The 56,337-nt window shown below is 68.0% G+C and carries 48 protein-coding genes and 6 pseudogenes; 17 read left to right on the top strand and 37 right to left on the bottom strand.

Features of this window, described 5'->3' with window-relative positions:
• Positions 1-202: 202 nt before the first annotated feature.
• Positions 203-495: pseudogene (locus tag ACH4YL_RS23720) on the bottom strand (ATP-binding protein); the annotation flags it as partial.
• Between the two features lie 587 nt (positions 496-1,082).
• Between ACH4YL_RS23720 and ACH4YL_RS23715 the strand changes: the two are divergent.
• A complete protein-coding gene (locus ACH4YL_RS23715; protein ID WP_398509416.1) occupies positions 1,083-2,537 on the top strand; it encodes a replication-relaxation family protein in 1,455 nt (484 codons plus the stop codon).
• Positions 2,538-2,662: 125 nt separating this feature from the next.
• Here ACH4YL_RS23715 and ACH4YL_RS23710 read toward each other — a convergent pair whose 3' ends face one another.
• The 5 genes and pseudogenes from ACH4YL_RS23710 to ACH4YL_RS23690 all read right to left on the bottom strand — a co-directional run.
• Positions 2,663-2,980 (bottom strand): hypothetical protein, encoded by a 318-nt coding sequence (locus ACH4YL_RS23710; RefSeq protein ID WP_398509415.1) that lies wholly within the window; start codon positions 2,978-2,980, stop codon positions 2,663-2,665.
• Between the two features lie 114 nt (positions 2,981-3,094).
• On the bottom strand, positions 3,095-3,550 hold the full coding sequence (locus tag ACH4YL_RS23705; protein WP_398509414.1) for a hypothetical protein: 456 nt from the start codon (positions 3,548-3,550) through the stop codon (positions 3,095-3,097).
• A gap of 70 nt (positions 3,551-3,620) precedes the next feature.
• Positions 3,621-4,382 carry a DeoR/GlpR family DNA-binding transcription regulator gene (locus ACH4YL_RS23700; protein WP_398509413.1) on the bottom strand — a complete coding sequence of 254 codons (762 nt, stop codon included), beginning with the start codon at positions 4,380-4,382 and terminating at the stop codon, positions 3,621-3,623.
• Positions 4,383-4,551: 169 nt separating this feature from the next.
• Positions 4,552-5,379 carry an RICIN domain-containing protein gene (locus ACH4YL_RS23695; protein ID WP_398509412.1) on the bottom strand — a complete coding sequence of 276 codons (828 nt, stop codon included), beginning with the start codon at positions 5,377-5,379 and terminating at the stop codon, positions 4,552-4,554.
• A 1,271-nt stretch (positions 5,380-6,650) separates the two neighbouring features.
• Positions 6,651-6,887 (bottom strand): annotated as a pseudogene (locus ACH4YL_RS23690) (hypothetical protein); the annotation flags it as partial.
• A 50-nt stretch (positions 6,888-6,937) separates the two neighbouring features.
• Between ACH4YL_RS23690 and ACH4YL_RS23685 the strand changes: the two are divergent.
• Positions 6,938-7,564 carry a DUF6461 domain-containing protein gene (locus ACH4YL_RS23685; protein WP_398509620.1) on the top strand — a complete coding sequence of 209 codons (627 nt, stop codon included), beginning with the start codon at positions 6,938-6,940 and terminating at the stop codon, positions 7,562-7,564.
• A 730-nt stretch (positions 7,565-8,294) separates the two neighbouring features.
• On the opposite strand, the gene ACH4YL_RS23680 is transcribed toward ACH4YL_RS23685, so the two are convergent.
• Together ACH4YL_RS23680 and ACH4YL_RS23675 are read right to left on the bottom strand one after the other, a co-directional pair.
• A complete protein-coding gene (locus ACH4YL_RS23680; RefSeq protein ID WP_398509411.1) occupies positions 8,295-9,191 on the bottom strand; it encodes an SGNH/GDSL hydrolase family protein in 897 nt (298 codons plus the stop codon).
• Between the two features lie 159 nt (positions 9,192-9,350).
• Entirely contained in the window at positions 9,351-9,584 is a 234-nt protein-coding gene (locus tag ACH4YL_RS23675; protein ID WP_398509410.1) for a TMEM175 family protein, read from the bottom strand.
• A 133-nt stretch (positions 9,585-9,717) separates the two neighbouring features.
• Here ACH4YL_RS23675 and ACH4YL_RS23670 point away from each other — a divergent pair, with 133 nt between their 5' ends.
• The 3 genes and pseudogenes from ACH4YL_RS23670 (at position 9,718) to ACH4YL_RS23660 (ending at position 11,473) form a co-directional block, all read left to right on the top strand.
• The gene (locus ACH4YL_RS23670; protein ID WP_398509409.1) at positions 9,718-10,908 is read left to right on the top strand and encodes an MOSC domain-containing protein; all 1,191 of its coding nucleotides are present in this window, start codon (positions 9,718-9,720) and stop codon (positions 10,906-10,908) included.
• Positions 10,821-11,018 (top strand): annotated as a pseudogene (locus tag ACH4YL_RS23665) (sulfurase); the annotation flags it as partial. The gene ACH4YL_RS23670 and the pseudogene ACH4YL_RS23665, both read left to right, overlap by 88 nt.
• Positions 11,019-11,164: 146 nt before the next feature.
• A complete protein-coding gene (locus ACH4YL_RS23660) occupies positions 11,165-11,473 on the top strand; it encodes a 2Fe-2S iron-sulfur cluster-binding protein (protein WP_398509408.1) in 309 nt (102 codons plus the stop codon).
• 20 nt (positions 11,474-11,493) lie between these two features.
• Here ACH4YL_RS23660 and ACH4YL_RS23655 read toward each other — a convergent pair whose 3' ends face one another.
• Together ACH4YL_RS23655 and ACH4YL_RS23650 are read right to left on the bottom strand one after the other, a co-directional pair.
• On the bottom strand, positions 11,494-12,039 hold the full coding sequence (locus ACH4YL_RS23655; protein WP_398509407.1) for an EF-hand domain-containing protein: 546 nt from the start codon (positions 12,037-12,039) through the stop codon (positions 11,494-11,496).
• 66 nt (positions 12,040-12,105) lie between these two features.
• On the bottom strand, positions 12,106-14,586 hold the full coding sequence (locus tag ACH4YL_RS23650; RefSeq protein ID WP_398509406.1) for a SpoIIE family protein phosphatase: 2,481 nt from the start codon (positions 14,584-14,586) through the stop codon (positions 12,106-12,108).
• A gap of 294 nt (positions 14,587-14,880) precedes the next feature.
• Between ACH4YL_RS23650 and ACH4YL_RS23645 the strand changes: the two genes are divergently transcribed.
• Complete coding sequence (locus ACH4YL_RS23645) at positions 14,881-17,685, top strand: SpoIIE family protein phosphatase (RefSeq protein ID WP_398509619.1); 2,805 nt, start codon at positions 14,881-14,883, stop codon at positions 17,683-17,685.
• On the opposite strand, the pseudogene ACH4YL_RS23640 reads toward ACH4YL_RS23645, so the two are convergent.
• The 4 genes and pseudogenes from ACH4YL_RS23640 to ACH4YL_RS23625 form a co-directional block, all read right to left on the bottom strand.
• A pseudogene (locus ACH4YL_RS23640) lies at positions 17,585-18,520 on the bottom strand (PP2C family protein-serine/threonine phosphatase); the annotation flags it as partial. The gene ACH4YL_RS23645 and the pseudogene ACH4YL_RS23640 sit on opposite strands and share 101 nt — an antisense overlap.
• The gene (locus ACH4YL_RS23635; RefSeq protein ID WP_398509405.1) at positions 18,463-19,434 is read right to left on the bottom strand and encodes a PAS domain-containing protein; all 972 of its coding nucleotides are present in this window, start codon (positions 19,432-19,434) and stop codon (positions 18,463-18,465) included. The pseudogene ACH4YL_RS23640 and the gene ACH4YL_RS23635, both read right to left, overlap by 58 nt.
• Positions 19,435-19,561: 127 nt before the next feature.
• Positions 19,562-20,392: a DUF427 domain-containing protein gene (locus tag ACH4YL_RS23630; protein ID WP_398509404.1), complete on the bottom strand. Its 831-nt coding sequence runs from the start codon at positions 20,390-20,392 to the stop codon at positions 19,562-19,564.
• 148 nt (positions 20,393-20,540) lie between these two features.
• A complete protein-coding gene (locus ACH4YL_RS23625) occupies positions 20,541-21,047 on the bottom strand; it encodes a DinB family protein (protein WP_398509403.1) in 507 nt (168 codons plus the stop codon).
• 121 nt (positions 21,048-21,168) lie between these two features.
• On the opposite strand from ACH4YL_RS23625, the gene ACH4YL_RS23620 reads away from it, so the two are divergent.
• From ACH4YL_RS23620 to ACH4YL_RS23610, 3 genes are read left to right on the top strand one after another with little or no spacing between them, the layout of a single operon-like run.
• The gene (locus ACH4YL_RS23620; RefSeq protein ID WP_398509402.1) at positions 21,169-21,597 is read left to right on the top strand and encodes a hypothetical protein; all 429 of its coding nucleotides are present in this window, start codon (positions 21,169-21,171) and stop codon (positions 21,595-21,597) included.
• 53 nt (positions 21,598-21,650) lie between these two features.
• Positions 21,651-21,824 (top strand): helix-turn-helix transcriptional regulator, encoded by a 174-nt coding sequence (locus ACH4YL_RS23615; RefSeq protein ID WP_398509401.1) that lies wholly within the window; start codon positions 21,651-21,653, stop codon positions 21,822-21,824.
• Entirely contained in the window at positions 21,821-22,789 is a 969-nt protein-coding gene (locus tag ACH4YL_RS23610) for an NAD(P)-dependent alcohol dehydrogenase (RefSeq protein ID WP_398509400.1), read from the top strand. Before ACH4YL_RS23615 ends, ACH4YL_RS23610 begins: the two co-directional genes overlap by 4 nt.
• Before the next feature lie 337 nt (positions 22,790-23,126).
• On the opposite strand, the gene ACH4YL_RS23605 is transcribed toward ACH4YL_RS23610, so the two are convergent.
• Positions 23,127-23,819: a recombinase family protein gene (locus tag ACH4YL_RS23605; protein ID WP_398509399.1), complete on the bottom strand. Its 693-nt coding sequence runs from the start codon at positions 23,817-23,819 to the stop codon at positions 23,127-23,129.
• On the opposite strand from ACH4YL_RS23605, the gene ACH4YL_RS23600 reads away from it, so the two are divergent.
• On the top strand, positions 23,814-24,107 hold the full coding sequence (locus tag ACH4YL_RS23600; protein ID WP_398509398.1) for a hypothetical protein: 294 nt from the start codon (positions 23,814-23,816) through the stop codon (positions 24,105-24,107). The genes ACH4YL_RS23605 and ACH4YL_RS23600 overlap by 6 nt on opposite strands.
• 26 nt (positions 24,108-24,133) lie before the next feature.
• On the opposite strand, the gene ACH4YL_RS23595 is transcribed toward ACH4YL_RS23600, so the two are convergent.
• The 3 genes from ACH4YL_RS23595 to ACH4YL_RS23585 all read right to left on the bottom strand — a co-directional run bounded on the left by ACH4YL_RS23595 (position 24,134) and on the right by ACH4YL_RS23585 (position 26,677).
• Positions 24,134-25,096 (bottom strand): RimK family alpha-L-glutamate ligase, encoded by a 963-nt coding sequence (locus tag ACH4YL_RS23595; RefSeq protein ID WP_398509397.1) that lies wholly within the window; start codon positions 25,094-25,096, stop codon positions 24,134-24,136.
• A 3-nt stretch (positions 25,097-25,099) separates the two neighbouring features.
• Positions 25,100-25,369: a hypothetical protein gene (locus tag ACH4YL_RS23590; RefSeq protein ID WP_398509396.1), complete on the bottom strand. Its 270-nt coding sequence runs from the start codon at positions 25,367-25,369 to the stop codon at positions 25,100-25,102.
• Positions 25,370-26,239: 870 nt separating this feature from the next.
• On the bottom strand, positions 26,240-26,677 hold the full coding sequence (locus ACH4YL_RS23585) for an SsgA family sporulation/cell division regulator (protein ID WP_398509395.1): 438 nt from the start codon (positions 26,675-26,677) through the stop codon (positions 26,240-26,242).
• Between the two features lie 126 nt (positions 26,678-26,803).
• On the opposite strand from ACH4YL_RS23585, the gene ACH4YL_RS23580 reads away from it, so the two are divergent.
• Entirely contained in the window at positions 26,804-28,189 is a 1,386-nt protein-coding gene (locus tag ACH4YL_RS23580) for a hypothetical protein (protein ID WP_398509394.1), read from the top strand.
• A gap of 288 nt (positions 28,190-28,477) precedes the next feature.
• Here ACH4YL_RS23580 and ACH4YL_RS23575 read toward each other — a convergent pair whose 3' ends face one another.
• The 6 genes from ACH4YL_RS23575 to ACH4YL_RS23550 all read right to left on the bottom strand — a co-directional run bounded on the left by ACH4YL_RS23575 (position 28,478) and on the right by ACH4YL_RS23550 (position 38,681).
• Positions 28,478-31,333 carry an ATP-binding protein gene (locus tag ACH4YL_RS23575; RefSeq protein ID WP_398509393.1) on the bottom strand — a complete coding sequence of 952 codons (2,856 nt, stop codon included), beginning with the start codon at positions 31,331-31,333 and terminating at the stop codon, positions 28,478-28,480.
• Positions 31,334-31,698: 365 nt separating this feature from the next.
• The gene (locus ACH4YL_RS23570) at positions 31,699-34,692 is read right to left on the bottom strand and encodes a glycine--tRNA ligase (RefSeq protein WP_398509618.1); all 2,994 of its coding nucleotides are present in this window, start codon (positions 34,690-34,692) and stop codon (positions 31,699-31,701) included.
• A gap of 97 nt (positions 34,693-34,789) precedes the next feature.
• Complete coding sequence (locus ACH4YL_RS23565; RefSeq protein ID WP_398509617.1) at positions 34,790-35,020, bottom strand: DUF6296 family protein; 231 nt, start codon at positions 35,018-35,020, stop codon at positions 34,790-34,792.
• Positions 35,021-35,090: 70 nt separating this feature from the next.
• Positions 35,091-35,867 (bottom strand): hypothetical protein, encoded by a 777-nt coding sequence (locus tag ACH4YL_RS23560; protein WP_398509392.1) that lies wholly within the window; start codon positions 35,865-35,867, stop codon positions 35,091-35,093.
• Positions 35,851-37,452 carry a substrate-binding domain-containing protein gene (locus tag ACH4YL_RS23555; RefSeq protein ID WP_398509391.1) on the bottom strand — a complete coding sequence of 534 codons (1,602 nt, stop codon included), beginning with the start codon at positions 37,450-37,452 and terminating at the stop codon, positions 35,851-35,853. Before ACH4YL_RS23555 ends, ACH4YL_RS23560 begins: the two co-directional genes overlap by 17 nt.
• Positions 37,449-38,681: a hypothetical protein gene (locus ACH4YL_RS23550; protein ID WP_398509390.1), complete on the bottom strand. Its 1,233-nt coding sequence runs from the start codon at positions 38,679-38,681 to the stop codon at positions 37,449-37,451. The genes ACH4YL_RS23555 and ACH4YL_RS23550 overlap by 4 nt, the downstream gene beginning before the upstream one ends.
• 106 nt (positions 38,682-38,787) lie before the next feature.
• Between ACH4YL_RS23550 and ACH4YL_RS23545 the strand changes: the two genes are divergently transcribed.
• Both ACH4YL_RS23545 and ACH4YL_RS23540 read left to right on the top strand, forming a co-directional pair.
• Positions 38,788-39,303: a tetratricopeptide repeat protein gene (locus tag ACH4YL_RS23545; protein WP_398509389.1), complete on the top strand. Its 516-nt coding sequence runs from the start codon at positions 38,788-38,790 to the stop codon at positions 39,301-39,303.
• The gene (locus tag ACH4YL_RS23540; RefSeq protein ID WP_398509388.1) at positions 39,198-39,434 is read left to right on the top strand and encodes a tetratricopeptide repeat protein; all 237 of its coding nucleotides are present in this window, start codon (positions 39,198-39,200) and stop codon (positions 39,432-39,434) included. The genes ACH4YL_RS23545 and ACH4YL_RS23540 overlap by 106 nt, the downstream gene beginning before the upstream one ends.
• Positions 39,435-39,448: 14 nt before the next feature.
• Here the strand turns inward: ACH4YL_RS23540 and ACH4YL_RS23535 are convergent, their stop codons facing one another.
• From ACH4YL_RS23535 to ACH4YL_RS23525, 3 genes are read right to left on the bottom strand one after another with little or no spacing between them, the layout of a single operon-like run.
• Positions 39,449-40,183, bottom strand: coding sequence for a carbonic anhydrase (locus ACH4YL_RS23535; RefSeq protein WP_398509387.1), 735 nt, complete (start codon positions 40,181-40,183; stop codon positions 39,449-39,451).
• A gap of 51 nt (positions 40,184-40,234) precedes the next feature.
• Positions 40,235-40,432, bottom strand: coding sequence for a DUF397 domain-containing protein (locus tag ACH4YL_RS23530; protein WP_398509386.1), 198 nt, complete (start codon positions 40,430-40,432; stop codon positions 40,235-40,237).
• Positions 40,429-41,274 (bottom strand): Scr1 family TA system antitoxin-like transcriptional regulator, encoded by an 846-nt coding sequence (locus ACH4YL_RS23525; RefSeq protein ID WP_398509385.1) that lies wholly within the window; start codon positions 41,272-41,274, stop codon positions 40,429-40,431. Before ACH4YL_RS23525 ends, ACH4YL_RS23530 begins: the two co-directional genes overlap by 4 nt.
• 154 nt (positions 41,275-41,428) lie before the next feature.
• On the opposite strand from ACH4YL_RS23525, the gene ACH4YL_RS23520 reads away from it, so the two are divergent.
• The gene (locus ACH4YL_RS23520; protein WP_398509384.1) at positions 41,429-41,905 is read left to right on the top strand and encodes an ATP-binding protein; all 477 of its coding nucleotides are present in this window, start codon (positions 41,429-41,431) and stop codon (positions 41,903-41,905) included.
• Between the two features lie 1,347 nt (positions 41,906-43,252).
• Here ACH4YL_RS23520 and ACH4YL_RS23515 read toward each other — a convergent pair.
• The 5 genes from ACH4YL_RS23515 to ACH4YL_RS23495 form a co-directional block, all read right to left on the bottom strand.
• Positions 43,253-44,368, bottom strand: coding sequence for a sensor histidine kinase (locus tag ACH4YL_RS23515; protein ID WP_398509383.1), 1,116 nt, complete (start codon positions 44,366-44,368; stop codon positions 43,253-43,255).
• Between the two features lie 5 nt (positions 44,369-44,373).
• The gene (locus ACH4YL_RS23510; protein ID WP_398509382.1) at positions 44,374-45,090 is read right to left on the bottom strand and encodes a response regulator; all 717 of its coding nucleotides are present in this window, start codon (positions 45,088-45,090) and stop codon (positions 44,374-44,376) included.
• Between the two features lie 476 nt (positions 45,091-45,566).
• On the bottom strand, positions 45,567-46,187 hold the full coding sequence (locus tag ACH4YL_RS23505) for a LysE family translocator (protein ID WP_398509381.1): 621 nt from the start codon (positions 46,185-46,187) through the stop codon (positions 45,567-45,569).
• Positions 46,188-46,264: 77 nt separating this feature from the next.
• Positions 46,265-47,125 carry a homoserine O-succinyltransferase gene (locus ACH4YL_RS23500; protein WP_398509380.1) on the bottom strand — a complete coding sequence of 287 codons (861 nt, stop codon included), beginning with the start codon at positions 47,123-47,125 and terminating at the stop codon, positions 46,265-46,267.
• 421 nt (positions 47,126-47,546) lie between these two features.
• Complete coding sequence (locus ACH4YL_RS23495) at positions 47,547-48,377, bottom strand: phytanoyl-CoA dioxygenase family protein (RefSeq protein ID WP_398509379.1); 831 nt, start codon at positions 48,375-48,377, stop codon at positions 47,547-47,549.
• Positions 48,378-48,505: 128 nt separating this feature from the next.
• Between ACH4YL_RS23495 and ACH4YL_RS23490 the strand changes: the two genes are divergently transcribed.
• Positions 48,506-48,757 (top strand): hypothetical protein, encoded by a 252-nt coding sequence (locus ACH4YL_RS23490; RefSeq protein WP_398509378.1) that lies wholly within the window; start codon positions 48,506-48,508, stop codon positions 48,755-48,757.
• 219 nt (positions 48,758-48,976) lie between these two features.
• A pseudogene (locus tag ACH4YL_RS23485) lies at positions 48,977-49,330 on the top strand (recombinase family protein); the annotation flags it as partial.
• 78 nt (positions 49,331-49,408) lie between these two features.
• Here ACH4YL_RS23485 and ACH4YL_RS23480 read toward each other — a convergent pair.
• On the bottom strand, positions 49,409-49,816 hold the full coding sequence (locus ACH4YL_RS23480; protein ID WP_398509377.1) for a hypothetical protein: 408 nt from the start codon (positions 49,814-49,816) through the stop codon (positions 49,409-49,411).
• Positions 49,816-50,949, bottom strand: coding sequence for a molybdopterin-dependent oxidoreductase (locus tag ACH4YL_RS23475; protein ID WP_398509376.1), 1,134 nt, complete (start codon positions 50,947-50,949; stop codon positions 49,816-49,818). The genes ACH4YL_RS23480 and ACH4YL_RS23475 overlap by 1 nt, the downstream gene beginning before the upstream one ends.
• A gap of 209 nt (positions 50,950-51,158) precedes the next feature.
• Between ACH4YL_RS23475 and ACH4YL_RS23470 the strand changes: the two genes are divergently transcribed.
• Positions 51,159-51,881, top strand: coding sequence for a flavodoxin family protein (locus ACH4YL_RS23470; RefSeq protein WP_398509616.1), 723 nt, complete (start codon positions 51,159-51,161; stop codon positions 51,879-51,881).
• 108 nt (positions 51,882-51,989) lie between these two features.
• Here the strand turns inward: ACH4YL_RS23470 and ACH4YL_RS23465 are convergent, their stop codons facing one another.
• The 3 genes and pseudogenes from ACH4YL_RS23465 to ACH4YL_RS23455 all read right to left on the bottom strand — a co-directional run.
• Complete coding sequence (locus ACH4YL_RS23465; RefSeq protein ID WP_398509375.1) at positions 51,990-53,402, bottom strand: hypothetical protein; 1,413 nt, start codon at positions 53,400-53,402, stop codon at positions 51,990-51,992.
• Positions 53,390-55,204, bottom strand: coding sequence for an NAD(P)/FAD-dependent oxidoreductase (locus ACH4YL_RS23460; protein ID WP_398509374.1), 1,815 nt, complete (start codon positions 55,202-55,204; stop codon positions 53,390-53,392). Before ACH4YL_RS23460 ends, ACH4YL_RS23465 begins: the two co-directional genes overlap by 13 nt.
• A 383-nt stretch (positions 55,205-55,587) precedes the next feature.
• Positions 55,588-56,259, bottom strand: a pseudogene (locus ACH4YL_RS23455) (ATP-binding protein); the annotation flags it as partial.
• Positions 56,260-56,337: the final 78 nt, after the last annotated feature.

Below are 56,337 nucleotides of genomic sequence, written 5' to 3'. Positions count from 1 at the left end.
CAAATGTGGGTGTGCGCGGTCCCCCTGTGAACGATCACAGTTTGGGAAGTAAATCACCGCAAGGGACAGGCACACCGGGGTGCCTCTCGTCCAACGCCCTTTATGGGTTACGGATCCTCGCCACCGGGGGTTCAGTCAGTCGGCCGCAGGTGCAACCCGTCCTCGCTTCGGCTCTGGCGGATCGGCCGACGGCCAGGCGTTCCGCCTGTTGTTCGGCGCGGGCCCGGGTCTGCTGCAGGCGGTAGGAGTCGGTGCCAGTCTCGATGATGTTGCCGTCGAAGGTGAGTCGGTCCACTATGGCGCGCGCAGTCTCGGGTCGGTGAAGGTATTCGTCCACCCTCCAAGGGATTCGTTCGAAGCTATCGCCACACTGTTCCTTTCCTCGCGCTCCGTCAAAACCTGGAAAAGCAGCTCCGCCCCACGACGATCAAGCTCCATATATGCCAGTTCATCAAGGCAAAGGAGATCGACGCGGCCATAGCGGGCTACAGCCCTCCGACGCGAGCGTCATGGCGGATCGCCGCGTACAACTCGTCCCTCGAAACTGGCACTTGGGCCCCCCATGGCTACTCTCTGCACTCGCCGTCCTCCCACTGCAAGGTCCCCAGTGGAGTCAAATCGCACCTACACCAAAACCCGCCCCACTCCACTGGTACCAAAACTCACCTACCGCTGGAGTCATGACCCACCTACAAAGCCAACGATGACCGGCAGGCAGAACGGCCGGGGGCAGGCCGCGCCCAGGCCGCCACGGGGCGCGGCCGGTGTCCGTTAAGTTGTGGGGTGGCGGGTCGGCCGTCCAGGGCGGGTACCGCACAGCCTGCCGTACCCCCCTCCATGCCCCCTACCGTGACCGGCTGCCGACCGCCAGACGTAGTACCTGGTCAGCGACCATTTCCCAGCCGATTCGCCGTGGCGACAACCCTCTTCTCTGCCTCTCCTGTCAGTACCTGGTGATGGGATGGATGTAGGTGACGGATCGGCAGGTCATCGGGTTACGGCGGTGCGCTGCGCGCGGCTGGGTCGCGCCTGGTGGCGGGTGCCGGCCCGGTGGGCGCGGCACGGGGAGGTTGGGGCGACAGGTGAGTGGTAAGTCGGTGCGGTATCCGTACGGTTCGACGGCGGCGCTGCGTGGCGAGGTGCTACGGGTGCTGGGTGTGCTGAAGGTCGCGACGCCGGATCAGATCCAGCGCCTGACGCGTCCGCACCTGTCGTACAGGTACGGGGAGTCGGAGAGAGACCGGCGGAACAAGGCGCACCGCAACGCGGCGCTCGATCTCGCCAAGCATGGCCAGACGGTCTCGGAGGGCAACACCAGGGCGGGACTGAAGCTGTGGGGGCTGACCCCGCTCGGGCTGGAGGCCGCTGCCCGGGAGCTGGACCGGCCGCTGGAGGAGATGGGCTCGGTCGCCCGCGGCACCGGAACGCACGGCGCCGCGCATGCGATGGCGGTCAACGACACCATCGCCGCGTTCATCCAGCCCCGCCCCACACCGGACGAACTCACCGAACTTCCCGAAGGCGGCCGAGTGGCGGCGGAGGGGCTGCCGCGGGGTATGGGTACGCTGGACGGCTGGTCGACGGAGCTGGGTTTGGCGGTCTCGGGTACGTGGAGCAAGCCGGGTCGGGGCAGCGCGCAGGCGGACGCTGTGCTGGTCGCCCCGGAGCACGGGGTGCCTTTGCTGTTCGTGGAGGTCGACTGCGGCCACATGACGCCGGAGAAGATCAGCGAGAAGTTCGCCAAGTACGAGCGGTTCTTCCACCGCACGGTGAAAGACACTGACGGCACCGAGAAGCCGATGTGGTGCACCCGCTGGGCAGCCTCGGGCCGGGAGGGCTTTCCGCCTATCGCGCTGGTGTTCACCGGCCGGGGACCCAACTCTCTGCAGCAGCGTATGCGGGCCGTGAAAGATCTGAGCATCGCGCACTGGGCTGGCGGCAGGACTCACAACGACGCATACGTCGACTACGACGGCAGGATCCCCATCGTGGTGACGACGCTGGAGCGGCTGCAGATGAACGGGCCGTACGGACAGACCTGGTGGCGCTACAGCCGTGGCACTTGGCAGCCCCTGAACACCGCGCTCGACAACCCGGACGGGTTCCACGTCTATCGGGACCGCCTCCGCGCCGTACGGGAAGCCCAGCGCCGTCAGGAAGAGCGGGCCGCAGCCGAACGGGAGAAGCACCGCCCCGTCTGCACCCGGTGCGAAGAGAGATTTACCGACGGCCGCTGGCGGCAGATCGAGGACACCGCTCAGAGAGAGCGGCACCCGGAGTTGTGTGCGGACTGCGCCTGGCAACAGGTGGACATCGCACGCTTCGAGGCGCAGGCTCAACAACGGGCTGCGATGGCCACGTGCGAGGAGTGCGGTGGCCCACTCCGGGGCACGGATCCGGAGGGTGAAAACAGGTACCTCTGGCACGACGACGATGAGGGCGTTCCCCCGCCGGACGGCATCCACTGCCCTGCCTGCCGCTTCGGACTTTCAAAGCCCAAGACCCGCATCGGGCGCATCCTGCGCCGCCGCGGCTGACAACGCCTGTTGCCGGTCAACACCAGCTTCACGAGGGGCAAGGCACCGAGCACGAAGCCCCCGACCCAGTCTGCTCAGATCGCTGCAGCGGTGAGAAACGCCCGTCGTGCCTCTTCAGGGCGTGTTTACTCCCCTGCCATGTGGTCGAGCATCGCCGTTCGTTCGTCATCCATGGTGTCTCGCAGCAGGATCTCGGTGTCTCCTACGGACATTTCCAGATGCTCCCGCAGGCAGCCGAGTGCGGTGTCGTGGGATCGCTGCAGCGCTGCGTATGCGTCTGGTGGATCGGCGAGGGAGAGCGTCGGCTTGCGGCAGGTAGTTGGACTGTGCCGTGATGAGCCCCGCAGGCTGGGCGACGGCGGTGTGAGCTTCACGCACGCGGTCGAGCGTGTACCGAAGGGTTCCAGCGCCACAAAGCGAAGGCCCGGCGACTGGTCGGCCAACTCAAAACATCTTGGCTCCAGGTCAGCCTGCGACCCGGCGCCGCATCACGCGTGGGCACGACGTATGCCCAGATGTATTTTCGTGGCGGGGCTCCGGGGCCGATTTGCCTGCTGTCATATTCCGTGGGCTGCGTACCGCTGGTCGATAGCGGTGACGGCGCCTGGCCGACGGCCGGGGACGCGGAGCCGGAGGGCGATCAGTTCGGGTGCCAGCCTGGTGATGTGGCACGCGTCGGTCAACTGTTGCCACTGGTGGTGCGCTCGGTCCACCGCCGCTTCCACGTCGGCGGAATCGACCGCCTCACCGGCGGCGAGGCGCGCGATGGCCGCACTCATCCACGCCTGGCAGCTGCGCAGCGGGTCCCGCCCGAGGTAGGCGGTGTGTGCCTCGGCCTCGGTCCACAGGACGGCGTCCGGCGACTGCGCACCGTACAGCCGCACGGCCTCTGCCCGGCAGGCCGCCGCGAGCCGGACCGCCCGGCCGTGACGGCCGCCTTCGGCAAGAGCGATAACCTGACGCAGATGCTCGGCACGCGACACAATTCTGACCATCAACGTCATAGCAGGCATGGACATTTCCCTTTCACGTAGGCAGGAACCGGCGACACGCGTGATGGCAAAGCGCCGCCAGGGGCGGTCCTCACGCGCGCACCAAGCGTCCGCCGGATCGGATATAACGCCGCGCCTCGGCCGAGGGCAGGTTGGTGTCGGTGATGATCGCCTCGAACTCGCGGAAGTCTGCGAACCGGCAGAAACTCACCGCACCGAACTTGGTGTGGATCCCGCAGAACACCTTGCGCCGCGACACCTTCATCACCTGCGCCTTCACCTTGGCCACCACCGGATCCGTCGTCGTAAGCCCGTGCTCCCGCGAAATCCCGTTCGCGCCCACGTAAGCCAGGTCTATGACGCACTCCTGGAGCATCTGCGACACCCAAGGCCCCATCACCGCTTCCGTGTTCCCCCGCACCTCCCCTCCCAACAGCATCACCGTGAGGTTCTCCCTCGGGCTCAGCAGGTGTGCGACACCCAACGCGGCAGTCAGCACCGTCATCGGCCGGTCCCGGGGCAATACCTCCGCGATGAGCTGCAGGGTGAACCCCTCATCGATGAACACCGTCTCCGCCGGCCCCAACAACTCCACGGCAGCCGCCGCGATCCGCTTCTTCTCCGGCACGTAGCGACTACAGCGCACCGCCAGGGGCGCCTCATAGCTCCGGGTCTCCACGGGGTAGGCACCACCGTGCGTACGCCGCAGCAGACCGTGCGACTCCAGAACACGCAGATCCCGCCGAATCGTCTCCGCCGACACCTCCAGCTCCTTGGCCAGGAGCTGCACGTCGACCGCGCCGTCGGTGCGTGCCCGCCTAAGAATGAACCGCTGCCTCTCGTCCCCTTGCAAGCTTCCTCCCAGAACAACGCCCCGTCTGAGCACGCTCGGCCCACGTCACCCCGACCGTGCAGTGATCTCACCTCACCAGTGGCAGGAAGGGCAGGGACTGAGCCTGGTCGTCAGGGTTTTGTCATGGGTGGCTCGGTGCCGGATGACCGTCACGGTTTCGTCACGGAACTCACTTGCCGATGATCCACTTGTGATCGTCGTTGACGAGGCAGGGCCGGATCTCCAGGGGCGCGCCGACGCGGCCCTCGCCGCCCAGCCGACGATGTTCAAGCACTGCTGGCTGCTGGCGTAGTTGTGGATCCGGTACGAACCGTCCCCCCCGGCTCTGCAGCCACCACAGCTGGTTGTCCTTGGTCGTGCCGTTGCACTTGTACTCGCTGACTTTGGTGTTCCGGGATACGCCTCCCAAGCCTGGGAGGTCCAGGCAGAGCCCGTCCTTGACGTTCCGGGTATCGAAAAGGCTCACGCCGCCCGGGCCACCCTTCGCATACCGACCGTTGAAGTCCCACAGCTGGTTGTCGGTCGTCTTGTTGTTGCACTCTCCCAATGTGACCACCCGGCCACGCCTCCCTATGCCTGCTCCCGGGAGGTCGGCACACTTCCCGGTCGTCTTGTTCCTGAGCAGGATCCGCTTGGAGTTGGACAGATCGACGACTTGCGGTGCGTCCGCGAGGACGCGCGCCCGCTTCGGCGCCGCCTTGGTTGTCCGCGTCGTGGCGGCCGGCAGCTTGTCGTCTGTGGGCGAGGGGTCGCCTGCGGGCTGCGGGTTCGGGGTGTCCGGATCGCCGCCCTCAGGCGGCGGGCCGGGCTTCTCATTCGAACTGGGCTCGCGCTTCCTGCCGGAGGCGGGCGATGTGTCCGAACTGGCCTGCAGCGTGGAGCTTTCCACGACGTAGGGGCCGCCGTCCCTAACCTCCGCCTGAGCGTCCTCGAGCATCATCGAACCCGATGAGAGGTCGGTCTTGGCGGTGTCCGGCCTCCCGTCCTCCTCGGACATGGCCATGACCATGAGTGGAACGGAGACGAGGATCGCACCGGCTATCGCAGCACCCGGGCGCAGCGACTTCAGCGGACGGCCGAGCGGCGGCCTGAGCCCGTCCCCGCCGACCCCGCCCCGGGTGCTGGCCGAGGCCGCGGCGGCAGCGGTTGCTCCACAGGCACCAGTCCGCGCGTCACTTCCTGCTTCACCCTCGGCTCCGGCGGTCTCGCTGGACCCTGGAGCTGACTCGGACTCGGCCCCAGCTCCAGCGGAGGGTTCGGCGGTGCTCCCGCTCGCCTCGGCCAACGGGTCGACCGAGCCCAGGATACCGACGGCCGGAGGGGCCGCAGCGCCGTGTGCGGCAGCCGCCCGGGAGCCCTCCGAGAAGCCCTCGGCTGAGCCCTCCGCGGAACCTACATCGCTCCCGGTGAACGCACCAGGATCGGGCGACTCCGCCTCCGAGAGGCCTGTAGATGGCTGGCGCGCGGCTTCGGCCGCACCTGATGACTCTTCTACGTCTGCCACGTCGGCTCCTGTTCGCTCTCAGGCGACTGCTGCCCTGGAGTGCAGCCGGGCGCCCTGCCCCCCGAATCACGGGGACGTCGCCGGGATACGAAGCCGGCGGCGGAGGAAACACATGCGCGGCATCAGCCGTCACGAGGCTCCCCATCCCCGCGCCGTCATGGTGGCATCGCCCTGGGTGACGGGGTACCACCCAGCCTGGAACCCACATGGCATCAACAGATTCGGTCATCTGCTCGATTCTCCACTCCCGTCTCGGCGGTGGCGAGTTCCGCAAAGGGCCCGTGCGCGCCCGTTCCCTTCCTCCCCAGGCAACCCGCCGCCGGCGCCGGGAAGCCCGCTCGGCGGCACACCGCGGATCGCGCCGGATCGTCTGCCGCGGGACAGCGTGACTGCTGACCGCCAGAAACGCGGGCGCACTCCGCTGCCAAGCCGGCGATCAAGGACTACAGCTGCCGTTACAGGGGCAGCTCTCTTCGTCGAGAGGACGTGTTCCGAAACGATGTCTTGGAAGTCGCCCTTGCAAAGCGTCAATGCGCGGTGGATCGTCCTGTACAGGTTCAGTGCGGGCCCAGTCATCGAGGACACCACCTGGGCAAATCTCGGCCGAGATGCGCTGAACTGGCAATGAGGTGCACCGCGACGGAGACGTGCTCAGCTGCGTCCAGGATGCCGGACACTCCCGGTGAGCAGCTGGGGCGGTCTGATCACACACGGGGTGCCGTGCATGATGTACACGGTGCCCTTGCGCGGCAGACGGGCCTGCGACTTCGCCAGTACGTAGTCACCAGCAACACCAGGTCCGCCAGGCGGCAATCGCCACGGACGCCCCCGCCGGACACCGCCACCACGGCGGCGCACCAGCGCCACCGACTGCTCGAGCTGCGCCTGACTCAACCCGAGACCGGCTCGATCCACTTCCGATCATCCGCTGAGGTCACCCCCACCCAGGCCCAGACAACGCCCCAGAAGCCACACCAGTTACGGGACACCTGCAGCCGCATACCTGACGATCGCCGAACATGACCAAGCTACGGCTGAGAGGGTGAACTTCATGACGACACATTCAAGCGTGACAGCTGAGGACTTCGCATGGCTGAAGGAAGTGGACTACCTGGGCCTCACATACGGCATGACCCTGGTGCAGGGGATCACCCCTGCAGAAGCGCTGCGGCGGCTGGGCGCGGAGACCGTGCGGACTGTGACGGGGCTGGGCGGGGTCGGGGAAGCGTGTTACGAGGCCTACGACAGACAGCAGATGGCGTACGGGGTCAGGAGCGTCGATGACTGGGTGCTCATCTTCGAGCCCGCAGGCACTCTGGCGAACGACGGCCGCCTCATTTCGCTGTCCGAGGGGACTACCGTGGTCTCCCAACTCAAGTACATGAACGGCTCCTTCTTCTTTTCCTGGTGGGAGAACTCGAAGGAGCGCGTCGAAATACATGTTGACGCCACCACGGAAGAAAGTGGTCTGCCGGACGATGTGATCGAGGCGATGCGCGCAGTCGGAATACCGCTGACAGAAGAAGAGGAAGACGCAGTCTTCGACGGTTTCGACTGGGACAGCAGTGACGACTACTATACTCGTGCGTCTTTCGCCCTGGCGGAGCGGATTACCGGTCTCAGTTTGAGTCTCGACATCATCGAGGGTGACTATCTCTACGGCGCTGTCCCGCGCTGACGATGCAGGCAGCATGGTCCTGAGACTCAGCCGTAATCCGATGTCGCGCATGTCAGGGCCCGCTTGCCAAGTGCGGAGCGCTGAATAGCTCCTGTCTCTGCAACCTGAAAAGCTCTGCCCTCTCGGGGCAGAACGGCCCGGGGCCCCAGGGGCACTGCCGGGCGAACAGACAAGCGTGGTTGCGCCTGCTGAGGCCGCGCCGGCTATTCCCGCTCGCTGAGGCCGCCCCGAGCACCAGAAACACAGAACGGGCAGTCAGCCGCGGTCAACGGCCGTGGCCAAGTAATGTCATGACGTGGCCTTGGCACAGTATTCCTCAAGCATTTCGCTCGGCCAGCTGGGCTCTCTAACTTCGTCGCAGTGGCCCATTTCCTGAAGAACGGCGCCAGGTCGTAGATCGGTGAGCCGTCGATGGCGTCGAGTTCTGCGACGTGGAGGTCCACGCCTACCACCTTGATCAGGCGGGGAAAGCCTCAGCGAGCTGGTTCGGCCGACGGTGGTTTGCGGTGCACGAACGTGCCTGTGTCGGGCCACTTGGGGCCCTCGGATCGACTCGCTCACCCACCACGACGCCACACGCGACGAGAGGGCGCCAAGCAGCGGGCACCTCAGCGCCGACGACCGCATCCGGAAGCTGAACCGGGCTTGCCCGCCGCACGGTGTGCGGCGGGCAAGCCGTCGTGTACGGAGGCCTACCCGACGAGGCCGAGCGTGACGGTCGTCAGCGCCCTTACGGATTGAGCTGTTCGACGACACTGGCCATCATGGCAAAGTGGCCCAGCCGATGGGGGTGGGCCGGCAGAGCCCCGCCGCTGGGATTCAGCGGCTCGATGTAGCGCCGCGACGCACTCTGGCACATGTCGTGGCCCACGAACCGCCGATAGGTGTCCACGTACTCGCCACCGCTCTTGGCCGCCGCGCTGGAGAGCATGGCGTTCAGCCGCTTCGTGGTGTCCCGCAGATAGGAAACGTCACCGTCGGCGAAGGGAACGCCGGGCCGGCAGCGGCTTCCATTGTCCGGCACCAACGACGGGTAGCCGACCACGACAACCCGGGCCTTGGGGCTGCGCCGTTTGATGTCGGAGACCACCGCGGAGATGCGCGGGCTGGTCTTCGCAATGCGCTGGGCGAGTCGATCGGTGCCGCCCGACGAGAAGTACTGACGACACGGACTGCCCGTGGGGTTGGAGAAGGACTTCAAAGCGCAGGTCTTGATGATGTCCGCGAAGGCGATGTCGTTGCCGCCGATGGTCACAGTCACCAGGGTCGTGTCGGCGGAAAGGGCATTCACCTGCGGGGGCTTGCTGCCCTGGCGGCTCCAGATGCTGTACGTGGTCGCCCCGCTACACGAGGCGTTCTTGAAACTGCGCGCCTTGTAATGCCCCGCCAGAAGCCCCGCGTAACCCTGCGAGGAGCGACGGCACTCGGCGTCCGTCTGCTGCGGCAGCCCGGCGCCGGATGCGTACGAGTCACCGAGGGCGACGTAGTTGGGCGCCGAGATGCCCGCCGCGTTGTTCGTGCCTGCATTGGCGGGCGTCGTCGCGCCTGAAGTGAAGAGCAATGCGGTGCCACCGAGCAGCGCAACTGCGCCAGCCAAGACAGCACGTGAGCGAAGGGAACGGGCCACGCAGGCCTCCTGAAGTAGTGGTGAGACAGGGAAGGACCCGGGGTCGGGACGGCTCCGGGTCCGACCACGCCTACGCCAGCTCCCTACGCCCAGTTCACTGTTGTGACCCAGGCCACACGCGGTGCCTCGCCACGACTGACCACCTTCGATCCACTCACTTCATGGGCGCTGACGGTGACTCAGCCCTCCACCCTTTCGTTCGCGAGGGAAGGGCAGTTGAGTACCCGCCGTCAGTTCGCCGGACTCGAAGGTAGTGCCAAGCATGCTGGTCTCCAGGACGAGCAGCGTGATGGCGATGGCGATGACGCCGTCGCTGAACGCGAGCACCCGGGCAGGATCGCGCTCCACGCCGAACGGCGTTGACTCTCCTGGTCCCTGAACAGGCTCTGTCATCGCCCCAGCCTCAGGCACCGGACGCGACTTCGCGAGCAACCCAGTGGCGTTTCTCCAGCGGCGCGTGATCACGGAATCGCGGCGGCGCCGGCACAGGAACTAGCATCGGCCCGAGCGCACAGATCACAGCGCCATGAGGGGCTGCCCCGGCCGGCCGGCCCGCAGGAGGTCCGCAATGGCGACGCTGGTGTCCGTCAACGCAGGAATTCCCCAGGACGTCTCATGGCAGGGCAAGACCGTCCACACCGGAGCCTGGAACTCCCCCGTGCACGGCCCCCGGATGGTGCGGCGGCTGAACATCGACGGAGACGGTCAAGGTGACCTGGCCGGGCACGGCGGCGACATTCGTGCCGTCCTCGTGTACCAGATGCAGTCCTACCAGTACTGGCAGAAGCAACTCGGCCGCGACGACCTGACCTTCGGGATGCTCGGTGAGAACTTCACCGTCGACGGCCTGCCCGACGACGACGTGTGCATCGGCGATCGGTACCGCATCGGCGAAGCCGAGTTCGAAGTCACCCAGCCGCGCGTCACCTGTTACCGCGTCGGCATGCGCCTGGGCGAACCCGCCATGGCTTCCCTGCTGGTCGCCCACCACCGCCCCGGCTTCTACCTGCGCGTCGTCGGCGAGGGACGCGTCCAGGCCGGCGACGAGATCACCCTGACCCGCAAGGGCCCAGAGGAACTCAGCGTCGCCGACACCGACGCGCTGCTCTACCTCCCCGACCGCGACCCCGCGAAGTTGCGCAGAGCACTGAACATGCCTGCCCTCAGCCCCGGATGGCAGCAGTCCTTCCGAGAACTCGCCGCCGCGCAGCAGCCCCAACAGGAACCGGGATGGCCGGGGTTCAAGACGATGCGCGTCGCCCGTACCGTCCCCGAGACGCCCACCGTCTCATCGGTCTACCTCGATACCACCGACAACACACCACTGCCCGAGGCCCGCGCGGGCCAGTACCTCTCGATCCGCCTCGCCATCGGCGATGCCGCCCCCGCGGTGCGCAGCTACTCGCTGTCCTCCGCGCCCGCAGCGGCACCTACCGCATCAGCGTCAAGCGCGAGCCCCACGGGAAAGTCAGCGGCTACATCCATGCCGCGCTCCACCCCGGGGACCTCGTGGAAATCGCCAGCCCGCGCGGCACGTTCGTACTCGAAGAAGGCACCCGCCCGATCGTCCTCGTCTCCGCAGGGATCGGTGCCACTCCCGTGCTCGCGATGCTCCACCAACTCGCCGCCACACGGGGCCAACGCCCGGTCTGGTGGATCCACATCGCCCACGACCGCGCCCACCACGCTTTCGCGGACGAGACCCACGCGCTCCTGACCCAACTCCCCGACGCCCACGAGTACATCTACTGCACCGCCGAGACCGCTCCACTTCCCGACGAGCCCCGCATCACCCTGGGGCGTCCGACCGCCCAAGCACTCGCGGCCACCGGCATTCCCACCGACGCCGACGCCTACCTCTGCGGACCGCCCGCCTTCATGGACGGCCTCGAGGCCACCTGCGCGATCACGGCCTGCGCCCGGAGCGGATCCATACGGAACAGTTCAGCGCGCTGCCCGCCATCAATCCCGGAGTGGCGCCCACGGCCGCGGTGCGGCCGCACCAACCACCCAGTCCACCGGGCACCGGCCCCCTCATCACCTTTGCCCGCAGCGGTATCACCACCCCGTGGTCACCCGTCCACGCTTCGCTCCTCGACCTCGCCGAAGCCTGCGACGTCCCCACCCGCTGGTCCTGTCGCACCGGCGTCTGCCACACCTGCATCACCCACCTCGTGGCAGGCAACATCACCTACAGCGTCCAGCCTCTCGAACCTCCCGAGGCCGGCACCGTCCTCGTCTGCTGCAGCAAACCGACCACCGAAGTGGTCCTCGACCTCTAGGGCCTTCCGTTTCGATCAGGTCAGTGGACGCCGAAGAAGATGCCACCGGGGGTGCTGAGATCGTCGTTGTGGAGGTGGAACGCGCGCACCGACTTGGTGACTTCCTGCTGGGAGATGTAGGCGTCGCGGTCCAGGTCCAGCCGCTGGAAGACAGCGGGAGCGTCAGGGAGGGAAAGGCCCCACAGGCGCAGGTATCTGGCGAACTCGTCCCTGCTGATCCTCTTGTCCCCGTCGACGTCCAGGACATCGAAGATGGCCCGGGCGGTGTCTTCCAGCAGGCTCGAACCATTGGCGTCGAAGCCCGCGGCTCGGTTCGCCGCGACGAACTCGTCGCGGGACAGACGCTGTTGGCCGGGCGTCGCCTGCTGCAGGAGCCCCAGCCACTGTGCCCAGTACGCCTTTTCCAGCACCTGGATCTTGGGGTCGTTCTTGGGCAGGTCGTAGCCGGAGGCGTACTTGTCCACGATGCGCTGGTGGTCGTCCCACGAGACGAAGCCGTCTTCGTCGGTGTCCAGAACCGCGAACAGCCGCTGGAGTCGGCGAGTGACCGGATCGAAGGTGACCATGAGTCCGTGCGCCTTCCGGAAGAGGTGACCGGCGTGTCGAAACACCAGCTTGCTATGACGATGAGCCTATAGGCCGGGAAGGGCCTGTTCGGCCCAGACGGTCTTGCCCTCGCGGGTGTACCGGCTGCCCCAGCGATGGGCGAGCTGGGCGACGAGGTAGAGGCCGCGTCCGCCTTCCTCGGAGGACTTGGCGCGGCGCATCCTGGGCTGGGTGTTGCTGGGGTCGGACACCTCGCATGTCAGAGAACCCGCGCGGATGAGCCGGAGGACGATGGGCCCGCCCGCGTAGCGAATGGCGTTGGTGACCAGTTCACTGACGATGAGTTCGGTGGTGAACGACAGCTCGTCGAGGTCCCAACGGGACAGCTGTCCCAGGACGAGACGGCGTGCCTCGCCGACGAACGCGGGATCGGCTTCGAGCTGCCAGGCGGCGCTGGAGTCGGAGGACACCACCCGGGTACGGGCCAGCAGCAGGGTGACGTCGTCCTCCAGCCTGCCCGGCGGGAGGTCTGCCACGATGTCGTGCCGGGCGTCGCGCAGGGGCCGGTCGAGGACCTCGGCGACCAGGAGCCGGTCCGCCAGGTTCCGCATGCCCTCGTCGACGTCTCCCTCGCCCCGCTCGATCAGACCGTCGGTGTACATGGCCAGCACGCTGCCCGACGGGAGTTCGAGTTCTGTCGGCTCGAAGGGCCAGCCGCCCACGCCCAGCGGAGGGCCGGGGCTGAGCTCGACGTATTCCACTGTGCCGTCCGGTCGGACAACGGCCGGGGGCGGGTGCCCGGCGCTGGCCATGACGCACTGCCGGGACACCGGGTCGTAGACGGCGTACAGACAGGTGGCGGCAGTGGGCCCGTACGGAAGCGGCATGCCCGGAGCGCCGTCTCCCGCGTCGTCGCTCTCGGCCTCCGCAGCCACCTGAAGCACCAGATCGTCCAGGTGAGTCAGCAGTTCGTCCGGCTCGAGTTCGAGATCGGCCAGGGCGCGTACGGCGCTGCGCAGGCGCCCCATCATCGCCGTCGCGTGCAGGCCGTGACCGGCAACGTCACCGACCACCAGGGCGACGCGGGCGGAAGACAGCGGGATGACATCGAACCAATCCCCGCCGACTCCGCTGTCGGCGTCCGCGGGCAGATAGATGCTGGCTGCCTCCAGTGCGGGCCGCTCCGACGTCGTCGGCGGGAGGAGGCTGCGCTGCAGGCCGACAGCGGTACGGCGCTCCTTGGTGTACCGGCGGGCGTTGTCCACGGCGAGTCCGGCGCGGGCGGCGATCTCGTCCAGAAGCGCCAGGTCGTGCGGGTCCAGCGGCGCACTGGCACCCGTGCGCCAGAGCGTGACCTGGCCGTACATGATTCCGCCCGCCCGCAGTGGTGCGGACATGGCTGAATGCGCGCCGGGGACCACGGTGGCCCACGCGGGTGGCGCGCCGTCGGCATCCTGCCCGGTGGCTGCTCCGACGAGCCCGGTGACCAGCACTCCCTGACCCTCCCGCTTCTCGAGGTGAGAGCCTTCGGAAGCAGGGGCCGCCGGGTCGGGGACTGCCGGGTCGGGGACTGCCGACGCCTGGGCCGAGCCGGTCCGCAGGGCATCGGCCGCCGTCCCGGCGACGGCCACGCGCAGCATGCTCAGCGTGTGACGGCCGTCGTCGGATGGTTCACCACCGGTCAGGACGGTCTCGGCAAGATCTACTGCGGCGCAGTCGCCGAGTCCCGGCGCCACGGCAGCGGCGAGATCCTCGACGGTGTGCAGGACAGACAGGGAGCCGCCCAGGGCTTCGGTGGCGCGATAGAGCAGGTCGAGACGGCTGCGCGCCCGTTCGTGGTCGGTGACGTCGGTGAACACCGCGGCCACACCCATCGGCTGTCCGTCGGGTTCCTGCAGCCGGAACGCCGAGAGGGCCAGGACGCGGCCGCCTCTGGGGTCGTCCTGGGTGCGTGTCGTGGCGTTGAAGCCGATCAGCGGGTCGCCGCTGTGCAGGACCTCTCGCAGCCGGTCGTCGATGGCCCGTGCGTCCTCGGCCCACAGGAAGTCCTCCAGGCGCCGGCCGCGCAGCGCGTCGGGGACTCCGGTGTACGGCAGCAGGTGTGTGTTCGTGCGGAGCAGCCGCAGGCCCGCGTCGAAGACGGCCAGCCCCACCCGTCCCTGGAGGAACAGCTCCTGGGTGAAGGCGTGGTCCTGCCGCCGCTTCGCGACCTCCTCGGAGGGCGCACCCAGGACCAGGTAGAGCGCCGTACTCTCGCCCCTGCCGTCGTTGAGCGGAAGGACTCGGAAACCGATCTTCAGCTCGCGTCCGGAACCGTGCCGGAGCGTGGCCCGGCCCTCCCATCCGTCCTGCGCCGGCGGGGTTCGCTGGGCCAGGACGGCGTCCCAGCTGCCGGCATCCGCCAGGAGGTCCCGGGCAGGCCGGCCGCACACTTCGCCGGAGCGGCGTTGCAGGAGCGTTTGGGCTGATGCCGTCCAGGCCAGGACCGTCCCGGCATCGTCCAGCAGGGCGGCAGCCGCGTTGGCGATGGCGAAGGGGTGGTTCTGATTGCTCTCAGTCGCGCGCATGCGGGTTCGTCCCGTCCGCTGATCCGGCCGTTGCCCATGATTCTCCATCCATGGACCCCGACCGGCTCCACAGGACGGTCCAGTGGCGACGCGGCGCCGGTCAGGCCCGGCGTCCGGGCAGGTCGCGCGGGCCGGTCCGCACGTTCGAGCCCGCCCCTCGATGCTCCGCGGTGCTACAAATGACAGGGTGATCGAATCCTGCAACCCGTGCCGGGCGCCTTGGTGCGGTCACTGACCGGGAAGCACCCACGCACCGTCGCCGGACAGGTGTTCATCCTCCAGGCGGCGGTCGTGATGCTGCTCACCGCGGGCGCCGTCCTGGCGCTGGTGCTGCAGTCGCGGCACGACGTCGATCGGGAGGCCCGCACGCTGTCGGTGGGGGTCGCCGAGACATTCGCCCACTCACTCGGGCTCCACGCGGCGCTGAAGGCCCCGGACCCGTCCAAGATCCTCCAGCCGCTCACCGAAGAGGTGCGCAAACAGGCGGGCGTCGACTTCATCGTCGTCATGGACACGCGCGGAATCCGCTACACGCACCCCCAGCCCGAACGCATCGGCAAGCGGTTCGTGGGCACGATCGAGCCTTCCCTGGCCGGCCGGGTGCACACCGAGAGCGTGGCAGGGCCTCTCGGCCAGGAGATCCAGGCCGTGGTCCCGGTGACCTCCGTCGACGGCAAGGTCGTGGCGCTGGTGTCGGCCGGGCTCACGGTGGAGAACGTGACCGGCGTCGTCGACCGGCAGCTCCCGGTCATCCTCGGAGTCAGCGCGGCCGGCCTGGGCCTGGCGACTGTCGGCACGGCGCTGATCACCAGACGGCTGCAACGGCAGACGCACGGGCTCGGGCCGCTCGAGATGACCCGGATGTACGAACACCACGACGCCGTCCTGCACGCCGTTCGCGAGGGCATCCTGATCACCGATGCGGACGGGCGGCTGGTGCTCGCGAACGACGAGGCCAGACGGCTGCTCGCGCTGCCGGCCGACGCGGAGGGACGCGACATCGGGCAGCTGCACGGCCTCGACCAGCACGTGGCCGAACTCCTGCTGTCCGGTCGGGTGGCCACGGACGAGGTCCTCGCGGCCGGGGACCGGCTGCTGGTGGTGAACCAGCGGTCGACGATGCCCCGCGGCCAGCCGGCGGGGGCCGTGGTCACCATTCGCGACTCCACCGAGATGCGCATCCTCACCAGCCGGGCGGAAGCGGCTCGCAGGCGGCTGAAACTGCTGTACGACGCCGGTATCGGCGTCGGGACCAGTCTCGACGTGGAGCGGACCGCCCAAGAGCTGGCGGACGTCGCCGTACCGCGGTTCGCGGACTACGTGACGGTCGATCTGTCCGACCCCGTGCTCCACGGCGACGAGCCGACCGGCACGAGCGCCGACATGCGCCGTACCGCGGTGAGCGGCATCCGTGACGACCAGCCGCTCTACCCGCGCGGCAAGCTGATCGACTTCCTCCCGTCCACACCGCAGGCGCGCGGCGTCGGCACCGGCCAGGCAGAACTTGTGCCCAGCCTGGCTGGCGCTCCCGGGTGGCTGGCCCAGGACCCGCCGCGCACGCAGAGCGTGATCGACTACGGCATCCACTCCCTCATCACCGCCCCTCTCAAAGCGCGGGGCGTCGTGCTCGGAGTCGTCAACTTCTGGCGCTCGCGGAAGCCGGAGCCCTTCGACGACGACGATCTGTCCTTGGCCGAGGAACTGGTCGCCCGGGCCGCGGTCAGCATCGACAACGCCCGCCGCTACACCCGTGAGCACGCCATGGCCGTGACGCTCCAGCGCAGCATGCTGCCGCGCGCCCTGCCCGACCAGAGCGCCGTGGAGGTGGCGCACTACTACCAGCCCGCGCAGTCCGGCGTGGGCGGCGACTGGTTCGACGTGATCCCGCTGCCGGGCAGCCGCGTCGCGCTCGTCGTCGGCGACGTGGTCGGCCATGGACTGCACGCCGCGGCCACCATGGGCCGGCTGCGGACGGCTGTGCACAACTTCTCGACCCTCGACCTGCCGCCCGACGAACTACTCACCCGCCTCGACGAACTCGTCCAGCGCATCGACCTCGACACGGATGCGGCCAGCGGCGGCACGCTCGGCGCCACCTGCCTGTACGCCGTCTACGACCCGGTCTCCCAGCACTGCGTGATGGGACGGGCGGGACACCCGCAGCCCCTGGTGGTCCGTCCCGACGGCACGGTGGACGTCCTGGACGTCCCGGCAGGACCGCCGCTGGGGCTGGGCGGGATGCCGTTCGAGACCGCGGAGGTCAACCTGAGCGAGGGCAGCCAGCTCGTGTTCTACACGGACGGGCTGATCGAGGACCGCACCCGTGACATGGACGAGGGGCTGGAACGGCTGCGCGTGGCCCTGAGCCAGCCGGGACGGCGCCCGGAGGAGAGCTGCCAGGCTGCCCTCGACGCGCTCCTGCCGGCTCGCCCGCGCGACGACGTGGCTCTGCTCATCGCGCAGACCCGGACCCTCGGCGCCGATCACGTCGCCGAGTGGGATGTGCCGTTCGAGCCGAGCGCAGTCGGCGCCATGCGAGCCGTCGTCGTGGAGAAGCTGGATGAATGGGGTCTGTCCGATCTCGCTTTCGGCACGGAACTACTGCTCAGCGAGTTGATCACCAACGCGATCCGCTACGGCTCCGCTACGGTCCGGGTGCGGCTGCTGCACGACCGCACGCTGACCTGTGAGGTGTCCGACGGGAGCAGCACCTCACCCCATCTCCGCTACGCCGCCACCACGGACGAGGGCGGGCGCGGGCTCTTCCTGGTGGCACAGCTCAGCCAGCGGTGGGGTACCCGGTACACGCCCGAGGGCAAGGTCATCTGGGCCGAGCAGCCGCTGGCTCCTCGGACGGCCCGGAGTACCAGCTCCCGGACTTCCTCGACGCCGACGCGATCTGACGGCCCTCGGGCGCAGGCGAGCGTCACGTCCGCAGGGTGCGGGCCAGGAGCACTGCCACGTCGTCCTCCCCCGGACGCGGCAGCAGCCGTTCCAGGACACCGTCACAGAGCTCTTCCAGCGGCTGGTCAAAGCTCCGCAGCGCCTGCGCGAGCTGGTCCATGCCCTGGTCGAGGTCCCTGTCACGGGCTTCGTTGAGAGAGTCGGTGTACAGGACCAGCAGACTGCCCGCGGGCAGCGGCACCTGTTCGGTGAGGAAGTCCTGACCTCCGGTGCCCAGGGGCGTACCCGGCGGGCCGTCGAGGAAGGTGATCGCCTGGCCGGGCGTGGCCACGGCCGGCGGTGGGTGGCCGGCCCTGGCGATCACGCAGCCGCCGGATGCCGGGTCGTGCACGGCGTAGACGCAGGTCGCCATTTCGTCCTCCCCCAGGTCGGACACGACGGCGTCGAGGGAGCGGAGCATCGGCGCGGGCGGAATGTCGAGGCGGGCCAGCGCGCGCACCGCTGTGCGCAACTGCCCCATGACGGCCGCCGCGTGGATCCCGTGGCCCATGACGTCGCCGATGACGAGTCCCGTCCTGCCGCCGGGCAGGGTGATGACGTCGAACCAGTCGCCGCCGACGTCGTGGTCGCTGGCGGGGAGGTAGCGCCCGGTGAGTTCGAGGCCGGTGACATCGGGCAGCGAGTTGTTCGTCAGGCTGCGTTGCAGCGTGAGGGCGGCCTTCCGCTGGGTGGTGTACATGCGCGCGTTGTCGATGTTCAGCGCCGCTCGGGTGACCACCTCGTCGACAAGGACGCAGTCCTGCTCGTCGAACCGCTCGCGGCTGCTGAGCCGGGTCACCGTGACCGAGCCGAGGACCATGCCGCGGGCGACCAGCGGGACCAGCCGCGCCGAGCCCAGACTGGCCAGGTATGTACGGAGCGCCTCGGCGCGTGGGTCGCTGACCAGCTCCGGTACGTCGGACCTGTAGAGGTTCATGGGCCGGCCGCCGGCGATGACGCGCTCGTACACGGAGCCGGGCGGAATCTGCATGGTCTGGCCGGCCACCAGTCTCGATGTGGGTGCATTCGGATCGGGGAAGGAGACCGCCAAGCGGCGCAGCACGCCCCGGGTGGATCCCGACCGAGCACGGCGAAGCGCCGACGGGCCCGTTCGGCCTCGAAGAGCGCCCGCTGGCCTTCGGTGATGTCGATGAGGGAGGCGATCAGGCCCAGCCGGCGGCCGGCGCCGTCCAGCAGCGGGGCGTACGAGCAGGACCAGGTCCGGTCATGATCGGGATCGGCCGGCGTCCGGCCGGTGCGGCGCGCGTCGACGACCGGCGCACCCTGGTCCAGGACCTGCTGCATCATCGCCTCCAGCGCCGTGGCATTGACGCCGGGGACCACCTCCGTCAGCCGTTTGCCCAGGTGCTCGGATGCCGAGACGCCGTTCATCCGGGCCAAAGCGTCGTTGACCCGCAGGAACCGCAGGTCGGGGCCGAGGGTGGCCAGGCCGATGGGTGACTGGGTGAACAGGCTCTGGAGGGCCGCCAGCGAGTCCCGCATGCGCAGGACCTCCGAGGTCTCCACGGCGATCAGCATCGCGCCCTGCCTGCCCTGCGGGTCGACGGCGGGCACGATCCACATCTCCATCGTCACCTGGTGTCCGTCGCGATGCCGCACCGGCAGGGTCCCGACCACGGTCTCGCCGGAGTGCACCCGCCGCGTCAACTGATCGGCCAGCTCCCGGTTGGCTTCAGGGACCAGCACCGGTGAGGCAGGACGGCCCAGGAGGTCCTCGGGGCGGTGACCGAGCAGGTCCTGGGCGGCGAGCGACCACTCCACGACGCGACCTTCCGCGTCCTCTCTCCACAGCGCGATCGGAAGCAGGTCGCGGAGCACACCCGCGTACCCGACAACCGCCGGGGGCTGGTCCGGCACCTCGCTCGTCGACTGGTGACTGTCCAACGCATCGACCTAACCCCGGGGGGCGCAATTCCTACGAAATCACCCTAGCCGTGAGGTCGACGGGCGGCGCTGCCGCGCCTGCGAAGTCCCCCTCGCTCCGGCCTGCAGCGCTCGACGGATCGCGCCGTCAGGACTTCTGACGCGACGGCTCGCTGAAGAAGCTGACCGGACGCTGCTGCCGCTCTCCGTCGACCACGATGTCCACGGACTCGTTGTAGAAGGCCACCCGGTCCTTGATGATCCCCACGGCGGGCAGTGGATCGGGATAGCTCCAGACGATGTCGGGCCGCACGTCGTCGCCGCCGGCCCACGACCAGTACTCGGTGGCCACACCTTTGTACGGGCAGCGCGTTCGCGCGCCGGTCGGGGTGAAGAGGTCGAGGCGGACGTCCTCCCGCGGAATGTAGTAGCGCACCGGCAGATGCGTCTCGAACAGCAGAACCGGCGTGTGCGTGTCCGCGACGACGGTGCCCTCGATCTCGACCTGCACGTGCCGGTTGCTGAGCATCGCGTCCACCCGCTTGTACGGGTCACGCGGGTGCACGAAGATCTCCTCGTCCTCTTCGTACCAGTGGTCGAGAACCTCACGCCCGAACCACTCGAAGCTGAGGTAACCGGCCAGCTCCTCGCTCGGATAGGTCCAGGCCGCCGCCCCGACGGTCTGGTCGGGGAGCACAAGGTCGTAGAAGACCGTCGCTCCCGCATGACGCCGCGGGTTGGCGGACCGCTCGGTCCGTTGCAGCAGATCCATCCGGACGTATGCGACCGGGAAGGCGTACAGGGGTACGGGACGACCGGGCTCCCACACAAGAACCGGCCGCCGGCTGTCCACGACCGTGACCTCCCCCTTCGTCGCACGCACCCAGCGCTCACTCGGCTCCCAGATCACGCTGTCGTCCGGATCGGGCCGACGGCGTACGGCCGGCACGGCTTCCGCGCCCTCATTCGGTGTGGTCATCGGCTCTCCTCCTCGCTGCGGCAGCGGCCTCCGGAAGCCGGCACCACCGAAGCCGCGGCGCTGCGTCGGCATCGATGTCCGCGCTGCTCCAGATCACAGCGCGCCGCAAACGTGTACGGGACGGTCGCCCATCCACCGGAGCGGACCCTCAGATGCCGGTACGCCCGTCGATGCGCTCGCGGATCAGGTCGGCGTGGCCGCAGTGGCGCGCGTACTCGGCGATCATGTGGGTGTAGATCCAGCGCAGGGTGACCTGCCCGCCCATGAAAGGGCTGGTGTCTTCGAGTTCGCGGGCGGCGCAGTTCTCCCTGGCGCGGTCGATCTCGGCCTGCCATATCGGCAGCGCTTTTTTGTACGTGGCCCCGTCGGCGAGGTCGAACCCGCCGTCATGGGCCCCCGGTCCCGCGCCGAAGATCGGCGGGGCGTCCTCCTGGACCAGGACCCGGCGGAACCAGTTCCGCTCGACCTCCGCCATGTGCTGGACGAGGCCGAGCAGGGTGATCGGCGAGGGTTCCGCGGACGCCTCGCGGAGCTGGTCGTCCTTCAGGCCGTCGCATTTCTGGGCGAGCGTGGCGCGGTAGAAGTCGAGCCAACTCTCCAGCGAGGCCCGCTCGTCGGCGTCCATGGGCGGCGTGGTGCGTTCGGGAGTGCTCATGCTCGCCATCGTGGCATCAGGGTCTGACATCGGACCCAGCCGCCAGGTAAAGAATCCTTGACATGGCGTCAACGCTTCCTTACATTCATCCATGTCAAGTTTCTTTTACATGGGGGCAGCGGTGTCATACGAAGAGAAACGCACGTGGATCATGGCGGTGGTCACGGTCGCCGCCTATGCGGCCTACCTCGCCATCGTCCTCGGGAGGGCGGACAGCACCCCTCTCACCGAGGTGTCGTACGCCTCGACGCTGCTGTGGACCATCGGCGCCGCGATCGTGGCGGCCATCGTGCTCAACATCGCCGTCGCCGCCGCCTCGCCCGAGGGCGCCGACAAGAAGGACCAACGCGACCGGGAGATCAGCCGGTTCGGCGAGTACATCGGCCAGTCGTTCGTCGTCATCGGCGCCGTCGCGGCACTCGTCATGTCGGTGGCAGAGCTGGACTACTTCTGGATCGCCAACGCGATCTATCTGGCGTTCGTGCTGTCGTCCGTCCTGAGCTGTGTGGCCAAGCTCGTCGCCTACAGGCGGGGCTTTCAGCCGTGGTGAAACCGACCCGAGTCACGAACTCGATCCGGACTCTCCGGTTCGCCAACGGTGAGATGACCCAGGCGCAGTTGGCCGATCTCATCGGCGTGACCCGTCAGACCGTCATCGCCATCGAGAAGGGCCGCTACTCGCCCTCCTTGGAGCTGGCCTTCCAGATCGCCCGGGCGTTCAAGGTCCCGCTCGACAGCGTTTTCCAGTACACGCCGGATGAAGGAGAAGCACCATGAAGGCCATCGTTCAGGACGTGTACGGACCGGCCGATGTGCTGGAACTCCGGGACATCGACAAGCCGGCGGTCGGTGACCGCGATGTGCTCGTACGGGTGCGCGCGGCCGGAGTCGACGCGGGCGTCTGGCATCTGATGACGGGCCAGCCGTACGCGCTGCGTCTCGGCTACGGGTTCCGCGGACCCAGGAACCCCGTGCGGGGCATGGATGTCGCGGGGCATGTCGAGGCCGTCGGCAGCAAGGTGACCCGGTTCCAGGTCGGCGATGAGGTCTTCGGTGCGTGCAAGGGATCCTTCGCCGAGTACGCGTGTGCCCGCCAGGACCGGCTTGCTCCGATGCCGGTGAACCTCACCTTCGAACAGGCCGCGGCCGTCCCCATGTCCGCCTTCACCGCCCTCCAGGCCGTTCGCGACAAAGGCCGGGTCCAGGAAGGGCAGAAGGTTCTTGTCATCGGTGCGGCCGGAGGTGTGGGGACGTTCGCGGTGCAGCTGGCCAAGATGTACGGAGCGGACGTCACCGGCGTGTCCAGGACGGCAAAGACGGATCTGGTCCGCTCGATCGGCGCGGACGATGTCATCGACTACACCCGCGAGGACTTCGCGGACGGCAGGCGCCGCTATGACGTCATCCTCGACATCGGAGGCAACCGGTCGCTGTCGCACCTTCGGCGCGCGCTCACCCCGGCCGGAACGCTGGTCATCGTCGGCGGCGAGGACGGCGGACGGTGGCTCGGCGGCACCGAGCGGCTGCTCCGAGCGGCCCTGCTCTCGCCGTTCACAGGGCAGAAGCTGCTCAGCCTGATTTCGGCCGAACGCGAGGAGGACCTCCGGTTCCTGACGGAGCTCCTCGAGGCCGGCAAGATCAAGCCGGTCGTCGACCGGACGTACCCACTGGCCGAAGTCGCCGACGCCATCAGGCACCTGCACGAGGGCCGGGTGCGCGGCAAGGTCGTCATCACCGTGTGACGCAGCACGTCTCGGTGCCGCGCAGCGGGCGGTCACAGTTTCACCGGTGCGCCCAGTACCGGTGCATTGACGTCCGACACCGTCGGTTGCAGTCCGAGGTAGTCACAGGCGACCTGCAACAAGTCCGCCCACCCATCGTCGAAGTCCTCGGGAGCCACGTCATCCTCGTCCCAGAGCTGGAAGGCGGCACGGTCAACACAGTCAGTCGGGCGGCCAGCTCCTCATCCTCAGCGTCGATGTGCTCAGGCGTGTCACCGTCGATGAAGGCCAGCTGCTCACTATCCCGGGGTCCCAGTAGTTCTCGCCGAAAAGGCAACGCCAAGGACTGAGTCGCAGGTCAGCATGGAGCTTCCGTCGCGGCCGCGTGCTCGTCGTGTTCGCGCAGTATGCGCATGCCGGTCGCCGGCGGGGGATGCTGGCCCGTCTTCTTGCCTGTGGAGATGACGAGGCGCTTGGCGATGTCGCGCAGCCTCATCCTCTGCTCGCGGAGGTGGAGGGCCATGGACAGCATGTCGTCGGTGACGCCCGCGCCGCCGATGGTCTTGCCGCGCTTGCGGGCGGACTCCTGGCCTTCCAGGGTCCGGTCGCGGATGTGCTCGCGTTCCCTGCCAGAGACGGCGGCCAGCACAGTGAACACGGCGCCGGAGGGGTCGTGCGAGCCCTGGAGCTCACCGGTGAGGAACTCCAGGGCGACGTCGGTCGCCTTCAGTTCCTCGGCCAGGGTCGCCAGTTCGATTCCGCTGCCGAGCAGCCTGTGCTCGTGGACGACGAGCGTGACGCGCACCCAGGAGGCGCGCAGTTCGCCAGACAGGGCGACTGTCTTCTCCAGTTCGGGGTGCTGGATGGCGCGGGTGGAGATCTTCTCGGAGAAGATCCGGGTAACCCCGGCCTCGGCGAGCGATTCGAGCTGGGAGTCGAGGGACTGCCGGGCAGTGGATGCGCGGGCGTACCGAGACGGGCGTGCCCGACGGGTTCGATGCCGGCGTTCCTCCGTCGGGGTAGCTCGGACCAGGCGGAGCCGGGCTTGCACACGGCGCGGGTCGGCACGTTGAGGGCGATCCGTTTGCAACAGCTCGTGAAACACCGTTCGCCCTGGACACGTCCGCCGGGTGACGGTGTTTCACGAGCGAACACCTATGAAACGATCCGCATCGCCATCGACGAGACCTCCCCGCCCGCTCAGCGGGGCGCGCGTACGGCGGATTACCTGGCCGCCTTGACCCGCCACAAGGGCAACCTGCATAGCGCGGCCATGGAACTCGGTGCCACGATGGGCTGCGTCTGTCCCGCCGCGCGGCCCTGCCGCCGCGACGAGTGACGAGTAGTGCGGGGATGCGGCCAGGGTCAGTCCAGCCGCAGCCCGGTAGCACCGGGCTCCAACAAGCCCTTGGCGTCCGCTTGATTAGGATCGGTGAGTCGCCTTTTCAAGTATGCCGAGTATGCGCTGACCGTTTCGGCTGTGTACCCGCCGCTGCCAATCGGTGGGTTCGGGCTTACGTCCAGGACACACCATTGCCCGGTCGTCCAATGCCGGACGAGCCGGACACCGGCGATGTCATACCCCAATGACGTCGCGGCTTGCACAGCGGTCTCCCGCGCCACCGGATCCAGCCTTGGCACGTCGACGAGAGTAGCGTCCCCCCAGCCCGATTTCGCCAGCAGATCGCTGCCACCGACGCTGCGATGCTGCAGAGCAAACGGGACATGACCTCCCAACACGAGCAGGAAATACGAACCGTCGGGTGGCACGAGTTCCTGGGCGAGAAACCCTCGTGCGTGGTCGGCATCCCGGAGTGCTTCGGTGAATACTCCTTCGCTACCGACGAGGCGGGTCCCGCCACCTCCACCGCCCGTGACCGTTTTCAACACGAACGGCAGGTCAAGCTGCATGGCCAGATCATCAAAGGCACCTGGGAGCAATCGCGACGGTAGATAGATCGTGGATGGTATAGACAGTCCCCGGTTGGCCAGCCGGACGTACTTGAACAGTTTGGTTGGCGCGCCGATGCCTGCGACGTTGACGGCGCGGACTCCTTTGATCGCGAGGTAGTCCGCGACCGCGTTCAACAGAGTCGCGGTGGGCCGTTGGTAGGCCAGGACTTGCACGAGACCGAAGTCAGCCAGATCCCGCCCGCTCACCGTCTCGCGAATGCGGACTCCCCCGGGCCCGATATCGATAGCGAGTTCCTCGATACTACGGAAAACGACCTCAACGCCGACAGCGAGCAGCTCACTCGCAAGGTCGACATGTTCAGCAAGCCCTTCACCGTTGAGCACCAGTGCGGGTTTCGGCGCCGGGCGGGCCATCGACTACTGACCGCCCTTCTGCACGTACTGTTGGACTTTCTTCGCGATGGCCTCGTCTATCGTGGCAGGGTCCACCACTTCGTCTTTTCGGAATCCGAGTTCGGCAAGTGTCAGATCATCGAACTCATCAAGAACATCATCGATGGCGTCGACTGCGTCCGCAGCCTTCGACGACGCTTCTGCGGCGGAAGTGCTCGGCTTCTCCGAGTCCGGCACCGTCTCTTCTTCTTGGTCGGTTGCCTGAGTAGATTTCCGGTCCTGCTTGCTGGACAAATTCCCCTCCCCTATTCCGGCGTTTCGAAGGCGGCAGCATGGGTACCTCTGACCAGCCATAAAGTCATACCTGGCACCACGAACCGACGACGCCTGCTGTTAAGGCACCCACCCAATGTTTTTCATTCTATCGATGAACCACGGTCAAAGTGATTTCTGATTCCCTGTCAATCGATGCCTGCTTCTTGTGGGTTTTCGGAGTCGAGGATGCCGCTTCGGCGGACCTGCCGTCGTGGCCACAACGACGTTGTGCGCGAATGGGGTCGTGACGTGTCGGCTTGGTGTTTCGGCTGATGGGTGATGACCGTTCGGCGGTGGTGTGCCAGCAGACCACCGTGTTCGTCACACGGTCAGGCCCCACGCCTGCTCAGGCGTCACCGCCGGTTCCCACCCCCGGCGGGATTTCGAGGAGACCTGCGAAAGACTGCGCAGCGTCGGCCCGTTCCTCGTGCCCACACCCGACGCCGGCCCGTGGCCGATTGAGGGTCTGAGGGGGTCGAGCGGGCGGTGTCCGAGTGCCTGCGCAGGCTCAGATCGGTGCGCAGGTTCCAGTCCGACGACGTCCTGTCTTTCCGGATTGGACGTGCGGTATTCGATGGTCGCAGCAGGCAACCGGCCGGCCGATCGGCGTCACCTCTGCCCGGCTGTCTGACCCTGCCGTGGGCGCGCTTGTCACCGCGATTCAACACACCGGCGACAGGAGCGCCGTCACCAGCCCGCTGACCGACGGCCCGACGATCTCCGATGACGGCATCGACTGCGATTTGATGAGTAGATTGACCGGGAGATCTTGCTCAAGCAACGTCCGTAGGCAGGTCGAGTCCGTGAGCGAGGTGGTCCGCCCACCCCAGCAAGAGCCATCAGAACGGCCTAGCCCCAGCCGAGGGAACTCGGCGAACAGCGCACGGCCGGGGCCTTGGCCACGTTCTCGTCCGGTTCGTCCGGATCGGATTCCGTGTCCGGCGCGACCAGTGTGAGCGTACGTTCCAGCCAAGCGGAGACCGCGGCCGCGGGGACTTCCAGCAGCGCGCGGCCCAACGGCGGTCTCAGGGCCATGCACAACACCTTGCGCCCGCCGACCTGCGTCGGCCACACGCTCACATCGCCTCGGGTGCACGGCCGGAACACCCCTTCGACCAGCAGCGACCGGGATATGCGCCAGGTGATGGGGCAGACGGAATCGAGATGGATGGTGAAGTGGACAGCACGGGGATCATCGGTGCGGTAGGACAGCAGAGCCGGTACGGGGATGCGATGCGGCGGAAGCACCAGAGTGAGCTCCAGTTCTCGTTCCACGACCGTGTTCATGCAGGTATCTCTCTTCGGCTTTTGCGGGGGATTTTTACGGAAAGTCAACGTGCGATCACGGCGGAAGGGTAGCTTCGGCGATCTCCGGACCTGCTTAATCCGCTTAAGACGTCACGGGGGAAGAGGATGCGCACTCCGAACACCCGATTACGGCAGGCGATACGTACTGCGGGATGCAGCTACGCCGAACTGGCCAAAGAAATCCGCGCGGTTGCCGCCGAGACCGGCAACGGCAAGCTGCGCACCAACTCCTCCGCCGTTGCGCACTGGGTAGCCGGCACCCAGCCCCACGATGCCGCCGCGGCCTGTCTGACCGAGGCCCTGGCCCGGAAGCTGGGACGCCTGGTCACCCGGGAGCAGCTCGGACTCCCCTCTCCCGCCGAGCCGTTCGGCGGGGATGCGTCCGCCCACGAGGCGTGGGGCGGCGGCAGCCCCGTCGACGCCCTGACACGGTTGGGGCGGGCCGACATCCAGCGGCTCGGCCCGGCAGCCGACGCCGCGTACTCCATCGCCGCCGCCGCGCTTCCCCTGGAACGCGCCCGGGAGATCGCCGCACGGGGCAGCGCCGTCCGCGCGACGGGGAGCGCCGGGGAGGCGGAGATCCAGGCGGTGAAGGACATGACGCGGATGTTCACCTTCATCGACGAGCGTCACGGCGGCGAGCACGGGCGCTCGGCCGCCGTGCAGTATCTGGTCTCCGACGTGGCCACGCTGTGCCGTGCGCGGTTCCGGACCTTGACGCAGCATCAGGAGATGCTGTCGGCCGCGGCGTGTCTGGTGTTCCTGGTCGCGTGGAAGGCGCACGACGGCGGTGAGCTGGGGCTGGCCCAGCGGTACTACCTCCAGGCCTACCGGCTCACCCGCGAGGCGCACAACGAGCAGCACGGTGCCTTCGTCCTGTACGCGCTCGCCCACCAGGGGATGGAGAGTGGCCACTTCGAGCACAGTCTGTCGCTCGCGGATGCCGCGCTGGAGCGGGTCAGGAACCGCACCGACCCGGGGACGGAGTCCCTGTACGCGATCACCCGGGCCCGCGCGCTCGCGCTGCACGGGCGGCGGCGCGAGGCCGTCGCCGAGGCGGCTCGGGCTGGACGGCTGATCCAGGACAGCGACGCGGCGCAAATGCCGTACTGGGTCGCAGTCCGGGGTTCGGCCGCCGCCGCGGTCGACATGCACACCGCTACAACGGCTATGGGCCTGGGCGACTGGAGCACGGCCGAACGCCTTTTCTCGCAGGCTGCGAGTCACTGGCGCGGGGTCGCATTCGCGCGTGCGACCGCAATGAGCATGGCGTACGCCGGTGCCGTGCAATGCCGCCAGGGTCATCTGGAGCAGGCTTGCGACACCTGGGAGACCGTGCTGCAGGTTGCGGGCGGTGTGCGCTCGGCGCGGATTGTCGACGCGGTGACCGGGATGCGCGGTGACCTCACGCCGTTCAAACGGCGACGAGCGCGGGTTGCGATGGATCTCGACGAGCGGGCGCGGGCCTGGCTGATCGCCACCAAGCCCTGAACCGTGGGCGGATGTCCTCGACCGCTTGACGACGGCTTCCGACACCATCCGGATGATCTTGGAGTCGCGCGATGTCGCATTGTGCGGGGAACTCCGGAAGGGAGAGAGAGAAGCACGCTGGACCGAAACACCGCGCGGACACCATGCGAGCGGCGGCCCGTCTCAGCAAGAGCCTTTCCCCTCGTATGCGAGAACTCCACGGTGCACACCACCATCGGAATCATCGGGACCGCTCGGCCTGCTGCTCGCCGGCCTGCTGCACTCCCACCAGCGCGATAGCGCCGCTCGTCAGCTCACGGCTTGCGACTGCGGCCGTTCGGGAATGGCCTGGGCAACTTCGTTACGTGAGCGCAGACCCAGCTTGGCGAGAATATGCGTGAGGTGAGTCTGGACCGTGCGACGCGAGGAGTACAAACGCTCGCCGATATCTGGATTCGACAACCCCTCCGCAACGAGCGCCGCAACCCGCTGCTCGGTAGGAGTCAGCGACTCCCAGCCCGAGGACGGCCGTTTACGGCTGCCCTGAGCGCCCCGCCGCAAGCCCACCTCACGCCACCGGGCATCTGCACGGTCCAATTCCCCCGCTGCCCCGAGCGCGAGATAGCCCTCCGCGGCTTCCCGCATTGCGGCCTTGGCGGCCTCCGTGTCTCCCGCCACGGCGAGCACGATCGACAGATCCTCGGCACACGCCGCCGCATCCACGACCCATGACGCACCCCGAAAGTACCCCAGCGCCTCGCGCAAAGTACCCGGATCGCTGGCGAACAGCCCCTGGCACTGCAGCGCCACCTCACGCACCTCAGCGCGGTGATCCTCGTGTGCACTGCGGTGCGCGGTAGCCACAAGGTCCGCGGCCAGGTCCCGCTCGCTCAGCCGCAGAGCGATGCGCACCGATCGCGTCAGCAGACTGTGCGCCTTCTCCACTGTGCCCTGGAACTCATCGGTGAGGATCCGGCGTATGGTCGCGAGCGCCTCGTCCCGATTCCCCGTCGCGTCTGCGATCACCAGCCGGGCACCCCACTGGTGGTCGGAGACCTCCCAGGCGCTGGGGTCCATCTGTTCCGGGTCTCCGATCTTGTCCAGATACTCCCGCGCAGCGGCCAGTTCGCCCCGCTGCGCCCAGATCAGCGCCGCGACACCATATCCGGAAATGCTGGCGTAGCGATCGGGCATCTCGCCCACAGCCTCGAGATCGGCCAGCACGTCGTCCCAGGTGCCCAGGGTGTATCCGATCTCTGCAGTGGAGACCAGGACCGACCCGAGCCGGGCCGTGCCTGCCTCCGTCGCCAACTTGCGGGCCTGCCTGATGGCCTCCTGCACCTTGTCGATCCGATCGCGTTTGCGCCAGTAGTTCAGGCTGTTGCACAGCAAAAGGAGCCGGATATCGGTGAGGTGAGGGTCGCCACCTGCTGCGGTGAGACCTTCTTCCAGGAAGCGCTGCGCTGCGTCGTACATGTGCCTTCGAAGCATGCAGCCATGCATGGCGTTTGCGGAGTAGGCGATGGTCTGCGCGTCACCCATGGAGCGGCCGAGTTCCATCGCGTTGCGCAGCACCGGCATGGCGGGCCCCTCGCTCTCCCCGCTGTATGGCGCCACGTTCAGTAGCATCCCGTGCAGGGCGCACAGCCTGGCCTCCCAGACCCGTGGAAGCCCCCAGCGCCCACGAACCGCGGTCACCACCTCGAGGGCCTCGGAGTGGCGCGCCTGGTGCATCAGGCTGTACGCGAGGATCCAGGTCATCTCGCCAACGCGTTCGCGATCCTCGGTGTGCTCTAGGACCCGGGTCGCGATGGCCTCACACTCCTCGAGCTTGCCTCGTAGGAAGGCGGCCATCGCCAAGACTGCTTTCAACGGCTCCCGCCGCTCATCGTCCCGGGCCAAGGACGCGGTAGCCCGCTGCAGCAACTCCCGGGCCAGCTCCGGGACCCGGTACAGCAGGGCCGTGCCGGACGCTGCCAGCCAGGAGAGGGTCCATTCATCCGGTGTGCTTTCGGCCGCGGCGAGGTGGGCGGCGACTCGTTCGGCCGGCCAGCCGCCTTCGCTGAGCGCCTGCGCGGTCTGCCGATGCCGAAGTGCCCGTATCGCCGTCGGCATCGACTCATACAACGCCTGTCTCAACAATGGCGCATGGAATTCAGCGGCAGACACCGTGTCGCTCAATACGCCCGTCGCGGTCGCTTCGTGGAGGGCCTCGACGATCCGTTCGACGGGCCAGCCGACGACCGCCGCAAGCTCGCCCGGCTCGAAGGATGTCCCGAGCATGCTGGCCGCACGCAGCACCTCCAGCGTGTCCTTCGCCATGTGGCCCACACGATCCGCGATCGCCGCACCCAGCGAACCCGGCAAGCGCTTCGCGCCCCCCGACACCAAATGTGCACACCCACCGCGGACGTCAATGCGCTGCTCGCGCACCATCGCTGCCGTCAACTCCCGTACATACAGTGGGTTTCCGCCAGTTTCCGAAGTCAGCTGCCGCAAGCCCGAAGAAAGACGTCGGCCCAGGAATGTTTCCGCAAGCAGCACGGTCTGCTCCGGCTCCAGTGGGCCAAGCGTGATCGCCTCCGCCCCGGCGGAATTGATGGCTCGCCTGAGTTGATGCACCTCTTCCCGCTTTGAGCCCGTCGTCAGCTCCGCGACCAAGAGCAATGGCAGCTGCGCGGTCAAGCGCACCAATGAACCGAGCACGGTCAGGCTCGCCTCGTCAGCCCACTGCAGATCACTTGCGACAAGCACTACGGGCTGTACCGCGCAAGCCCGCTCGACCCGGGCCAGGGCCTCCTGGACTCCTGCTGCCAGCGGATCACGCGCACCCGCACCCCACAGCGATCCCGCCGCAGGCACCGGAGCCACCTCACGCACTGGTCGCAACGCTTCAGTGATCAACTGAAACGGCAGACTCACGCAGAATTCATCCGCACTGCCCCGCAACACCAACACTTCCGCACCAGCGGAACGCACCGCTTCACTCACCAAGGAGCTCTTGCCGATCCCCGGCGGCCCCTCCACCAGCGCACAACCGCCCACCCCCCGTCCCAGCAACCCCAACAAACCATGCAAAACGACCAATTCAGCCTCGCGACCCACCCACCGTGACCTACCCGACAACGCGCTGACCGACGGCAGACACGGCTGAAACTCATCCATACGCCGGATCCTAATCCGCCCAGAGTGCGACCCAGCCCACCAGCGCGGGCCGATAGCCCGACGCCGGCGAGCGCCTACCCGAAGGCACCACCGAGTGGCACGCGCGCGAGCATTTGGGAGCTTTGCGTGGACATTCCGGACGAGTAGCCGGTGCGCGTCAGATCCTGGCGGTCACGAGCAGGAGGCACCGCGAAGTCCTGCCGGTGGCTGGTCGCAAGGATGGGCTGGTAGTCCTGGACGACCGAGTCACCTGCAGAACATGCTCAGGAGGTCGGCCAGGGACGTGGCTAATGGAGCGAGGGCGCCGGACGAGTCCCAGGGAGCCCGTCCGGCGCTAAGAGCACAGCAGCAGTCGCAGTCGAGGTCTACGACTGGAACGACGTGCCCAGCGCCTGCCAGTCCAGGACCGGTTCCGCCAGGTCCCTGATCGACGCGAGCAGGCCCAGCCTGTTCCGGCGTACCGCCTCGTCCTCCGCCATCACCAACACCTCGTCGAAGAACGTGTTCACCGGTGCCGTCAGCGCCTCGGCGGCGGCAACAAATCCGGCGAACCCACCGGCCCCTTCCGCCAGCCGCGCGCGGACCGCGGAGACCGCCTCGCCGAGCGCCCGTTCCGCGGGTTCCGCGAACAGCCCCGCCTCGTACCCGGCTTCCGCATCCGACGGCACAATCCGCCGCACCCGCTGGAGCACCGCCACCAGTTCGCCGAAGGCCGGGTCCTCCGACAGCCCCGTGAGCTCCCGCAGCGTCTCGTCCGCCCGCGCGGGCGCGTCGGCGAGCGGGAGGACCGCGTTCACGAAGCGGTGGTCGTGGCCCGCGTCCAGCAGCTGCTGTTCATAGCGCCGCACCGCGAACTCCGCCGCCGCGTCCACCGATTCGGCCGGCAGGTCGACGCCGCGCGAGGCGAGCTGCGTACGCGCCAGGGACAGCGCGCCCGACAGCGGTACGGCCCGCAGCTGCGGGAACGCGCGCAGCACGCTGACCGCTCCCAGTGCCGCGCGCCGCAGGCCGTACGGGTCCGAGCTGCCCGTCGGCGTCGCGCCGATGCCGAACAGGCCCGCCATCAGGTCGACCCGGTCCGCGAGTGAGAGCAGTGCGCCCGGCAGCGAGGCGGGCAGGGCGTCACCGGCCGAGCGGGGCAGTTCCATCTCGAACAGCGCCTGCGCCGTTTCCGGGGACTCCCCCGCCCGCAGCGCGTATTCGCGGGCCATGACTCCCGCCAGGCTGGACAGCTCCGTCACCACCTGCGACCCGAGGTCGAACTTGGCCAGCGCGGCGGCCCGTTCGAGGACCTCGCGTCCGCCGGCCTCCAGGCCGATCTCGTCGGCGAGCAGCTTGGACAGGCCCTGGATGCGGTCCGCCCGGTCGGCCATCGAACCGAGCCGGTCCGCGAACGTGAGCTTCGCGATGCCGGACTTCATTTCCGCCGGCGGTGTCTTGAGGTCGGCGCGCCAGAAGAAGGCGGCGTCCTCGTAGCGGGCGCGCAGCACCGCCTCGTTGCCCGTGCGGACGAGATCGGTGTCGATCTCGCCGTTGGCGACGGCCACGACGTGCGGCAGCAGCGAGCCGCGGGCGTCGCGGACCGGCAGATACCGCTGGTGCTTGCGCATCACGGTGGTGAGGATCTCGTCGGGCAGTTCGAGATAGGTCTCGGCGAAGGAGACGAGGATCGCGTTCGGCCGTTCCACAAGGTTGGTGATCTCGTCGAGGAGGCCGGACTCGGCGGCGAGGTCCACCGATCCGCCGACTGACGCGGCCAGTTCGCTCGCCTGTCCCACGATGCGCGAACGGCGGACTTCCGCGTCGGCGTCGATTCCGTGCGAGGCCAGCAGCTCCGCGTAGCCGTCCGCCGCGGCCACCTCGATCTCCGGGGTTTCGGCGGTGCGGTGGACGCGGGTTGTCGTGCCGGACTTCAGTGCGGACGCGACGACCGGTACGGGGACCGTGCCGAGGAGCGCGAGCAGCCAGCGGATCGGGCGGCTGAAGGACAGCCTGGTGTCGTTCCACCGCATGTTCTTCTCGCTGCGCAGTTCGGTCACGACGTCGCCGAGCAGGCCGCTCAGCACCTCGACCGCGCCGCGTCCGGCGTCCGTCTGCGTCACCGCGACGTACTCGACGCCCTTCTCCGTGGTGCGACCCAGCGTGCCGGGGGCGACGCCCTGTCCGCGCGCGAAGCCTTCGGCGGCGCGGGTCGGCCCGCCGCCGGCGTCGTACGCGGCACTGACGCGCGGCCCGCGGACGGTCCGATGAGCGTCCGGCTCCCGCGGTGCGACGGCGGCGACGGTGACCACGATCCGCCGCGGCGTGCCCTGCACGGCGACGTCGCCGAACTCCAGCCTGGTGGCGGCCAGTCTCTCGGTCACCACCGTACGGACCGCCTCCGTCACACGGGTCACCTCGGCCGGCGGCAGCTCCTCCGTGCCGATCTCGAAGAGCAGCGTCGCGGGCTCGTCGGTCTCGGCGAAGGATGTCGGGGCGACGGCCGCGGCAGGGACGTCAGCCGTGCCGAGCGGATGCCCGAGTTCTTCGCGCCGCTCGGTCCACAGCGCGGCGACGGTGCGCGCGAGACCCCGCATCCTCGCGAAGGCGCGGGCCCGCTCCGTCGTGCTGATCGCCCCGCGCGCGTCCAGCACATTGAAGGTGTGCGAGCACTTCAGCACAAAGCTGTGCGCGGGCACCGGCAGCCGCGCCTCCAGCATCCGCTCGGCCTCGGTGGCGTACTCCTCGAACAGCCGCTTGTTCAGCTCGACATCGGCGTCGTCGAGGTAGTACCGGCTCATCTCGTACTCGGCCTGACCGAAGGCCTCGCCGTACGAGATCCCCGGCGAGTAGAGGATCTTCTTGAAGTGGTCGACGCCCTGGAGCGCCATCATGATCCGCTCGATGCCGTAGGTGATCTCCACGGAGACCGGGTCGAGGGACTGGCCGCCGGCCTGCTGGAAGTAGGTGAACTGAGTGATCTCCAGCCCGTCGAGCCACACCTCCCAGCCCAGGCCCCACGCGCCGAGCGCGGGCGATGCCCAGTTGTCCTCGACGAACCGCACATCGTGCTTGCGCACGGCGATCCCGAGGGCTTCGAGGCTGCCGAGATACAGCTCCTGCGGATTGCCGGGGTCGGGCTTGAGGATCACCTGGAACTGGGTGTGTGTCTGCAGCCGGTTCGGGTTCTCGCCGTAGCGTGCGTCGTCGGGCCGCACGCTCGGTTCGACATACGCGACCCGCCACGGCTCGGGACCCAGCACGCGCAGCACGGTCGCAGGGTTGAGTGTTCCGGCGCCGACCTCGGTGTTGAACGGCTGCACGACGGTGCACCCGCGGTCGGTCCAGTACCTGGTCAGCGCGAGCAACGCGTCCTGCATGGTCAGCACGGCAACAACCTCACGGAGGATCAGTGGCATCGGACGGCACGATTCTCCACAAGCTCGACGAGCTCCACGACGAATTGAGGCGCGGCGGTCAGGGCGTGAGCGGCCGGACCGACAGTGGTGCGCCGATCACCTGGTGGCCTCCGCTCGCCACCATCCGTACCTCTCCGCGGTCGCTGATCTCCGCGCGTACGATGCCGGTCTCGTCCTCGTAGATCGGATACCCGCCCGCTCCCGACCTGTCGGTGCGCCGGACGATCACCGCGTCGTCCTCCACGGCGGACGCCTGAAAAATCAGCTCGTAGCTCTCCGGGTACTCCATGGCGGCCACCTCCTGCCCTCCATGGTCGCTCACCCGCGCCTGAGGCGCCTCACGACAGCCGGCGTCCCGGTCAGCGGAAGATCGCCATGGCGTCCACTTCGAGAACCGCGTCCTGCGCGTTCCAGTCCTGGACCTTTCCCAGGCAGCGGGCCGAGAACGTGCCCCGCGGGACTTCGTTGCGCAGCCATTCCGTCGGGCAGCTGACCCGGACGCGGGGGCCCGGGGCGTCGAGGGTGTCCGGGTTGCCGTAGGGCGCGAGGAAGACGGTGATGTCGTCCGCCGCGCTGATCTTCCGGAACCTGCCCCTGATCAGCACGAAGTCCTCGATGTCACGCAGCCGCACATGCTGTCGCGCGGACCCGGGGCGCTGGAGCGCGGCCAGCGCGCGGGTCATCGCCGCGTTCCGCCGGATGCTCTCGGTGAGGAGGTCGACATGGACAGTGACGTCCTTCTCCTCCAGTTCCTTCATGATCCCGCCGATCACCGATATCGGCTCGGTCTCCTCCAGGTACTCGCTGACGATCTCGCTGTTGTCGTTCTTGCCTCCGCCCGCGCTCACCCCGAATCCCGAGGCGTGGACATTGGCGGTCTTGCCGCCTGCGGTCGTCTGCTTCACGTTCTTGCGCAGCGAGCCCACGTCGCCGCGGCTCAGGTAGTAGTCGATGACCTGCTTGTCGTTGAGGTAGAAGCAGATCCGGTACGTGAGGCCCCCGTCGGGAGCCTTTCTGCCGCGGGCGACCCGGGAGACGGCCAGCACCAGCACTGTGACCACACAGACCGCGGTCAGCAGCCACAGGAGCATCCACGGCCACCAGACGGCCCACCACGCCTCACTGAACACACCCACGGATCTCCTTGAAAGCGCTGAGGAGCGACTGGGCCGTGGCGTCGGTCATGCGTCCGCCGGTGGCCCGTGCCGCTCGGTCGAGTTCGGCGGTGTCGGCCTCGCCGTAGCGAACCGTGTAGGTGCGCACCGCGCGGGCCGTCCGCGGCTGTGCCTCGTACCGCAGGATGAAGGTGTCGAGGTTCATTCCCGCGTTGTTCTCGCCGTCCGTCATGAGCACGATCGACAGCGCCCGGCCGGGCTGCGCCGTCGCGAGAGCCGACACCCGCCGGTAGGCGTGGTCGAGCGTGGACCAGACGGCCGTGCTGGTGTCGAAGTCGTCGGAGGCGACAAATCCGCGGAGCCGGTCCAGATCCGCCTGCCGTTCGTACGTCACGCTCCGCTCGTCCAGCACGCGGCCGCCGAAGCGCATGACGGTCAGCGTCTCGCCGCGGTAGAACCGGACGAACTTGCCCGAGCGCGAGTCGTCGGCGCCGCTGAGCCCGTCGAAGGTGGCCCGCAGCTGCTTGATGCGCTCGCCGCGCATCGATCCCGAGAAGTCGAGCAGAAAAACGACCTGCGCGGCCTTGTCCCGCTTCGGGTCGCCGTAGTCGGCGAGCAGCCGGTCGACGACCTTCTGATCGTCCGGGAAGTACAAGGCGTTGCCGACGGGTTCACGCAGCCGCGGCACCCGGGGCACGGCCGGGTCGATCGGCCGGCGCAGCGTCTGCTCCATGATCTTCTTCTGGACCGGTTCGCTCTTCAGCCAGTCCACGAGCTTGTCGTACGCGGCCCGCTTCGCGGTGTCGAGCAGCAGCAGCGGATAGTCGGACAGCACCATGCCGTCCTTCGGATAGACGATCTCCAGCGGCTCGCGCAGCTTTCCGCGGCTGTTGAGCGCGAGCAGTTGGGACTCGTAGGTGATGAGCGCGTCGAGGCCGTTCTGGTTGCGTACGAATCCGTCGGCGAGGCGTCCGGAGGAGTCCTCGGTGAGTTCGTGTCCGCTGAAGAAGCCGCGCAGCCGGTCGCAGGAGACATCGCCCGGGCGCAGTACGCCGCCGGTGCCCGCGGCCGCGGTCGCCACTCCGACGAGGGCCGCGAGCCCGCTGTTGCTGTGGCGTGGGTCGGCCATGCCGAATTTCAGGGATCCGTCCGCCGCCGCGTCGGCCACGTCCGCCCAGGAGATCTGCCGGTCGGGCGTCCGGCCGCGCAGCCGCTTCGCGGTGGCGGGCTTCATGCCGATGACGACGGGCGACCGCATGATGCTGGTGGTCAGCGGCCGCTCGACGGACTTCCCGGCCTTCCCGGCCTGCTTCAGCTTGAGCTGGAAATAGCGGTCGGAGGAGAGCCAGGCGAGATCGTGCCGGTACTTTCCGGGAGCGAGCGCGTTGCTGGCGTCAACCGTGCCGCGGTAGTCCATCTCCAGCTTGATGCCGCTGTCCTTGCGGAACTCGTCGAGCAGCGGCTCCATGTCGGCGAGCTCCGAACTGGCCAGCACGCGCAGGGTGGTGGGCTCGTTGTCGCCGGTGGAACAGGCCGCGGCGGTGGAGAGCAGGACGAGGACCAGGCAGAGTACGACAAGGTTCCGAGCCCGGCGGGCGGGCCTCATCCGGACCCTCCGGCCGACAGGTCGGCGGGCGGGCACTCGCCGACGATGGAGATCATCCGCTCCAGATAGCGGAGTTTGGGCATCGAGGTGTGCGTGTCGGCCTTCTGTATCGACGGGACCGGGATCTCGCGCTGCTGAAGGAACTCGGTGAGCCGGTCGCCCTCCACCTGGCCGGTCGGGTCGAGAATGCGGAAGCCCAGCTCCAGAGCGCGCTGACGCAACTCCGGGTCCATCGTGATCAGTTCGCCGAGCTTGTCGCTCTCCTTGTTGAGCGCGATGAACTGCGGCTGGGTGACGAACTGACTGTCCGGGTAGAGAAGCACCCGATCGGAATCCAGCTTCTGCTTCTCGGCCTTGTACTGCGCCTGGTAGGTGAAGAACTGATGCTCGTACGCCACCACGACCGGCGCGATTCCCTTGCCCTCCGGCGAGAGGTACGTCCGGAACACGTCGGAGGCGGGCATGCCCTGCTCCAGGAGCGGCTTGACTGCCCGGGCCCGCTCGTCCGCGGCCTTGTCGTTGCTGGGCACATCGTCGCCGTTGCCGCGCCAGGTGAAGGCGACCAGCGCGAGATAGGTGCCGGCCGAGTTGGAGTCGCAGACGTCGGGGCTCTGGACGAGGATCCTGTTGGTGTTGGTGATGCCGTGCTGCCGGACCCCGATGTCGGACCACCGGCGCTTGTTGTTGATCTCGTCCAGGAACTTCTTGGTGTTCAGGGTGTAGTAGAGCGGCTTGTCCCCGGAGCCGGTCTGCCTGGCGGCGAGACCCGCGGCCTCCAAGGTCTCGGCGTACGCGCGATAGGTGGGCAGCACGATGGGGCTGACGAACGGCCGGTGCACCTTGTTGTACTGGCCGGCAGCTGCGCGCTCGTCGGTAATGAGGTCACCCGCGGGCTGACCGGACGGAAAGACGAAGTCGTACTTGGAGATGTCCCTGATGGCCACCTCGCGCGAGCCCGTACCGGTGATGTGGATCTTGTAGTGGTGCTTGAGCAGCAGCCGCTGGACTTCCTTGTCCTCGAAGAACTCCCGCTTCGACGCCATCTTGCCTTCGAGGGTGACGATCCGCTGAAACGGCAGCAGGATGTTGCCCGAGACGGAGAGCAGAGCGATGCCGATCAGTGCGAGGGCAAGCGCGGGCAGTGAGACGAGCAGGAAGCCGCGCTCAGCCCACAAGGACGTCGACCGCACGGGCAGCCGAGGCTCCTCGACGACAGTTCTCTCCCCCATGACCACGGACGCCTCCCCCGCGTTCCCCCGCCTCAGCCGATGACAGCATTCCCCAATCCGGGACCATTACGTGCAGACTTCAGCGAATCCAAGGTGAACAAAGCCGGTGGAGGGTACGGGAGTTGAGGTTCCAGACACGCAGGGCGCGGGGGCCGTCGGCGCCGAGGCGGACGCGCTGCTCGCGCAGGCGAACGCCGCCGTCGCGGACGGCGAGCTCGTCTTGGCGATCGACCGGCTCGGCCAGGCTGCCCTGTTGCAACCGGGACGGATCTCGCCGCGGCGGCCCGTTGCGTGGTGCATCCGCGGGAATCTGCTCGCCGACCTCGGCCGGTTCGAGGACGCGGTCGTCAGCTACCGCCGCAGCCTTGAGATCGAGCCCGACGAGGCCCTTACCTTGTCAAACCTGGCGAACCAACTCGACAAGTTGGACCGTCTCGAGGAGGCCGACGCGACCTACGAGCAGGCAGCCGCATCGCTCCATCGCGAGCCCCGCAGGACGTCGTCGCGGCGGTGTACATGGGCTGGGGCGTCAATCTGCGGATGCAGAGACGGCACGCCGAAGCGCTGGAGCGAACCGACCGCGCGCTGGAGGTCGAGCCCGACAACGCCCTCGGGTGGGTGAACCCGGCGCGCGTACTGCATCTGCTGGGCCGCCATGATGAAGCCGTCGCGGACCTCGACCACGCGCTGGAACTGGCGCCCGGCGATGCATACGCCGTCGAGATCCACGACTGGATGGCATCGGCTTTGTGAGCCGGCAGGTCGACTCAGGCGATGGCGTGAACCAGCTGGTTCGTGAGCTCGTAGCGGGCTCCGACGATCGCCAGATCGCCGCTCGCGACCTTGGCGGCGAGGTCGGGCTCGGCGGACAGCTTGCGGGTGATCAGGCCTACGTTGCGGTTGATCGTGGAGTCCACGCGTGCGTCGCCGTGCTGGCTGTGGTCTATGGCGGGCTTGATCTGATCGGCCAAGTACTGGATGTGGCGCGGTAGTTGCTCACCCGTCTCGTCCGCGTGGACCGCCGCCGCGACCGCGCCGCAGGACTGGTGGCCGAGCACGAGTATCAGCGGTATCTCCAGCTCCAGCACGCCGTATGCGACGGAGCCGAGAACCGCCTCGTCCAGCACCTCGCCCGCGGACCGCACGGTCAGCAGATCGCCGAGCCCCTGGTCGAAGACGAGCTCCGGCGGTACGCGCGAGTCCACGCACCCGAGCACGACGGCGAACGGGTGCTGCCCGGAGACCAGCGCCTCGCGCACGGTCCGCGACTCGTTCGGGTGCTGCTGACGGAAGCTGCGCCAGCGGCGGTTGCCGGCGGACAGCTCATTGAGCGCGTCGGCGGGGGTGGCGGGACGGGGGCGGGTAGGCGCGGTCGTCGCGGCGGCGGGTATCGCGCCGAACGCGAGCCCGCCGGTGACTACGGCACCGCCGACCGCGGCCGCTTTGAGCAGCGTGCGGCGGCCTGTGTTGTGCGGTGGGGGATTGTGTTGTGTTGAATTCACGGGGCGAATGTATGCGGCACATTCGGCCCGGCGTTCCCATTGGGTGATCGTTTACTGATCGTTGGCCGGAAAGGGAGGTTGGGTGACGAACGCGAGCCAGGCGGCGGGGGCGACGGCGAGCTGGGGGCCGGCGGGGACCTTGGAGTCGCGGATGTGGATGGTGGTGGGGCAGGTGGCGACTTCGACGCAGTCGTCCCCCGAGCCGCTGCTGTAGCTGCTCTTGAACCAGGCCAGTTCGGTGCTGCTCATAGCGCTCCTCGCAGTTGCTCCAACAGGCCCGTGGAGTCCTCGGGAGTGAGGGCCTGTGAGCGCAGTTTTGCATACCGCATGTGAAGCGTGCTGATCACTTTCGGGTCGGAGACGAACTCGCCGCTCTCTTGCCCCTCGCAGTAGCCGAACCACCGGTTATCCGGGGTCTCCAGCAGCCGGATCGGCCCAGCCATTCCGGCGTGGACCCCCCGCTCCAGCGGCACGATCTGAAGCTCGATATTCCGTGGCGACGCGCTCTCCAGTACGTGACCGATGAGCTCTCGCGCGGTCTCCGTGCCGCCGGTCCGCCGAAGAAAGACATGCTCCTCGATGATGAAGCTGAACGCGGTGTTCGGCCGTTCCCGGAGAAGTCGTTGTCGTTCCAGACGGGCGGCCACCTGCGCTTCGAGCTGCTCATCGGCGAGCGGCGGCACCTGGGCCACGAACAGCGTCCGTGCGTACGCCTCCGTCTGCAACAGACCCGGCACCAGCCGTGATTCGTACGTGTGCAGGCTCAGCGCCTCCTGCTCCAACCTGGCCCAGCGGCGGAACCACGCCGCCAAGCCCGGCTGGCGCGACAAGTGCCGAGCCGCCTTGCGTAACGCCCCTGTATTGCCCAGCGCCTGCTCCGCGCGCTCCACAAAGTCCGAGTCCGGCATCCTGCGCCCGAGCTCGATCGACACCACCGTGTGTTTCGAGAAGCCGACCCGCGGCGCAAACTCGTCCCGACTAAGGCCCGCGTACTCACGCAACGCCTGCACCACCGCCCCGAACGTCTTCATGCTGTCCGACGCATCTGGCTCGTCGCTGCCCCCGCCGTGCCCCTCGTGCTCCCAGCCCATCCGCGGCCTCCCGGTGCGTGGATCTCCCCGCGCTCATCTCACCCAGGGTTACGGCACCTTCGTCGTACTGTCCACTCTGTATGCGTGTACGCTCGCGCGGCGTACACGCTCCGGACCTGGCCACAGGCCTCGCGAGCCCGCCACCGTGGTGGCCATGTCCACGGAGACCGAATCCCTTACGCCCCAACTCCCTGCTACCGTACGTGTGTTCCGGCAGCGCTTCTCCGCGACCCGCCACGCCGCCCGGCTGGCGCGGCTGCTCACGCTTCAGCAGCTGGATGCTTGGGGCGTGCCGTACGGCAGCGAGCCGTCCGACACAGCCGCGTCGATCGTCGCCGAGCTCGCCTCGAACGCCGTCCTCCACGGCCGGGTGCCAGGCCGGGACTTCGAACTCGCTCTGACGCTCCGTATGCCCGAGGAGCAGCTCCGCATCGAAGTCTCCGACACCCGCGCCGACCTCCTGCCGCGCCCGCCCGGCTCACCGGCGGCCTCGGACGCCGAGTCCGGGCGCGGGCTACTGCTCGTCGAGGCACTGGCCACGAGCTGGGGCGTCGAGGACGGCCCGCCGCCGCGCAAGACGGCCTGGGCCGAGCTGCTCCTCAACAACGGCCATACACGGCCCGCATCATGAGCGTCCCCAGCCAGTCAAAACACCCACCCGTCATCAACACACCCGGGCACGTCTACGCAACACGATCAACCTGAGAAGGACCGGACCGCAGCCCGACAGAATGCCCTGGGCACCAGACCCACACGCAATCCCAACGGTCGGTCATGGACGCCTACCTGCGGCCATGGCAGCGCGCGGTGGCGCACGAAGGTACATGTATGTTTCCCCGCGTTGGCGGTCGGCTCATGGCGAGAGTCGGCAGCGCCCAAAGCCGGCCAGCTAGCACTATGAGGGGAACCATCAGATGAATCGTGTGGTCGCCTCGCCCAGGTCAACCGGCCGTGTGCCCGCATACAACTCCGTCACCGATGCGCGGACCCGCGAGGGCACCTTCAGGGCCAAAATCTCGGTATCCGTCTACTGCTGGAAGGTTGGTGCCTGGGAGAAGGGCACCAACCACTGGTTCTTCGTCCGCGGGAAGGGGTTCTTCGCCGCACTCCAGCCCCAGCGGGGGACTCCGTCGCCGGCTACCTCTCGGCAGCCAAGATCGCCAACCAGACCAACGTCCGCCCCTGCTGAGAAGGGTCATAGAGGAGCGGCGCCGGGGCTGACCCTAGAGACGACGCGGGCGCGAGTCGGCGCGCGCCCGCGTCGTCTCCAGGGTCAGCCGCCGTCCCGCCCTCGCCGGAGGAGGCTGTTCAATGGACCGGCGGGCATAGGTGGCGAATGGACATGCAGGTCGGGATGACGGCGCGCAATTCATGCCCGATCCAGGCTTGACCTCACAACATTCGCCCCCTCGGGCAGGATGAAGAAAAACCCAGCCCCGGAGGCACGATGTGCGGAGTTCTGAATTCCTTCGAGTCATGACCCCAATGACCATGTGGTCAGTTTCAGGCACCGTGCAGAAGCGGCTTGGCCAATCAGAGCCGCTTCTTTCGCCCAGCTCTGGATTTTCCTCAAGGATCGATCTGTGCCCGAATGGGTCCGATTCCCAGTCCGGTTCCTTACCGACTTTCTGACCGATTCACAATCCGGAAAAAGGCGTGAGCAGTCCCCGGAGATCTCCGGAGCGAGGCGTGCCGTTCACACGAAGGCCCTGTTTCTCCCGGGCGTGACCGAATCCGCGTAATCAGCGACCGTTCCCGAATCAGCCCGCCGCGGAACTGAACATCAGCTGCATACTCATTCGTGAGGGGCGTTCATCGCCTGCCTAGGGGTCAGGCGATGATGACCCATCGTTCCCTCGGAGTCGGCTCGGCGACCCGGCTCCCCGCCCCTGTCGTGCCCACCCCCGGGGTGCGGCAGGGGCGTCCCGTCCGCTCCTCGCTGCCACGTGCGCACCCCTGGCAGCGACGACCTCACGGGCTAGGCACCAGCCTTGGGAAGGATCACCTCGAAGCGGCAGCCGTCGGCCACATTGCGTACGCTGGCACGGCCCGCATGCGCCTCGACGATGCCCTGCACGATCGCCAGTCCGAGGCCCGCGCCGCCCGGGGGCGTGCGTGCCTCGCCGCCGCGCCAGCCGGTGTCGAAGACCCGGGGCAGATCCTGCTCGCGGATGCCGCCGCAGCCGTCGGTCACGGAGACGACCACCGTGCCGTCCACCCCGGATTCCGCCGCGATCGCGACCGTGCCATCGGCCGGTGTCCGCTGGAGCGCGTTGGTGAGCAGGTTGCGCAGAACGCGTGTCATCTCCTTGCCATCGACCTCGATCGGCACCGGCACCACCTGGTCTCCGACGAGCCGGACTCCGAGCTTCTGTGCGAGCGCGTCGACACTGGCCAGCGCGTCGTCCACGAGGTCGTAGGTCGAGATGCGGGTCCGCGTCAGCGAAAGGGCTCCCGCATGGATACGAGACAGTTCGAACAGCTCACCGACCATGGTGTTCAGCCGCTCCGCCTCCGTCCGGATCTGGCGGAAGTACCGCTCGGGGTCGGCGGCCACACCGTCCTCGAGTGCCTCAGCCATCGCCTGCACGCCGGCCAGCGGAGTTCGCAGATCGTGTGAGATCCATGCGACGAGTTCCCGCCGCGATGCCTCCAACGCCTTCTCACGCTCACGTGACTCGTTCAGCTTGGCGCTGGTGGAGGCCAGTTCCCTGCTCAGCGCGGCCAGTTCTGCGGTCCCTGCCTTGCTCGGCGCGGCGAACGAACCGGCTTCGCCAAAGGAACGGGCCGCCAGTGTCAGAGCCTCGCTCCGGCTGACCACCCATCGACCCAGTACAAGTGCCACCGCGAAGGAGACAACAGCCGCCATCGCGACGACCGTCGTGACCACAGTTACGTCGTGTTCCGACAGGAACATCGCCCAGGCGACGATGAGCGTCCCGAAGAGCATCGCGGCCACGGATACCGCTGCGACGATCGCAAGCGAGACCGCCGTCGACCGGTGCCGTACCGCGCGGAGGAGCGCTGCCCCGAGCACACCAGCCGCCGCCGCGCCGCCGAGGGCGTACAGCGCAATCTGGATGACCTCCGGCAATGTGGTCAGCCCTTCTCTTCGGAGGAGACAAAGCGGTAACCCACACCCCAGACGGTCTGGATGAGCCTGGGGCTCGCCGGGTCCTCCTCGATCTTGATGCGAAGCCGTCGCGCGTGGACGGTCACGGTCGACAGGTCACCGAACTCCCAGCCCCACACCTCTTGCAGCAGCCGCTCCCGGCTGATGGCATGCCCGGGATTGCGCATGAGGTACACGAGCAGATCGAACTCCCTCAGAGTGAGGGCGAGTTCGTCCCCACCCTTGACGGCGCGTCGAGCGGCCGGGTCGACCACCAGGTCCGCGGCTCTCAGGAGGGCACCGGTTTGGCGCTCGACCGCGACAGCAGCACGGCGGCGCAGCACGGACTCCACTCTCAGGACGAGTTCGCGCGGGCTGAAGGGCTTGGTCACGTAGTCGTCAGCGCCGACTTCCAGGCCGAGCACGCGGTCTTCCTCCTCGGCTCGCGCCGTGAGCATGATGACGGAGGGCGCCGGTGAGCTCTGACGAATCGCGTGGCACACATCGATGCCGTCCATTCCTGGAAGCATCAGGTCCAGGACGACGAGATCGGGCCGACCGTTCGCGGCGCACGCGATGGCCTCGGGTCCGTCGGCGGCGTTGTCGACGAGGAATCCGGCATTCTTCAGATAGCCGGTGACGACTTCGGTGACCGTGGGGTCGTCGTCGACGACAAGGACCCGACGAGGTGGTTCAGGCTGCATGGGGTCAGCCTCGCACGCGGTTCTGGCGACGTCACGCCCGTGTGCCGAGGCCGCTCGGGGCGTGACCCAGATGCGCCAGAAACCCGCCACGGGCTGATCTTGGAGTGATGAGCACCCCGCCCCGCCAGCCATTCGGCCCAGCGTCGTTGGTGGTGATGTTGAGTTTCGTCTGGGGCGGGGTGGGTTGTGACCTCGATGAGGCCCACCGGGAGCGGTTGCTGGCCCTGCTCTCGGAGAAGGACGAGTCCGGCACCACGAAGTACAACAAGCTGAAGCAGTCGGCCAAGGCCCCAACGTGGTCGCACTTGCGCGCCCAGGCCGAACGCCTTGGGTGGGTGGACGAGCTCGGTGAGACCGGGTGTGGCTGGACGGCGTCGCCTCAGGGAAGATCACGGACTACGCCGCGGAGGCGGACGTTGCGGATGGTGAAAAGGGGTTCCGGGCGCCAAACCGGCACCTCGTGCACTACCGCAACCTCAGGACCCGAAGACTGCGAGCCGTAGACCCATGAGGCTCAGAACGGTTCCGAGGACCCGGTTCAGAATCGGCTTCGCGCGGCCATAGCGACGCTGAGCCGATTCATTGGAGAAGAAGAGAGCGAGACTGACATGCCAGACCACCGAGGAGACGAAGATCTCCACAAGAACGGCAATACGCAGGCCGAGTGACTCCCCGGAAGGAATGACTGCCGTCATTACCGTGCCGAAGAATATGAACGCTTTCGGATTGGTGAGGATATTGAACAGTCCACGTCCATACGCTCGGCGTACATCAAGCGATGGGACGGCTCCCCCGCGCTTGAGTGATTCCCCGGCATTCCTCCACAACTGAACGCCGATATACGCGAGATAGAGTCCGCAGATCACGTGGAGGGCACTGCTCAAGATGGGGATCCCTAGCAGCGCCTGGCTTATCCCGAAGAGTGAGAATGCGGCGAGAATCAGCCCTCCGCTAGCTATTCCCAGGGCTACGCAGACACCGTTCTTCCGCGTGCTTGTGGCTGAAGTGTCCACGACGACAACGAAGTTCGGCCCAGGGATTACGGCAGCCGAGAGGTACACGACAAGGGCGGCACCGAGAGTGGCTTCCGGCGACATTCAGACGGCCCTCTCTGCCTGTGCGCAGAGCAGCGTGCCTGAAAGAGCAAGGGCGGCTTGCCGCCGACTCCCGTGGATCACTTCAGCGTCCCGGAGGTGCCCAGGTCCGCATCGGCACGCGCCGCGATCCGTGCGGCAAGCATCCTTGTCCAGTCGGCGAAGAAGGTGTCGGCAGCGGCGTCCCACGGCGAGCGCGGCCCGAGCGTTCCAATCTCACCGTCCAGCTGCCCGAAGACCGCCTCGGCCTCAGCCGGCCGGGCGTGCTGCGGCGGCCGGGAGCGCAATCGCCGCTCCGACTCGGCGTGGAAGTAGTTCTCCGGAACTTCGACGAGGGCGTCCGCATCCTGAAGGTGCCGCCTCACATCCCGACGGTATTCCCGCAGCAGCATGTCCGCGGGGTATTCGCAGTGGCCCTGGAGGAAGACGCGGTCCAGTCCGTCCGGGCTGGTGGCCAGGTGCCAGTCGTCTCCGGGACCGCCGAGAACGACCCGGAGCCCTGCCCGTTCGAGGCCAGTGGCGGGTACCGCGTTCCACCGCGAGTGCGGGACCGGGGCCCGGGCCGGCAGCGCCAGGCCCAGCGGGTGTCCAGGAGCCGTATTCTGATGCTCGAACACCCCGTGGCGCTTGCGGGGCAGGCGGACTCGGCGGATTCCGTGCAGCAAGCTCAGGGCTATGTGGGCGGACTGACACGAGAACATGACAGGGACGTCGTCACCGGCGGCGCCAATGATCTCTTCCACCACGGGGACGGCGGGCTCCTGCCCGACATCGAGGCGCTTCGGGTGGCTGCCCGTGACAATGAGACCGTCCAACGCAGGCAGGGCCGACCAGTCGACACCGCACGTTTGCCATGGCGACGACAACGCGACTCCATAGATCGAGAGCTCCACGGGCACTCCGGTGCGCCTGGACGCCAGAATGACGCGGTCTGCGAACATGCGCCGCCCCACACTGTGCGGGCCCGGCGAGACCAGATCGGCGATGCCTATACGCAAGCGCACACCTGCCGCATTGGAGGCCCGATGCGTCTCCCCCGGGACGTTCGGACACATCCGGGTATCCTCACTTTCCGCGCCAATGCAGCTCATCACAGCCGTCTCAGGTTCGGACACGAAGCAGCCTGTCTACCCACCCCGTGAAGCACAGGGTTCTTGAGGGTGTGGGCCACGGTGCGGCGTGGAGATCTCCGCGCCGCGGCAGAGACCCGTTCGTCATGCCTCGTGGCTCACTCCTCCGCTTCATGCCGGGTTGCGCCAGAAGTAGATCCTCTGCCGCTCTGGCGACTCCGTCGACGAACGCCGATGGAACCGTGTGGCCATGCCAGGCAGGCGGCTCATGATCTCGGGAACGTCCACGGCTCTACGCTACGTAGGGAACCTCATGCTGTGGCCCCTCGAGGGCGTCCAGGAACGGGGCGTCCAGAGCGCGGAGGGGCTTGGTGTCGCGGCACACGACGTACTCGGGCCGCGGCTCGTCCGCCCAGCAGGGCAGGTTGGTGATGTCGTTGTACGTCATGATGGCCAGCCGGCGCGGGAACGGCGACATGTTGGGGGCCGAGCCGTGCACGATCTCCGGCGAGAAGAGCACGATGGATCCGGCCCGGCCCTTGGGGCTGGTCATGCCGCGCTCGGAGACGAGCCCGGTCAGCTGATCCTCGGTGAGGGCGATGTCGTCCGGGTCGATGTGCTGGGCGGACTTCGCGGCGGTCTTCCGGCTCTTGCTGATGAGGCCGGACCGGTGCGAGCCCGGGAGGAAGATGACCGGACCGTTGAACTCGTCGACGTCGTCGAGGAATACGGCGACGTTGACCTGGCGCGGGGCGGGCAGGTTGTCGGCGATCTGCCAGGCCGCGTAGTCCTGGTGCCAGGACCACTTCTCGCCGCCGAAGGCCGGCTTGGCGTTGATCTTGAACTGGTAGATGTACACGTCATCGGTGAGCAACTGCTGCACCGGGACGAGCAGCCGCGGGTCGCGGATCAGGCCGGCGTACTCGGGCTGACGCAGGTGGGAGGCGTACACGGCGCGCACCTCGGCCCGGCCCTCCTCGGAGACCCGCTGCGGGCCGGGGACCTGGCAGTCACGATCGAAGGCCTCGCGCAGACGGGCGACCGCGTCGTCGCCGAGTGCCGACTCGAGTAGGAGGAATCCGTTCTCCTGATAGAGGCTTGTCTGTTCCTGGGTGAGGCGCATGCGATATCTCTGTTTCGACTAAGCGAGTGGGAGTAGACGAGAGTGGTCCCCGGCTGGCGGCGACTCTTTCAGGGAGGAGCGTGCACTGAGAGTCTTGCGAAGTCCTTGTTCCTACTCGGACGCCGCCGATGACGGCCGCAGCGTGGGTGATTGCGCACTTCCCCGACATCAGCGCCGCCCGGATCAAGCATGGGCTCGCCTGCCGCCAGTTCGTCGTGACGGGCGACGAGAGCGGCTTTGACGCGTACTTCGATGCCGCAGATTTCGGCCCCGACCACGAGTTCGACGCCGGAACGGTCTCCGTCGCACGTCGTCGGGTCGAACGGATGCGGATGCTGGAGTGGGAACTCCCGGGCGACACCGACCCAGACGCCGAGTGACTTCGGCCCCGGTGTCGGGTCATCAACGTCCCTGCGCCGTCCGGGCCGACGCCTCGCCCTGTCGGCAGTCGAACAAATGATGACAGGCGGCCGACGTGTCCAATGAACCCCTGGAATCCGGGGGTTCACGGCGGCTCGAATCCAATCAGATCCGATGGTGATTGCTGACAGGGTTTGACGACAGATAGGGGCCGATCCTCCGTACGGAAGGGGCCCTCGGTGGCGAACCTGGTTTACCAGCGCGTCTCGACCGACCAGCAGTCGACCGCCCGGCAGAACCTCGTCCTGGACGAGGCCGTCATCGAGGACCCGATCCCGTTCGAGGAGGAGTCAGGCACCTCCAGCCGCCTCCTCTCCCTTCAGCGCCCGAAGTTCCGCGCACTCCTCAACTACGCCCGGCCGGGCGACACCGTGCGCATCTCCGAGATGTTCCGACTCGTACACGGCACCGGACACATCCTCGACGTGCTCGACGTCCTTCACCGCGACCGCCTCGCTCTGCGCATCCACGCCGGCGCATTCTCCGCGATGAACCTCACCGCCCGCCACCCGCGTACCGGCGAGCTGCTGTCCCGTGCCGAGCGGTACGCAGCCCTGTGTTTCTATGAACCCCGGGCCCGGCATGGAAGCTCGTCCCGCAGCGCGGCGTCGTCAGGACCGTCCCGCGGACCTCCGGTCCGCAACGAAGGACCGCAGCCGTCGCATCACGAGCAGCGCGGCGGTGAGCACGGCCACCGCACCGATGGCGATGAGCAGGTTCCGCCCGTAGTCCAGTGGAAGCACCGAGCTGTTGGCCTTTGCGCCGGGGCGCAGTAGCAGGGGCAGTGCGATCACGGTCAGCGAGCCGGCGACGATGAGCGCCGCGCGCAGTGTGCCGCGCGCCGGCATGAATGCCAGCAGCAGACCGACGGCCAGTACGAGCGGGGCGATGATCCCGTCGTGCAGCACGACAGCCCCTGCCAGCCAGATCGCCACGTCCGCGTACTGGCCACCGTCGTAGAGCAGCCATGCGCCGTAGCCGAGCGAGGCGGCGCCCAACGCGCCGACGAGAATCCGCATCACAGTACCTCCAGCCGGTGGACCCACTTGGTCTGCAGCACACCCGGCCGGTTCGGCGCGATGATGCGTGCGGGAAAGCCGTGATCGGGCGAGAGGACCTCGCGGTTGAGACGGAGTGCGAGCAGAGTGAGCTCATCGCGGGCGTAGGTGTGTGCGAGCTCCGTGATGCGGTAGCTGCCGCGGTTCTCCATGGAGACGACGCGCAGCATCGCCTCCGGCGGTGCTCCGGCGCGGTCCAGGAGATCGCGGATGCGTACTCCTCGCCAGTGCGCCGACTTGCTCCAGCCCTCCACACAGGCAATCGGCAGGACGGACTCGTACTGCCGCATCGCGCGCAGGTCGTCGAGCGTCAGCTCGTACGGCCGGGGACCGGTCACCGTCAGCCGCCAGTCCTGTACGGAGACGTTGGTGACGCCCGCGACGGCAGCTGTGCGGTTGACGGGCAGGCCCTGCGTGCCGTGATCGGGATGGCGGGGGGCGAGGAGATCGAAGCGCCCCAGAGGGGTGAAGGACTGACCGACCGTGGTGAGCGTGACCGCGCCCACGGCAGCGGTCACCCCTTGCAGAAAGGAACGCCGGTCCGGGCCGTCCGCGTCCGGCAGGGCGAGTGTGCCGGGCGATGTCTTGCGCCAGTGAGCTTGGATCTCGGGTGCCTTGACGGCGATGTGCAGGGCCAGCGCGCCGACGAACACCCAGGCCACGGCGTAGTGGACGGGAACGAACGAGAACGGCCACGGATACCACTGCACGGTGTTGAGCAGCCCGGCGAAGAGCTCGAAGACGGCGGCGGCGACCAGCACTGCCACGGACAGTCGCTCCAGTGCATGCCGTACCGAGCGCAGCGGGGGCCACTCGAAGAGCCGCGGGTAGACGGTCCACAACTTCGCGAACAGCAGCGGGATCGCCGCGATGCCGGTGGTCACGTGCAGGCCCTGGGTGAGCCGGTAGCCCCAGGACGGGCGGCTCGGCAGGTCGTTGGCCAGCCATCCCGGAGGATGCTGCAGATAGTGGCTGATCACGCCGGTCACGAAGCACACGAGGACGCAGACCCCCAGCAGGCGTCCAATTGACGTGGCCGTCCGGGCGTCGTGCAGACGACCGGAGAAGGCCGGTGGTTTCAGGCGCAGTTTCATGCAGCCCATGACACCCGTTCGCGGGCCGTCGTGGGGCTTTGATCGTCTTACGAATTGCTGACGCCGCAGACGCCCCGGCCTGCACGCGACGCTCTGATGCCACGCTGAGCGGGGAGCCCAGCGTTGTACTTCCGTTGCGCTCGTTGCACGGTCCGCTGCGGTACTCCCCCGACCCTTCCCAAGCGACCCGAGGAATCCCCATGGCCACAATGGACGGCAACGAGAATCCGCCCCGCTTCGACGACCTGCGCGCGCTGTTCGTCAACTGCACGCTCAAGCGCTCGCCGGAGACCAGTCACACCGAGGGCCTCATCGACAAGAGCCGTGCCGTGATGGAGAAGAACGGTGTGACCACCGAGTTGATCCGCGCCGTCGATCACGACATCGCCCTCGGCGTATGGCCCGACATGACCGAACACGGCTGGGAGACCGACGCCTGGCCGGCGCTGTACGAGCAGGTGATGACGGCCGACATTCTCGTGCTGTGCGGACCCATCTGGCTCGGTGACAACAGCTCCGTGATGAAGCAGGTGATCGAGCGTCTCTACGCCTGCTCGGGCATCCTCAACGAGCAGGGCCAGTACGCCTATTACGGCCGGGTGGGGGGTGCTCTCATTACCGGGAACGAGGACGGTGTGAAGCACTGTGCCATGAACATCCTCTACAGCCTGCAGCATCTCGGGTACACCATCCCGCCGCAGGCCGACGCCGGGTGGATCGGTGAGGCGGGTCCGGGGCCGTCGTACCTGGATCCTGACTCCCACGCCCAGGAAAACGACTTCACCAACCGCAACACCGCCTTCATGACCTGGAACCTGATGCACATGGCCGCGATGCTCAAGCGTGCAGGGGGCATCCCGGCGTACGGCAACCAGCGCTCCGGCTGGGACGCGGGACTCCGCTTCGACTTCCCCAACCCCGAGTACCGCTGAATGCGCGCCGGGCAGGCGTGATGGCACTCCTGCCCGGCAGCGCGGACCCCGCACGGAGACCACGGTCCCTCGGCGGGCGCCGGAGCCGCTCCGCGGCGCCCGACGGGGTCAGCGGACGAGTAGCGGGATGATCAACGCGACGAGTGTGGTGAATCCCCAGAGAGCCGGCGCGGATCCCAGAGCCTGTTCACGCCGGGCGGCCACACGGTCCGCCTCCACCTGGCTGCGGATGGCCCACCACGGGTTCGTACGGGTCTCGAGCCAGTAGTGGACAACACCGAGCGCCGCCCCGTACGCCAAGTGCCCGACCAGGGACGGAAATGCTTCGGCCATCGCCGCGGCATCCCAGCGCGGATCGCGGCCGGTGAGCAGTGGCAGGAGCGTCAGGGCTCCCAGCACCCACCAGAAGAACCCGTAGGAAATGCCCCAGCCGATGCCGGAGACCGCGTCGAAACTGCGCCCGCGGAAAAGTGCGGCGTACATGATGCCGATCAGCTGCGCGATGAGCAGGTGCGTGATCAGCCCCGTCGTGGGCGACGTCGATCCCGCGAGCCGGGCCACATCGGGCAGCGCGTCCACGGAGATCATGACGCCGGTGAAGACCAGACCGCCGACGACTCCGGCCGCGGCACCGTAGCAGGCCGCCCGGAAACCCCTGCCGCCCGACGCCATACGCGGGAACATCCGGATGTCGTCGACGAAGATGCTCCGTGACAGAGTGTCCAGCCAGCTGAAGACCAGGGCGGTACCGGCTCCGATGAGGAGGTACGGCGGCAGCTGTTCCGCCGCGGAAACCGCGTCCTGATAGGACCAGCCGAGGCGCCGGCCCTCGAACAGCGCGGGCACGGTCAGGGCGGCGAGGACCCACCACAGGAAGCCATACGCGGTCCCGCGGACCAGAGCGGGACCCGTCCCCTCCTGAGCGGTGAACAACAGTGGGTAGCAGGCGCCCCCGAGCAGCGCGACCGGTACCAGTTGTGTGAGCGGCGAGGCTCCGCCCATCGGGCCGACGACGGCGTACAGCAAGGCGACGGATACGGTGCCGGCCGCGAGACCACGCACCACCGGACCGATCCGGGATCGGGGAGGCGGAGCGGCGTCCGGCCGCAGCACCACGAACACGACGGCCGTGACGGCCCCGTAGAACAGGTGGCCGAACAGGCTGGGCAGCAGCGACTGGGCTTGGGCCAGGCCCCATGCCACCGGTTCACCGGCGAGTACCGGACGCAGGGTCTGCGCTCCCAGGAACCACCAGAACCCGCCGTAGAGCAGCCCCCAGAACAGGCTCTCGCCGACGCGTGCCTGCTGGCGCGCGACCAGAACTCCGAAGCCCGCGCCGATGACGGCAGCGATCAGCATGTGAAGGGTCAGCCCCACCGCGGCGGAATCGCTGCGGACGATGGAGGCGACGCTCGGCAGCGTGCCGACCGAGCTCATCGCGGCGCCGAAGACGAGTCCGCCGGCCAGACCCGCGATCGCGCCCGGCGCCGCGCCGCACCGCAGCAGCGTCATGCCTTCCACGAGGACTCCTCCTTTGTGTTCTCCCCAACGGGGCTCTTCAGTACGGGCGGTGGGGTGGTGACCACGATGTCGCGCGGAAACACCAGGTCGGTCAGCCAGTCGAAGAGGACCCTGACGCGCTTTTCGAAGCCGGGAAGCTTCGACAGGTAGATGGCGCGCCACATGAGCCAGGCAGCGACGCCGGAGAAGCGGAGGCCGCGGATCTCAGCAGCTGCCGTGCGATGCCCGAGCACCACGAGGAGGCCGAGCGTGCGGAAGCGGAACGGGGCCGGGGCACGTCCTGCGAGTACGGAGGCGATGTTGTCCGCGACCGCCTTGCCTTCGCGCAGCGCGTGCTGGGCCGTGGGCGGGAAAGCGGACCCGGGGCGATCTGGGTCTGGGATGCGGGCGCAGTCGCCCACCGCCCATACGTTGTGCAGCCCTTGCACCCGGAACGCCGCGTCGGTGATCAGCGCACCGTTGCGGGCATGTTCGCCGCCCAGGCCCGCCACCAGAGGGCCCGGCCGGTTGCCGGCCGTCCACACGAACGTCCGCGTCGCGATGAACTCACCGTTGGTGAGCTTCACTCCGTACTGCTTGGCCGCGGCGACCCGCGCTCCGAGGCGGAACTCGATGCCGCGGGCCCGCAGCCGCGTCAGGGCGTAGTCGCCGAGTTCCGGGGAGAGTTCGCCGAGGATCCGCGGGTTGGAGTCCACGAGGATGAACCGGAAGTGCCCGGGCGGGATGTTCGGATACAGGTGCGCCACGCCGTGCACCAGGTCGAAGAGTTCGGCGACCGTCTCCGTGCCGGCGAAGCCGCCTCCCGCGACGACGAACGTCAGCAGACCCGCCCGGCCGCCCGCTTGATCGTCCGTGTAGTCCTGGTCAGCCGATTCGAGCAGGCCGATGACGTGGTCGCGCAGTTGTATCGCATCGTCGAGGCTCTTGAGCGTCCAGGCGTTCTCCTCGACACCGGGCAGTCCGAAGGCGTGCGGGACGGAGCCGGTGGCGAGGACGAGGTGGTCGTACGGGATCTGCCGCGACATGGCGGGTCCGGTGGCGATGCGCACGACCTGGGCGTTCGTGTCGATCGCCTCCACGGTGCCGTGGCGAAAGCGGGTGCGGGGTGCGGCGGACCTGATGGGGGCGCTGATGTGCGCGGGTTCGAGCGCGCCGGAGGCGACCTCCGCCAGCATCGGCGTGAACAACAGGTAGTTGGACGCGCTGATCAGCGTGACCTCGGCCTGCTGCCCCCGGAGGGAAAGATGTTCGAACCGCCGGGCCGTCTCGACACCGGCGAAGCCTCCGCCCACGATGACGACTTGTGGCTTCCGGCAGGGAACCGGGGCGGGAACACTGCTGCGGCGCCTACGGGCGCGTAGCGCCAGCAGACCGTGCAGCACCAAGCCGGTCAGGCCCCCGTGGAGGAGCTCGCCGACGAACTCGGCATAGGCACGCTCGGCAGCTTCCGCGGACCAGGTGGGAACGTTGCCCTCCACCAGGGGCGTCACGGTCAGGGACCACACCATCCAGCCCAGGAGCCCTATCAGAACGCCGCCGCTCGCCGCCATCGCGACCGCTCCTCGGCGATAGCCCACGACGACACCGATCAGCGCTCCCACGGCTGCGGTGTAGATGGCGTACGGAATCCAGGACGGCAAGTCGACGACGGCAGCCATGGCGAGGGGATCCTGATACGTCATGAGCGCGCCGACGGGCACGCCGCTCACCAGACCGGCCAGTGCGCCCAGCATCGCGTGCAGGCTGAGCGGAGGCCGTGGATCCGGCCGCAATGCCTCATCCGGGGCGTTGGGTGTGGTCATGACGCCACCGCCTGCGTGGCATCGTCCGGACAGGGCCAGCGGGCAGGTGGTGTTGATGGCGTCACAGGTACTCCACATCGACTGAGGGACGTCGCCGGGGAAGGAAGGGCACCGTGCGCGATCTGGGCAGCTTGTGCACCGCCCGGCCGCACAAGGGCAGTTGCCGATCAGGCTAGATGCGGGCGTGACCTCACGGGCGCCACAGGGGCCGGCGTCAGAAAGCGGTAAGACTTCGCGGCCCGTTTCGCAACTGCCCTGGTACTGCCCGGGGCTTCGCCGGCGGCCCCCGCGCCTTGATCGCCTGCGCCAATACCGAGAACTGGCGTTGACGTCGGCCGGCATGACCAACCAACCGACTCGGTAACCCGAGACCGAGCCGCTTCTCAGCAGCGGGCGTGCGCCGTGATGTCCGCGCCGAACTGGTCGATCATCTCGGGCGTCACGGTCGGCCTGCACTGCTCGATCGCCGTCAGGTAGTCCTTGGTGCTTGCGCCGGGCTCCCCCGAACCGTTCCCAACGGTCTCCAGGTCACGCTCGAACGCGGCCTGGGCCGCGATGCGGGCGGCGTGCTCGATGTCGGCGGGAGTGAACAGCTCGCTGGAGGCGGCCAGCACGGGCACATCCACATCGGGCCGGCCGTCTGTGTAGCGGGACCAGATCGCCGCGCGGGCGGCCGTGTCGGGCGTGCCGATCGGGATGAGGTAGTCGAACCGGCCCGGCCGAAGAAAGGCCGGGTCGAGCGACCGTATCGAATTGGTGGCGCAGACCAGCAGCCGCTCGTCCCGCTCGCGGAACCCCGGTATCAGCTTGAGCAGTTCATTGGTCACGCCGTGCATGCCGCCGGGCTGCGCAGGCTCGGTTCGTACGGGGGCGATCTCCTCGACCTCGTCGATGAAGACGAGTACGCGCTCCAGCTCGGCGATCCGGGCGAAGGCGCTGCGCAGGGCGGCGGCGAGGTTACCCTCGTCGGCCAGGCGGGACGGCAGCAGCTCGACGAACGGCCAGCCGAGCTTGGACGCGATGCCGCGCGCGAAGGTCGTCTTGCCGGTGCCGGGCGTTATCAACGGGTCCTGAGCCCCTCTCTTCTGTGTCCGCGATGAGCGTCACCATGAGCGTTCTGTGTCGTTGATGCA

The organism is Streptomyces sp. NPDC020681 (assembly GCF_044334895.1).
GTDB lineage: Bacteria > Actinomycetota > Actinomycetes > Streptomycetales > Streptomycetaceae > Streptomyces.
The sequence above is the reverse complement of the archived record's forward strand: the minus strand, read 5'-3'. Positions and strand labels throughout refer to the sequence as shown.

Excerpts from the sequence above, each read along its gene's own strand:
- ACH4YL_RS23460 (WP_398509374.1), bottom strand. The coding sequence starts at position 55,204 with ATGACCACACCCAACGCCCCGGATGAGGCATTGCGGCCGGATCCACGG.
- ACH4YL_RS23520 (WP_398509384.1), top strand. The coding sequence starts at position 41,429 with ATGTCCACGGAGACCGAATCCCTTACGCCCCAACTCCCTGCTACCGTA.
- ACH4YL_RS23555 (WP_398509391.1), bottom strand. The coding sequence starts at position 37,452 with ATGAGGCCCGCCCGCCGGGCTCGGAACCTTGTCGTACTCTGCCTGGTC.
- ACH4YL_RS23675 (WP_398509410.1), bottom strand. The coding sequence starts at position 9,584 with ATGACAGAGCCTGTTCAGGGACCAGGAGAGTCAACGCCGTTCGGCGTG.
- ACH4YL_RS23475 (WP_398509376.1), bottom strand. The coding sequence starts at position 50,949 with ATGAAACTGCGCCTGAAACCACCGGCCTTCTCCGGTCGTCTGCACGAC.
- ACH4YL_RS23470 (WP_398509616.1), top strand. The coding sequence starts at position 51,159 with ATGGACGGCAACGAGAATCCGCCCCGCTTCGACGACCTGCGCGCGCTG.
- ACH4YL_RS23655 (WP_398509407.1), bottom strand. The coding sequence starts at position 12,039 with ATGGTCACCTTCGATCCGGTCACTCGCCGACTCCAGCGGCTGTTCGCG.
- ACH4YL_RS23615 (WP_398509401.1), top strand. The coding sequence starts at position 21,651 with ATGACCCAGGCGCAGTTGGCCGATCTCATCGGCGTGACCCGTCAGACC.
- ACH4YL_RS23495 (WP_398509379.1), bottom strand. The coding sequence starts at position 48,377 with ATGCGCCTCACCCAGGAACAGACAAGCCTCTATCAGGAGAACGGATTC.
- ACH4YL_RS23480 (WP_398509377.1), bottom strand. The coding sequence starts at position 49,816 with ATGCGGATTCTCGTCGGCGCGTTGGGCGCCGCCTCGCTCGGCTACGGC.
- ACH4YL_RS23530 (WP_398509386.1), bottom strand. The coding sequence starts at position 40,432 with ATGAGCAGCACCGAACTGGCCTGGTTCAAGAGCAGCTACAGCAGCGGC.
- ACH4YL_RS23510 (WP_398509382.1), bottom strand. The coding sequence starts at position 45,090 with ATGCAGCCTGAACCACCTCGTCGGGTCCTTGTCGTCGACGACGACCCC.
- ACH4YL_RS23550 (WP_398509390.1), bottom strand. The coding sequence starts at position 38,681 with ATGGGGGAGAGAACTGTCGTCGAGGAGCCTCGGCTGCCCGTGCGGTCG.
- ACH4YL_RS23695 (WP_398509412.1), bottom strand. The coding sequence starts at position 5,379 with ATGTCCGAGGAGGACGGGAGGCCGGACACCGCCAAGACCGACCTCTCA.
- ACH4YL_RS23570 (WP_398509618.1), bottom strand. The coding sequence starts at position 34,692 with ATGCAGGACGCGTTGCTCGCGCTGACCAGGTACTGGACCGACCGCGGG.
- ACH4YL_RS23650 (WP_398509406.1), bottom strand. The coding sequence starts at position 14,586 with ATGCGCGCGACTGAGAGCAATCAGAACCACCCCTTCGCCATCGCCAAC.
- ACH4YL_RS23645 (WP_398509619.1), top strand. The coding sequence starts at position 14,881 with ATGCTGCTCACCGCGGGCGCCGTCCTGGCGCTGGTGCTGCAGTCGCGG.
- ACH4YL_RS23505 (WP_398509381.1), bottom strand. The coding sequence starts at position 46,187 with ATGTCGCCGGAAGCCACTCTCGGTGCCGCCCTTGTCGTGTACCTCTCG.
- ACH4YL_RS23580 (WP_398509394.1), top strand. The coding sequence starts at position 26,804 with ATGCGCACTCCGAACACCCGATTACGGCAGGCGATACGTACTGCGGGA.
- ACH4YL_RS23500 (WP_398509380.1), bottom strand. The coding sequence starts at position 47,125 with ATGTTCGCAGACCGCGTCATTCTGGCGTCCAGGCGCACCGGAGTGCCC.
- ACH4YL_RS23595 (WP_398509397.1), bottom strand. The coding sequence starts at position 25,096 with ATGGCCCGCCCGGCGCCGAAACCCGCACTGGTGCTCAACGGTGAAGGG.
- ACH4YL_RS23705 (WP_398509414.1), bottom strand. The coding sequence starts at position 3,550 with ATGCCTGCTATGACGTTGATGGTCAGAATTGTGTCGCGTGCCGAGCAT.
- ACH4YL_RS23575 (WP_398509393.1), bottom strand. The coding sequence starts at position 31,333 with ATGGATGAGTTTCAGCCGTGTCTGCCGTCGGTCAGCGCGTTGTCGGGT.
- ACH4YL_RS23490 (WP_398509378.1), top strand. The coding sequence starts at position 48,506 with ATGACGGCCGCAGCGTGGGTGATTGCGCACTTCCCCGACATCAGCGCC.
- ACH4YL_RS23610 (WP_398509400.1), top strand. The coding sequence starts at position 21,821 with ATGAAGGCCATCGTTCAGGACGTGTACGGACCGGCCGATGTGCTGGAA.
- ACH4YL_RS23585 (WP_398509395.1), bottom strand. The coding sequence starts at position 26,677 with ATGAACACGGTCGTGGAACGAGAACTGGAGCTCACTCTGGTGCTTCCG.
- ACH4YL_RS23540 (WP_398509388.1), top strand. The coding sequence starts at position 39,198 with ATGGGCTGGGGCGTCAATCTGCGGATGCAGAGACGGCACGCCGAAGCG.
- ACH4YL_RS23625 (WP_398509403.1), bottom strand. The coding sequence starts at position 21,047 with ATGAGCACTCCCGAACGCACCACGCCGCCCATGGACGCCGACGAGCGG.
- ACH4YL_RS23670 (WP_398509409.1), top strand. The coding sequence starts at position 9,718 with ATGAGGGGCTGCCCCGGCCGGCCGGCCCGCAGGAGGTCCGCAATGGCG.
- ACH4YL_RS23630 (WP_398509404.1), bottom strand. The coding sequence starts at position 20,392 with ATGACCACACCGAATGAGGGCGCGGAAGCCGTGCCGGCCGTACGCCGT.
- ACH4YL_RS23565 (WP_398509617.1), bottom strand. The coding sequence starts at position 35,020 with ATGGAGTACCCGGAGAGCTACGAGCTGATTTTTCAGGCGTCCGCCGTG.
- ACH4YL_RS23685 (WP_398509620.1), top strand. The coding sequence starts at position 6,938 with ATGACGACACATTCAAGCGTGACAGCTGAGGACTTCGCATGGCTGAAG.
- ACH4YL_RS23525 (WP_398509385.1), bottom strand. The coding sequence starts at position 41,274 with ATGGGCTGGGAGCACGAGGGGCACGGCGGGGGCAGCGACGAGCCAGAT.